The following is a 57,671-nucleotide window of genomic DNA, read 5'->3' as shown; positions in this document are numbered from 1 at the left end:
GTTGTACAATACGGGCCTGCACAAGGTTAGTGTCCTGATATTCGTCCACCATGATATATTGGAAGCGGCTGCGTAATGAATTTCTGAGGAACTCGTCTTTTGAAAGCAACTCTTCAAGATAAAAGAGGAGATCGTCATAATCCATCAAACCGTGCTGTTTTTTGTAGATGGCATAACCATCTGAAATCTGTTCCATTTCCTGTCCGTAGCAAGCGAGGTGGAATGCCTCAGAATTAAGCAGGAAATCTATGGAGACTTCTTTGTTTCTGGATTTGGTCACCATATCCAGCAGGGTAGCTTTTTTTGGGTAGGAACGATCTTTCTGGCCGAATCCGAAGTTGCTTTTAACTTCCCGTATGACATCTTCACAGTCGCCACGGTCCATGAGCGTAAAACCGTTTGGAAAGCCTATTTCGGCGCTGTTCTGCCGCAGAATAGAAAAAGCGAATGAATGAAAAGTTCCGCCATTGGTTCCATGCAGAGGTCTGCCCAGAATTTGTTCAGTTCTGGTCAGCATTTCCTGAGCGGCTTTGCGGGTGAAGGTCATCAGCAGGATTGATTCAGGCGGGATTCCTTGTTCGACAAGCCATGCAAGTCTGTAGACAATAGTTCTGGTCTTTCCGCTGCCTGCTCCGGCAATAACAAGTACCGGACCTTGAGGGTTCGTGGCTGCTTCATATTGCGCTGGATTAAGTTCTTTTTTGAAATCGATCATTTTTTTGTCTCCGACGGGCATGGGGTGCTGGGGAAGGGGAAATATTGAACCAGTTCAGGATCATTTTACCTGTGTCGCGCATTAAGTCGGCTTGTTCTCCGTCTGAGCTGTAAAAAAAAGCATCCCCGCGGGTATGAGTACCGGTTCTTCCGAAGAATCCAAAAATATCTTTACGGTCGAATTTAGCTTTAAGGTCAAATCCGGGTTTTGCTGTGCAAATTAAATCCGGTGGATTGCCGATGGCGGTTTCGCCGTAAAGTTCAGTGGTTGTTTGAACTGATTCCATAACCTGCTGACCGTTAAATTCCAATTTCATAAGATCAAAAGCTATATTTTCAGCTATGGATTTAACTTCGTGCCTGCTCACTTGCCCTCTGTCGAATTTCTCTGCTGTATGGATATATATTCTGCCGGGATCAAGTGCAAAAGCTTTGCTTTCATCACTGATGGCGGTTGAATCCCATTGGTCAGAGGGAATGTGCTTAAGGCTTAGAAGTCCCTTTTGAATGAGGAACGCATTGAGGTCAACCTCGGTTTTAAGAGATGTGAATCCGTGGTCGGCAAAAGATATCAGCTTTTTATCGCCGGGGAGAGTATCAAATTTATCAAGAACCCGTCCGATTGCTGCGTCCCATTTAATCATGAAATTCATACAAACATTGTGCAAAGGGTGATTAGTGTCTTCAAACGCCGGATAGAGGAAATGAAAGAGTCTGTCCGTTTCTGTAAAGACTATTACAAACAGATCCCACGCAAGGTCGTTCCAGAGCATTTCGAATGCGTTAAGTCTGCATTCGAGTGTCTTGCTTACTTGGTCTATCAGATATTGCGGGTCCATCAACCCCTTGGTTGTGTCTGCCTCTAAGATAAACCCTGACTTTTTAAGCGGTGCGAGTAGAAACTGCGGGTAAACAGCTTTTTCAAGTGAATCCGCTACAAAGCCGGAAATGAGCATTCCTCTTAACGGACGCGCAGGGTAGGTATTCGGAAGGTTAATCACTTTGCTGACTAAACCTTTTTCTCCTATGCGGTCGAAAATAGTAGATCCATAAACATTGTCGAAATTGTTTATGGATAGCGTGTAAGAGCTTCTATCTAATTTCGTAAAACCGTAAACACCGTGTGTTTCAGGTCCGGCTGCTGTGAAAAAAGACGTCCAGTTTACAGGTGACAGTTCCGGAGTTTCAGCGGTTAGCGGCTTGTTTTTACCCGCAATTCTATTAAGGTTAGGCAATCTTGCCGCCATTTTAACAGCAAGAGACGCAGGAAGTCCGTCAAGTCCGAGAACTACGAACCTTTTACGTTTTGTCGATGTCAGAATCATTTAATTTACCTGAAAAAATTAGCGAACTGTGATTTCGTATTTTTTCATAAAATCAACAGGATTGTATGAAAGTTTAGCTTTTCGCAGACCCGGTTCACCAAGATCCTGTTCACGATTTACAAATTTTTTATCACTTGCAGAGTTTTCAAGGAACATCTGGTTGATTGCCTGATATACACCTTTAAAATAGGTGTTTCCTTTTTCAAAGTGAATTACAATTGTATCATTACCCAGTGGCTCAGCTATTGTGTAGGCTATTATACGTCCGTCAATGCGAAGTGTTCCGCCTGTGAGATGTGTAATGGTGTCCATTTCTTTAAGTACTTTTGAAATGGCTTCGTTTTCCGCAACAAGTGCTGCTGAATTATTGTTTTCTTCCTGCCAGCGGTACCAGTCAAATTGCATTTCAAGCACTTCTTCTACGCAGTCAGGGGTAATTTCTCTATATTCGAAGTCATATTTTTTGATAAACTGATGCAGCAGATTCTTTTTTTTGTGAAATTTTTTGCCACGAAGTTCTATTAATTCTTCGACTGAATAAACATAGTCAAAGTGATCACGATTTTCTTCCAGTATAAGTTTGTCTCCGAAGATGCCTTGCAGTTGCAGAGCCAGTTTTTCAGGGATGCGGGTGAATCTGGTTCCGGGTGTGTTCATCATCTCACACTTTTCCCAATTGATACTTTCCCAATCGCCGATAGGAGCCCAATGTATAAGATCCGGCTTGGTCTGTCTTACCCACACAAGATTGTCTGAGCAGTTAAGCTCAAGGCCGTAGTAATCTGTCCATCCCCAGATATTTGCGAAAGTATAATCTGATGTGAGCTGACCGCATGTCTTTAAAACTTTATCAAATTTATCTTGGCAACAGAGAGTTATCGGGCTGAATTGTTTATCCATGATTATTCCTTTTCTTATTACTAGTCATACTGAATTTTTGCCAGTTACGGCATGAAAAAACATATAACATTATTGAGGCTTGAACTATTTGTGAAAGCAGCATCGCTATCCATATTCCGGTTGCTGAATGAAAGATTTCATGTCCGAGATAATATGCAAGCGGCAGTCTGAATCCCCATATTGTAAAAGTAAAAATAAAGAGGTTGTAGAGAGTCGCACCTGCTCCGTTTAGCGCTCCCGCCATAATCATGGAGGTGAGAGTGAACGGGATGGCCAGCATATTAAAGAACAGATAGTTTACAGCTTCATCAAGAACAACCAGCTCAGGCGCAATGATTGCCGTTATGGGTCTGATGAACTGCCATAATCCCAGAGCAGTAAGGCTCAAAAAGGCTATTGCCAGAAAGAGTATGCGAAAACCGAATTTTTTAGCTTCTTCGGGTTTGCCGTCGCCGAGGTAATGACCGATGATAATTGAGGCGGTCATGTTAAAAGCAAACGCAGGAAGGAAAAGAATGGACTCAATTTTAATTCCGGCAGTCATTCCCGCAAGGGCTACAACATTTTCAAGGGGCAGACTGGCTGTAATTGAATAAAGAATCAGATATCCGGAATGCCAGACAAGTTGCATAAGTCCGCTGGGCCATGCAACTTTCAGCAAATAAGGGAAGGCGTTGCGAACCCATCTATACGGGGCAAATGATTTTCTACGAAGCGAGCCTGATTTATAAAGCAGAAAGAGATTAAAGACTGCTCCGGCTGAAACTGAGTAGAAGGTTGCCAGAGCAATACCTTTATATCCCAGATCAGGAAAGCCCCACATTCCAAGGCCGAGTCCAAGATCTAGAATAGTATTAAGGACCGTTACAATGATCATGCTGTAGAGTGGTAGAAAAACCTGCTTTTGCGCTCTGAAAATTGCGTTTGTGATGATGAGAAGGTAGTAAAGAGGAAGCAGGTATAGAAATATTTCTATAAAATATTCCATAACATAGCGCATTTCTTCAGGGACTCGTAGAATGCTCAACATTCCATTTCTAAATGGAAAACCGATAAGAAAAATTATTGACCCGAGCACTGCGCCGAGTTGAAAGCAAAGTCCGACATACCGTTTGGCTCTGAGCAGAAGACCTGCGCCGATGGACTGACTGATTGCTGCAACAGAACCGTTCGCGACAGCCATGCCGATGACGAGAAAAAAGAATAGAGATTGGCTGACCATGCCCATTGAAGCTTGAATTTCGCGGCCAAGTTTACCGGCAACCCACACATCAACAAGTCCGATCATAAGATGAAAAATCATCATCAGGATTTGAGGCCATGATAGGCTCCATATAGTTTTATATGGAGAGTGGGTCATGTTGGTGGTGTTCATTTCCATCAAGTAGAGAAGCTCCGTAGTCGTACAAGGTTAAGATAAGTATCCATTATAATTATATATCTTAATTCTGTAGGCGGTGTTTTAATTTTGCCAAGAGATTAAACTTAGTTATAGTTTTAGGAAAAGCAAGGGGTTGTTTTCAGTCGTCACACTTTATGTTAAAAAAAAATAGATGGCTATGAATTGTAATTTTTTAGGAGGAAAAGACATGTCCGGTGATGATGAATTTTGTCCTAGAGTCAGGCTTAACCTTTGGCTGGAAACGGACGAAGGTATGCTTTTCGGCCTAGGACGAGCTCAGCTCCTTGAAAAAATTGAAGAGTTGGGATCACTTAATAAGGCGTCAAAAGCACTTGGTATGTCGTATAGAGCCGCGTGGGGAAGGATTAAAAATACGGAAGAAGTTCTTGGGGACTCGCTTGTACTTAAAACCAGAGGTCGTGGCGGGTGCAGTCTAACGCCGCTTGGAGAGCGTGTGCTTGAAGAATATCGTCAATGGGCAAAAGAAGTTGAAAATTTTGCCGTTATGACTGCTAGAAAATCATTTCCATGGAAAATTTCTTCTTTTGATGAAGATGTTGAAAGAAAAAAGGAAGAATCAAGTGAATAGTTTTTTACTATTTCGATAACATATAAAAAGGGGAAAGCTTAAAAGCTTCCCCTTTTTCCGTGAATCTATTTTTGATGTGATTTATTCAAGCCCTACTTCTGGAGCAATTTTTTCAATTGCAGCAATTGAAATTGTAAAAAATTCTCCCAAATCAAGACCGATATGTTCGCATTCGTTTATAATATCCCGATTTACACTTGCAGCAAAAGCCTTTGCTTTCATTTTCTTTTTGAGGCTTTTCGGTGTCATGCCTTTCATGCCTTCAGGGCGTATAAGAGCGTTGGCGTGTATGAGACCTGTGACGGTTTCTCCGCAGCGCAGTGCAAAATCAAGATCTGTATCAGGCTTTACCCCGTTTAATTCTGAATTGTGTGCTCTAATCGCTTTGGTTGAATCCGAGGGCAGGTGTTCTTCAAGTATTTTTGCTGAAACCAGTCCGTGATTCTCAGGTAATTTGCATGTTTTGCTGTAATCAAGGTCATGCAGAAGACCTGTAAGAGCCCATTTCTCCTGATTTTTACCAAGTCTCTCCGCAAGAGCTCTAAGCACAGCTTCAGATTCAAGTGCGTGATGAATGAGATTCTCTTCAGGGGTATTGTTTTTCAGCAGTTCAAAAGCATCATCTCTGGATATCATGTTGGACTCCTTTCCTCTTAGTATAGGTGGCAGAAGACCGTATGGTCTTTTTTTATTTCTTTACGCATGGGCGGAGTTTCTTTGCATATATCCATAACCTTCGGGCAGCGCGGGTGAAAAGGACAACCCGGAGGCGGAGATATAGGGCTTGGCATATCGCCCGGAATTGAAACATCAGCCATTTGAATGGTCGGGTCCGGAATTGGAACCGCTTCAAGTAGTATCTGAGTATATGGATGAAGTGGATTATGGTAAAGTTCTTCGGTAGGGGAAATCTCCATGAGTTTGCCCAGATACATTACTGCTACGCGGTCGCTTATATGACTTACTACCGATAAGTCATGTGAAATAAACACGTAGCTTAGAGCAAATTCTGTTTGAATTTTTTTGAGTAAATTAAGCACCTGTGCCTGAACGGAAACATCAAGCGCAGAGACTGGTTCATCACAGATTATGAGGTCTGGATTCATTGCAATCGCTCGTGCTATCGCAATACGCTGTCTTTGTCCTCCTGAAAATTCATGAGGATATCTTTTGGCATGTTCCGGGCGCATTCCAACCTGAACAAGTAACTCTTCAACTCGTTTAGAAATCTCCAGACGTGTGCCGGTTTTGTTGATTCTCATTCCTTCCGAAATAATATTCCCGACTTTCTGTCGCGGATTAAGCGAAGAGTACGGGTCTTGAAAAACCATCTGCATCATGGTGCCGATTTTCGAAGAATCCCAATCTTTAAAAGTTTTTCCTTTGAAAAATATTGTGCCTGAATCTGGAGACTCCAATCCTGTGAGCAACCGGGCAAGTGTCGACTTGCCGCACCCTGATTCTCCTACAAGGCCGAGTGTTTCGCCGTTTCTTACTTCCAGAGAAATATCATTAACGGCTTTGATGGTCGCTTTTGATAACGAAAGAATTCCACTGCTGACCGGGTAGTGTCGTTTGATATTTTTTATTTCAAGAATATTAGTTGTCATTTTTTTACCATAAAAAAATTACGCATGCAGCCAGCAGCGAATTTCTCTTCCTTCTTTACTCATTAACTGTGGTTCTTGTTGTTTACATTTATCAAAGGCAAATTTACATCTGGGATGAAATCTGCATCCTTCGGGCAGATTATTCAGGGCTGGAACATTACCCGGAATCGGCGTGAGTTCCGTACGGCTGCCGAGTTTAGGTACTGATGCAAGTAAACCTTGAGTATAAGGATGTAGCGGTTCTTTGAATAAATCATAAATATTTGAGCACTCAACAAGTTGCCCTGCGTACATGACCGCAACGCGTGAGGCTACTCTGGCAACAACTCCCAGATCATGGGTGATTAGCATTATCGAGCCGTTCATTTTCTTTTTCATGTCATCAAGCAGCCGCAGTATCTGTGCTTGAATTGTCACGTCTAAAGCAGTGGTAGGTTCATCTGCAATGAGTATTTCAGGATTACAGGCAAGAGCCATAGCAATCATGACACGCTGCCTCATTCCTCCGCTCAGTTCATGTGGAAAGCTGTTAACTCGTTTTTGAGGATTGGGAATGCCCACAAGGATAAGGGCTTCTATGGCGGCTTGTTCTGCTTCGTGTAGATCAAGTCCTTTGTGGAGCCTGAGAGTTTCGCCGATTTGATCGCCGATTTTAAAAACCGGGTTGAGCGAAGTCATGGGTTCTTGAAAAATCATGGAAAGATGATTTCCGCGAATTTTTTGCATCTGTTTATCAGTCATTCGGACTAAGTCCTGATTTTGATAAATGACCTGTCCTTCAGTGATTCTTCCAGGAGGATCTGGTATAAGACCCATGATGGAAAGGGATAGAACCGTTTTTCCGCAGCCGGACTCACCTACGACTGCTAAAGTTTCTCCTTGCCCTAACTCAAGACTGGCATTATCCACAGCCCTGATGATTCCGTTAGGAGTTGCAAAAGATGTTGTTAAATTCTTGATTTTTAAAATTGGTGCAGTCATAAGTCAGATCTAGTCCGTATGCTTGTGAAATTTATTTACTAGCATAGTACTAATAGAGATATCTAAAAAATTCAATCGACTTTGGAGTAGGCTACGTGGAAAAAATAGCAGTTATCGGTGGCGGTTTGGCCGGGTGTGAGTGTGCAATGCAACTTGCAAAGGCGGAAATTCCCGTTGTTCTTTTTGAAATGAAGCCGGATCGTTATTCCGAAGCCCATCATATTCCGGGACTGGCAGAACTGGTTTGTTCCAATTCGCTTCGCTCGGGAGATCTAAGCACTGCTGTCGGCGTACTTAAAAAAGAGATGGAATCTTTAGATTCAGTGGTCATGAAGGCTGCTATGCAGTCCAGAGTTCCTGCGGGTTCTGCTGTTGCAGTAGACCGTGATATTTTTTCAAATCTCGTGACGGAAGCTCTGGAAGCAGAAGAGCTTATTACGATTGTTCGCAAAGAAATCACTTCACTTGATGATCCTGAGCTTGCAGAATTTTCTAAAATTGTAGTTTCAGCGGGCCCTTTGGCTTCCGAAGCATTAACTGAAAGTTTAATTGCAAAGATTGGTGGCGGACGTCTTTATTTTTATGATGCGATTGCACCGATAGTGAGCAAAGATTCAGTTAACATGGATATTGCGTTTTTTGGTTCACGATATAAGCCTGAAGATGACGACTATTTGAATTGCCCCATGACTGAAGAGCAGTACGCTGCTTTTCTTGCCGAACTCAAGAAGGGGGAAAGGGTTGTTCCGCGTGAGTTTGAAAAAGAAATTCATTTTGAAGGTTGTCTGCCTATAGAAGAAATGGCAGATCGCGGAGATCAGACGTTAACTTTTGGTCCGCTCAAGCCTGTCGGGCTGATTGATCCCCGTACCGAAGAAATGGCTTATGCTGTTGTGCAGCTGCGGGCTGAAAATAAAGAAAAAACGTCATTTAATCTTGTCGGTTTTCAGACCAAACTTAAATATCCTGAACAGAAAAGAATTTTCAGAATGATTCCCGGGCTTGAGAATGTGGAGTTTTTAAGACTTGGAAGTATTCACCGCAATACATATGTAAATGCGCCGGATGTCCTTGACGAAAATCTAGCTTTGAAAGCTGATCCGCGCATTCATCTTGCCGGGCAGATCACTGGAGTAGAAGGGTATCTGGAATCCGCCGCTTGCGGGCTGTGGGTAGGTCTTTTCTTAGCTCAACAGGCAAAAGGGCGTACTCTTTCTGCCCCTCCTGCTGAAACATCAATGGGAGCGTTGCTCGGTCATCTGCGTGAACATAAGAAGAATTTTCAGCCTTCAAACGTTCAGTTCGGTTTAATGCCGGCACTTAATAAGCGCGCACCTAAAAGAGTACGTAAAGAGCTTTACGCTAAACGGGCTATGGAAATGTTTGAAAACTGGTTTAATGAAAATTTGGGTGAATAGATAATTAGCCGAAGACAAAAAAGTTTATCAAAAAAAGCCCCCGAATTGAGAATATCTCGATTCGGGGGCTTTTATGTGTGGTAAAACTTATTTGTAGCTTTTAGATTATTCCGTTGTCTTTCAGAATATTTTTTAGCTCCAATTCGTTTTCAGGAAGCAGGGGAACAATGGGAAGTCTGAATGAAGTTTCGAGCTTACCCATCATTCCAAGGGATGTTTTAACGGGAATAGGATTCGTTTCAATAAACATCGCTCTGTTAAGAGGCTGTAGTTTATAATGGATTTCCTTTGCTTTTGCGGTATTCCCTGCGCGATATGCCGCACACATTTCACTCATCAGCTTTGGAGCGATGTTTGATACTACTGAAATCGCACCATGGCCGCCGATGGAAAGTAACGGAAGCACTGTAAAATCATCACCTGAGAAAACTATGAAACCTTCGGGGCATTGTTCAATAAGGTTTGAACATTGTTCAAGGTTTCCTGTCGCTTCTTTTACACCGATAACATCGGGAACTTCTCTTGCTATTCTTGCAATTGTTTCGGGCTGGGCATTAAGACCAGTTCTTCCCGGCACATTGTAAAGAAAGAAGGGCATTGACGCTTCTTTAGAAAGAGCCTTGAAGTGTTCAAGGAGTCCCTGCGGGGTCGGTTTATTGTAATAAGGAGTGATCTGGAGGGTGGCATCAGCACCTGCTTTTTTAGCAAGAACTGTAAGGTATACGGCTTCTTTAGTATTGTTAGAACCTGCGCCAGCGATGACCGGGACACGTCCCTTGGCCTGCTCGACACAGATTTTTATAGCCTCACCCTGTTCTTCGTGAGTCATAGTTGCCGCTTCGCCGGTTGTTCCGCATGGAACTAAACCGTCGATGCCTTGTTCAATCTGCCATTCGATCAGTTCACGATACGCATTCTGATCAATTGCTCCGTCCTTGAACGGAGTAACCAGAGCAGTGAATGCTCCTTGGAAAGTCATTTTTGCCTCCTGAAGGTCAACCTATTTATCGTCTGAAATGCCTTCAATGAGCTTCAACACAGTTGGTTCTTGACGATTATTTTTACGTAGGCTTTGTAGAAACCATCGAATATTCTGCCCTGAAGTCCATTTGAAATCAGCATCCCGGGACGGCCACTGAAAAATATCAATCCTATTGACGGCTTTTCCGGTAGGGTAGCTGCGGACCCATAAAGTTTTGCCGTTGTCATCAACAGCTCCGGTCATTCCCGGTCCGTCCCCACTTCCAAGAAGAATATCGAGGGGAGCTTCTGCAAAAACTGGTGAAGCAAGAAGTTTTTTTTCTTTAAAATATCCCCAGGAACTAATTCCGATCAGGATATCTGTTTTGTTTTTAAACTTCTTAAAAAGTTCTGTTAATTCAACAATTAACTCTTGAGATAAACCCTTAGATTCTTTTTCAAGGTAAGGCAATATTATGAACCCGGCTTTTTTGCCGTGAGCTAAAGGGATAATTTTGACTGAAGTTTTGTTGCAGTTGATCCAGTTTTCAGGAATTCCGTTTGGCGAGTCTTTTAAAAAAATTGCCTCAGCAGGACTGAGAATCCCTAAATCATAATTCATAAACTGGAATGATTTAGAGAGAGCATCTCTTTTAAGAGCAGGGACTGATTCGCCGGATGTAGGTAAAAATTCGAATGCTCCGCCAACAAAAAAACTCTCGGGACTTTTAGAGTCTCGAAGATCTATAAAATAACCAGCCCGCCGGGCCAGTCCTCCAAGTGTTTTTCCGCCTCATGTAGGACAGGGGTTAACTGTCCCGAAGGTGTTGGCAGTGTATACAATAGATAATGCCACATCCTTGCCAGCATGAGCTTGAAAAGGAAGTCCAATGCTGGCAAGGATGAAAAGAATAAATATGTATAGTCGCATTAACCGTTCAAAAATTCTTTAAGCTCTTTACCTGGGCGGAAGAACGGTAATTTTTTAGGGGTTACACTAACAACAGAACCCGTTTTCGGATTTCTGCCGGTATAGCCTTGGTATTCTTTCATTTTGAAACTGCCGAAACCTCTAATTTCAACTCTGTCACCACGGACAAGAGCTTCTTTTATGGCATCGACAAATGCATCAACAATTTCGGAAGACTCGTCTACATGGAGTCCTTTTTCTTCAGCAAGATTCTTGATCAGTTCACTTTTGTTCATTGTCCTCTCCCAAGTCGTGTTGAGTGTGACAAGCAGTTTTAAATATTATTAACACAACTATGCCGAAAAGTTGTCCTTTTCGTCAAGTGTTTTATTAGGTGGATAGATCCGGAAATTTTTTAATAACAGGTCTATCACCTAATTTACCCATATTCTCCATCCGGATCTTTTGAATCTTGACAGCGATATTTAGAATATCGCGGCTTGCCTCGGATTTCGGAGCATATTTAAGAAAGGGTATTTGTCGTCTAACTGCTTCAGTTACCGCAGGATCATAGCGCACAAAGCCTATATTTTTCAACTTAATATTAAGAAATTTTTCACAGGCCATATTTAGTCTGTCAAAAGTATCTTTAGCTTCCTTAGATGTTGTTGCCTGATTTACTATTATATTGAAATCACTTACTTTGTGCTGAGTGTGGAGAACTTTTATCAGAGCGTAGCTGTCAGTCAGAGAAGTTGGTTCGGGTGTTATCACAACAAATCTCATTTGAGCAATTGTTGCAAAAGAAAGAACTGTGCTGTTAATTCCAGCTCCAAGATCCATAACTAAATACTGGTAACGTCCTACCAGTTTGGAAATTTTACTGAAAAGCATTTCCTGCATGTCCTCATCCATTTCAACAAGCTCAGGAACTCCGGATGCCGCTGGCAGAATGTCAAATTTTTTACCTTCTTCAATAGGAATGACTACGTCTGATGGTTTGGCTCCGCTGATAAGAAGGTCCTGCATGTTGCTTTCGGGAGAAATTCCTAAGAGAACATCAAGGTTGGCCAGACCTAGGTCGCAATCCATAAGGAGCAGACTGTTTCCACCGGCATTAAGAGCATATGATAAATTCAGGGAAAGGTTCGTTTTTCCGACTCCGCCTTTTCCGCTCATTACTGCCAGGCTAAGTGTTTTATTCGCGTTGATCATTATTAATTCCGCCCCTTTATTTTCCCGTGAATAAAAATTTCTTTTCGTTGGCATGAACAAGAGTTTTTCTTGTCACTGATTCAAAATCTAATATGTCTGCGGTGCAAATACGGTTTTTACCAGTATTTTTAGCCTCATATAGAGATTTATCTGCCTTTTCAATGAAGTCTTGCATTTGTATATCTATTAACCCCTTGTAAGTGGCTAATCCGACAGAACAGGTTATAGAAAAAGTCTCTTTGCCATGCGGCTTTTTAAACGTCAGTGTTCTTGTTTTTTCAAGAAGGCGTTCAAGTAATTGTTCAGCTTTAAATTGTCCGGCCCCGGAAAGAATAATTGCAAATTCTTCTCCGCCGATTCTGGCAACAAGGTCATACCTGCGAGAACTGTTGGATATCATGTCTGCAAGGTCTATCAGAACTTCATCCCCTTTAAGATGTCCATATGTATCGTTGACAGTTTTGAAGTTATCAAGATCCAGTATGGCGAGGCTGACAGGGGTTTTGTTTCTTCTTGAGCGTTCAATTTCCTGATCGAGAGTTTTTTCAAACGCCCTTCGGTTTGACAGTCCTGTCAGGGGGTCATGTTCGGTTTTGTAAGAAAGAGTCTGCAATACACTTTGGACGTGTTTAAGGTGCGGTGTAATGTTCTCTTCAAGTGGGATTGTCATCCAGTCATTGAGACCGTGACGTTCTGCAAGAATTTTCCACGCACTGAGAGTCATGCCGGGGCAGAGTCTGAGAACGGCAAGGCCATCCAGACAGTTTTTACCAAAGCAAACGTTTTTTTCATCGCAGAAGCGTTCTCGTACTGAAAGGAGTTCATCCAGCAGATAGGCTTCATTCTCAGCAATATATTCAGCGTTCATTTTATCCGCCATATGCATGAAGCAGGTAGTTTCTGACTAAATCATCAAGTTCACCGTCAAGAACCGCGTCAACATTTCCGTCTTCTGCGCCGCAACGATGGTCCTTAACCAGTCTGTAAGGCTGTAGGGTGTATGTTTTAATCTGACTTCCCCACGCAATTGAATCTTTGGAGGAGTAGTCGGCTTTTTTACTTTCTTCCTGTCTTTTCAGCTCTTGCTCGTAAAGACGGGATTTCAAAACTTTCATAGCCGTTTCTTTATTTTTGAGCTGAGATTTTTCATTCTGGCATTGCACAACAATATTTGTCGGCAGATGTGTAATACGCACCGCTGAATTTGTTTTGTTGACGTGTTGCCCGCCGGGACCGCTTGCGCGGAATACGTCCAGACGGATATCATCATCTTTAACTTCTATTTCAATATCGTGAGATATTTCAGGATAAACATCGACTGAGGCAAATGAGGTATGTCTTCTGCCTGATGCATCATACGGAGATATGCGGATAAGTCTGTGAATTCCGGCTTCTCCTTTCATAAAACCGTAAGCGTAAAGTCCTTTGACTTGAATAGTTACACTCTTAATACCGGCTTCATCACCTGGTTGAAGATCAAGATAACTGGCTTGCCAATTTCTTTTTTCGCACCAGCGCATGTACATTCTAAGAAGCATTTCTGCCCAGTCCTGAGCTTCAACTCCGCCTGCACCCGGATGAATTTCCAAGATGGCGGTGCTTTTATCTTCAGGGTTGGAGAGAAGAGTCGCAAGTTCAGTTTGCTCAATTAGATTAGAAAGCTTTGTGAGGATCTCTGAAAGGGTTTCCAGAATTTCCTGATCCTGATCTTCTGCGGCAAGAATCAGCCATTCTTCCACATCACTTTTGGTCGAAGAAAGTGCTTCGTATGAGGCTACTTTTTCTTCAAGTATGCTTTTTTCTCTGAGAACAGGGGTAAGCTCATCCGGCTTATCCCAAGCTCCGGGCTTGCTCAGGTCGTGTTCTATTTCTTCGAGGCGCTCTTTACATTGAGAGTGGTCAAAGTCGCCCCCAGAGGCTGATAAATTTTTTGTTGCAGTTTGCTGCTTTGGATTTTAAGTCCGAAAATTGAAGCATTGTTTTTCTGTATAATCCTTTTAGTATTTTCTTTTATTGCCTGATACGAGGTGGGCAATTGCTATCCATATGACGAACAATAATGTCAGAAATAACGGGCCGTATGTCATTAATTCATAGTTGGAACTGAAAAAGGTCATTCCTGTCATCAGTTCGGGGGTTGTCAAAATAGCTGCATCAACAAATAAGCCGGTTGAATCAGATACTTTGCCGAGTGGATCAATGCACGCGGAAATTCCGGTATTAGTGCCTCTAATCAGATAACGTCCCTGTTCCACAGCTCTGAGTGAGACCAGCCCGAGGTGTTGAAACGGTGCGGATGTTTTTCCGTACCATGCGTCATTACTGATGTTAATCAGCAGGTTTGCACCTTTTTCGACTCGTTCCTGAGCAAGTTCCGGGAAGATTCCTTCATAGCAGATGAGTATCCCCATAGCAAGGTTGCCGCTTTGAAGAGGGCTGGCATCTTTGCCCGGAATAAAATCTCCAATGCCCTGAACTAACTTATCAATAGGTAAATATTCTTTAAGAGGTACATACTCTCCGAAGGGTACCAGATGTGATTTTTCATACCAGTCAAGGGTTGTTTTGTGTGGATCAAGGAGGAGAGCTCTGTTGTATAATGAGTAAGATTTGGACTGCGGGTGCAGAACATAACCCGGTGCACCTGTTAAGAGGGGGGTGCCGGAATCTTTGCTGAAGTTTAACAGAGTTGCACGCATGTCGCTCGGATCTTGTATCTGGAAGGGCATTGCTGTTTCCGGCCAGACTATCAAATCAGGTTTGACTGCGAAATTTTTGCTCAGTTTTATATATTTATCAAGCGTGGCAATCTGGTATTTAGAATCCCATTTTGATCCTTGATCAATGTTGCCTTGCACAACTCCGATTGTAGCATTTCCAATGCTGCGGAGTGTTGAGAAAGTTTCCGGCTGAGTTCTCAGAACTCCGAGTAGGACAATAGCCGTCAAAATGCCAACACTCCAGATTTTTGCAAGGTTTGAGGATTTCCACGTCAATAGGCCTGTTGTGATGGAGGCTAAAAGTCCGGAAAGTCCATATGCTCCTACAAAAGCTGCACCTTGAATTGATTCAGGCCAGAAGGAGAATGCGGATGAAAGAGTCATCCACGGAAAGCCTGTAAAAAAATATCCCTGTGCAAACTCCATGGTTGTCCAAAGAAGTCCGCTGAAAATGCAAAGCATGAAAGGATGTAGCTTGCGGGCGGCAATGTTTAATATGAACGTATAAAGTCCATAGTAACCTCCTACCGCCATAGCCATAAGAATCGGGCAGGGGATAGCAAGAAACCATGATATTCCGCCGTAAACTCCGACTGGGTAGGCAAGCCAGTACAGGCATGCAAGACAAGCAAAAGAACCGACGATCCATCCTCTTTTAAGAGCTTCGCGCGGCGAGCGTGCTGAAAAAGCAACTAAACCCAGAGCCAAGGGGAATCCCAAGGCGGCCGCTGGAAAGTGTACAGCAGGGTTTGCATAGCCGATTCCGGCACAAATCGTAGCAATTAAAATCGGGAGGACTAAGTTCATCTAGCTGCCTTTGGGAGGTTCTACAAGAATGGAAGTAATTTGCTTAGCATCACTTTCGTGTACAGTGAATCTGTATCCAGACACATCGATAAATTCACCGATATGAGGTATTCTTCCCATTAGTTCGGATAGATATCCACCGATTGAATCCACGTGTTCAGATTCCAGATCAAGGTCGAATTTTTCAGAGACTTCACATAAAGAAACTCTGCCGGAAACCATGAAGTTGCCATCCTCTCTTTCATAGAAATCCGAGGGGCGCACAACATCATGTTCGTCGGAAATGTCGCCGACGATTTCCTCCAGAACATCTTCCATAGTTATCAGACCGGATGTTCCGCCATATTCATCTTGCAGAATTGCCATGTGGTTTCTGCCTGATTGAAACTCTTTCAGCAAGGTTTTGATTTGTATATTCTCGGAAACAATAAAAGGATCACGCAATATTTTTTCCAGTGATTCATATGTTTGGCCTGCCAAAAGAGGAGCTATAATGTCTTTGGCATGAACAATTCCAACAATATGATCTTTGGTGTCCATATAAACGGGAATTCTGGAATGCCCGTGCTCTATTATCTGTTCGGCAACTTCAGCAAGTCCCCCGCTTATTTCAGCACCGATTATATCGGTACGGGGAATCATTATTTCATTTGCAGTTGTGTCTTTGAGTTCAAGAACATTAAGTAGCATCGAAACAACTTCGCTCTTTATTTCGCCTTCTTCCCGAGCTTCGAGAATATGTTCTTCGAGAGGTGAGTCTGTTTTTCTAAAGAGATTAATTAATTTGGCCCATAATCGGCCCTCAGAGCCATCGTCCAAGTGAATTCTCCTGTTTGCAGTTTAAAAACATTTTAGAAATTTATTAGAACTATTTCGTATAGTAAGTAATTATTATGTAGGGCTTGTGTCAACAATCATATGCAATTGTTACAATTATTCTGTTCCTTCTCTATATAACTCTAAATGCAGGTTGTAAGACCAGTCATCCATTTCGGCACTGCCTTTATTTTTAAGCGCGGCCCATTTGGGTTTTTGAGTTATGTCATCAAATCCAAGAAATTGATTTTCAAATGAAAGTCCAAGTTGGGCTTTTCCTTGAGTCGGGTCAATAAAAATACGTCTGATGCGGGTTGTGAACAAGTAACGAACTATTCCTTTGTTTCCGGTATCTACCAATCCCAAAAGAAGAAGGAAACTTTGTCCTTTGCTCAATTTAAGGTTGGCGGCACGTTTGGTGCTCATGTGAGTAATCTCTAAAGAGACTCCACCTCCGGAAATATCAATAAGGTTCGTTCTAGAGTCTTTTCCACCCATGAATCCAGGAGAATATTCACCACTTGTGGTAATAAATTTAAGTCCGGCCTTCATGCCCTGAGTTGAATCGGGGATAATGTTTACATAGTCATAATATCTGGATGGAGGAGAGACTCGTAAAAATTCTCTTTTTTGAGTCTGCTCAAGGTATTTAGGGTATTCAGTATGAATATAAGTGTACGAAGAACCTTTTGAACTGATGTCGGTGATCACTGAGGTAAAGTGGTAAAAAATCACCAAACCGGCCTGCTTGGTGGGAACGTGGAAAAAACCGTCTATTTGACGTCCTATCCAAGATTTTCCAATCCCTTCTCTCGTTGGCATTTCCAGCAGTATTTCATGAGTAAGATCAGAAATTGAGCATGGTATAGTTTTTCTTTTTTCAGATGTTGAATGGAAGCTGATTTCTACTTTAGAGCGATATACCAGTGCCGTTTCAAATACTTTAGATATCTTGGATTTTCCAATCAGCCAACTTGGAGGGATGGGGTTCAGTCTTTTTTTTAGTTCCTGATTATTATACCAAAGTACTGCTCCGGCAAGCACAGCCACACAAAAACCCATAACAATGAGCATGTTAATTGTTTGCTGCGGAAGGCCGGTTTCTCCGAACCCTCGAAGAACCTTGTATAAATATGCCTGATCAACTGCGGCTTGCATTCTTGGCCTTCAGATTTTTAGAAGATTAGAACTATGCATTCTCTTATACTTTTTTTTTAATCTTTTGGAAAGTCGCAGGTTTTGATTATCTCAAAGTATAAAATGGAACTTTTCAGATGGCTCCAATTTTTTTTAGATGGATTTCAATGGACGAGATTGCTGCAGGTGTTATTCCTGAAATTCTGCTTGCTTGCCCTAATGTTAAGGGGCGTACTTCGGTCAGTTTTTCAACACCTTCTCTTGTCAGGCCGGAAACTTCTGAATAGTTTATATCCCTTGGAATTGTTACAGACTCTTTTTGGCGGAATTTATTCACCAGTTCTTGCTGTCTGACAAGGTAGCCTTCATATTTAACCTGAGTTTCAGCTTCAAGAAGAATGTCTTCCGGGAAAGTGTCTATGTCGGACCAAAGACCTTTCATGTCGTTAATGTTCAGCTCGGGCTGACGAAGCAAAGCCGCAAGGGGCACAGATTTACCGGGAGCCGTTCCGCCTATCTTTTTGATGATCTCGCATGTTGCCGTGTCAGGTTTTATGCGGATTGAGTTTAATCCCTTGATTACTTCATCAAGACCTTTCTTTTTAGCGCTGTACTTTTCCCATTGTGCGTCACCCACAAGGCCTAGTTCTCTGCCTATTCCAGTGAGTCTTTGATCCGCATTTCCTTCCCGCAGGAGAAGTCTGTATTCTGCGCGGGAGGTGAACATGCGATAGGGCTCTTGAGTTCCCTTAGTGACCAAATCGTCAACCAGCACCGCAATGTAAGCCTGATCCCGTGAAAGCACGAAAGGAGGACGGTCTGTCAGAGAGCAGAATGCGTTGATGGCAGCCCATATTCCCTGCGCTGCAGCTTCTTCGTAACCGGATGTTCCGTTGATCTGACCTGCCAGAAACAACCCGGGCAGAGCCTTTGTTTCAAGGGTTGGCAATAATTGTGTCGGAGGAACAAAATCGTATTCGATTGCATAGCCCGGTCTGACTATCTGAGCCTGTTCAAGGCCGACAATGGAGTTGATCATCCTCTTCTGCACATCCAGAGGCAAGCTGGTAGGAATGCCACTTGGATATACTTCGGGGCTTTCGAGTCCTTCCGGTTCAAGAAATATCTGATGTCTTCCTTTTTCAGGAAATCTGGCAACTTTATCTTCGATTGAAGGACAATAGCGCGCTCCGGTTCCTTTGATAACTCCCGTGAACATAGGGGATCTTTCAAAGCCGCTGCGAATTGCCTCGTGAGTCTGTTCGTTGGTGTAAGTTATGTGGCAGGGAACCTGCGGAAGACGGATCTTGTCGGTTCTAAAGCTGAACGGAACAGGGGGATTATCTCCATGTTGCGCTTCCAGCATGTCAAAATCGATTGAGTCTTTGAGCAGTCGGGGAGTTGTTCCCGTTTTGAGTCTGCCGAGTGTCAGGCCGATTTTCTTAAGTGATGCCGACATGCCGACGGAAGCCGGGTCGCCCATTCTGCCGCCGCTGAAATTTTCAAGACCAATATGGATAAGTCCCTGCAAAAAGGTTCCGGTGGTAAGCATGACTGTTTTGGATCTGAATCTTTCACCAATTTTAGTCACGATTCCGCCGGCTTTGCCGTCTTCAACGATCAAGGTTTCAGCGGTGTCCTGTTTTACCCACAGGTTTTCCTGTTCAAAAATATCTTTTTGAACAACACACATGTATTCATTGCGGTCCATCTGGGCACGGCTGGCCCGTACGGCTGGTCCTTTCCGGGTATTCAGGGTGCGAAACTGGATTCCGGCTTTATCTGACCACAGTCCCATATATCCACCGAGGGCATCAATCTCTTTGACCATATGCCCTTTAGCAAGTCCGCCGATAGCCGGATTACAGGATAGATGCCCGATTCTATCAACGTTGATAGTGAGCAAAAGGGTTTTCAGGCCGAGAGTGGAAGCTGCCATGGCTGCTTCACAACCGGCGTGTCCGGCTCCTGCGACTATAAGGTCAAATACTTCCGGTGGAGGCTGTTTTCTAATCATTCTAGTGTCTACTGCTTAATGCTATTAAAAGGGGAGAAGAACCATAACTTTTGCGTCGCCGAGAGTGTTAGCCAGAGATCCTTTTTCATTAGGCTGATGAGCCTGATTAAGGAGAGTTGACCATACAACGGCCTGATAACCGCGTTCACGCAGATGAGCGGCAACAGTGCCACCGCCGATTCCGCAGGCTTTGGCGTCAACACCGTAAATTTCTTTGATCGCGAATATTGTTTTTTCAACAATTTCAGCATCGATTGAGGTTTGAGGTGCGGCCTGATTTTTGGTGTCTATTTCAACTGTAACCTTTACCCCGAATTCTTCAGCTACATAATTTCCCATCCCTTCGACCTGTTCAATAACTTCTTTAAGGTCGTAATTAGGGAGCACTCTACAATCAATGTAGAAAACATCTTTGCCCGGCATGGTATTAATATTTTCAACGTTTGCTTCTTTTTTAGTCGGGATAAAAGTAGAGTAGGGAGGAGAGAAAAGTTCATCCTGTTCGTCAAAGTGGAAATGAAGTTCAGGAATTTCAACAATCAGGGCAGCTGCTGCAACAAGTGAGTTTACACCGTGTTCAGGTGTTGAGGCATGACACTGCTTACCTTCAACTGTAACTTTCAGCCATACTGTACTTTTTTCCGCAACTTCCACCATGCTTGAATCCGCAGAGCCGGAATCAGGAACAAGAAAAAGATCATTCTTTTTAAATAAATTTTCATGCTCTTTAAGCATGTATTCGAGACCGTATTCGCTGCCTGTTTCTTCGTCGGAAACAAAGATCAGACCGACGTTGCAACCCGGAGTCATGCCGCATTCTTTTAAAGCGCGTGCGGCTAAAATAGAGCTGACGATGCCTTGGTGATTATCTTCTGTTCCGCGTCCGTAAATGTCATCGCCGTCCTGAACAAGAGTAAAGGGATCATTGTTCCAAAGACTTAAGTCGCCGACCGGTACAACATCCATGTGTGAAATAATCCAGAGAGTCTTAGATCTGTCCTGTCCGGGTAGAATCGTTACAAGATTCGGTCTGTAGCCGCATTCAACCCTGTCGTCCGGGGCATTGTAAGATTTAACTTCTCCGAAACCGTGCTCTTTGAGATAGGAAGTAAGATAATCAGCCTTATCCTTTTCTCCTCCGCCGTTATTAGTCGGGCCGATTGCAGGTATTGAAACCAGTTTAGAATGGAGTTCAAGGGCGGTATCTTTCAGTGCATCGATTTTAGACAGAAGCTGACCGGGCATTAATCTCTCCAGTTTTTAATCTGAATTTATTGTTGTTTTAAAAAGTGAAAAAGTCCGGATAATTATATACGGACATACTAACGAAAAGAGCCGGAACTAGTCCGGCTCCTTTAATACACGAATATACCTTTGTCGAAAAACAGTTTTGGCTGTTTTTCAGGTAAGTAAGATTAACGACTTGCCTAGAAAGGCAGAGCAGGCTGATTACTACCGGCCGCGTGCTGCACGCTTGGAAGCTTTCAATGGGTTAACCTTGACTTTACCTTCTTTGTCAACTCCTGCACGTGCGTGAGTTGCGAAGTTACATACGCCGTGACTCCATTTTTTGGCAGGCTGAGCGTAGCTTGGGCAGTAGTTTTTGCTATCGAATTCAATAGCACGTTCGCATCCTTCACACTGTTCAACAACAGGTTCCAAGATGGTTCCTTTGAAAGACAGACCTTCTGCAGTCATTTCAGCACCGTCAAGTGCATGTAATTTAGCATTCTTTTTAGACATGTAGCGCCTCCTGTTTGGCAAGTCGCTTGCGAGCAAGCGTTTTATGTAATATTTATATCGAAAAGCACAATTCCCTATGCAGTGTTGACCTATATTGTCAAGAAAAAAACTGCTTGAAAATAGTTGCATTTTTTTGGGTTAATGATTTTTAAGTCTACTGAGCGCCCATTTTACGGCCTTTTCAGCTTCATGCGAGACCGTTTCGATATCAACAGTAAAATGTTTACCGTCGTGATAAAGAACCTTTCCATCACAAATTGTGAGGCTTACATCCTGAGCGCCGACGCAGTATACAACGTGAGATAGGGGATTGTATACTGGTTTCAGGTGCATTTTGTTCATATTTATAGCAATAATATCAGCTTTCATTCCCGGCTTTATGCTTCCAGTGTCGGTTAAGCCTAGAAAATCAGCGCTGTTGACAGTTGCCAGATCAAGTGCAGTCTGAGCGGGGATTGCTGTAGGATCTTGAAGGATTCCTTTTTGCAACAGTGCCGCTGTCCGCATTTCTTCAAACATATTCAGGTCGTTATTACTGGCGGCTCCGTCAGTCCCGAGGCCTACTGTAATTCCTGCGTCAAGCAACTTCGTCAGAGGACAAATGCCTGACCCAAGCTTAAGATTGCTCTGTGGGTTGTGCGAAACCATTGTTCCTGATGAACTTAGCAGCGCTATTTCTTGTTCAGTCACGTCAACGCAGTGATGAATTCTGGTTCGGGCTGTTAATAGACCGTTATCGCGCAGAATTTCAAGAGGTCTTTTGCCGAATTTTTTTAAAGTAAGTTCTGTTTCGGGAATAGACTCCGCACAATGTATCTGCCAAGGCACATCCAGTTTTTCAGCCAGTTCCATGCTTTCAACCAGTTGATCAGGGTTGGTTGTAAAAACTGCATGCGGGGTTATGGAAATACTGATTCTGTCATGTTTTGAAAAACGTTCGTGCAAAACTTCCATGACTTCCCATGCCTGTTCTGCTGTTTTAAAAAAAGGGGATGGGAATTCGAAAAAACCTTCACCTAAAACAGCTTTCATACCTGATTCGTCAACCGCTTTGCCTACAGCATCTTCGTGCATGTAGCCGTCAAGAAAAGCTGTAGTCCCTCCTGCTATCATTTCTGCGCAACCAAGATGCGCTCCCAGTTCGACCAGTTCTTTATTCAGCCCGGCTTCAATAGGAAAGATGTAGTCATGCAGCCATGTAAGCAGTGGGAGGTCGTCTGCTACGCCTCGCATTAGTGTCATGGGTACGTGAGTGTGTGAATTGATCATTCCGGGCATTAGAATCGATTTTCCAGCATCCAGAGTCTTTGAGGCGGTCCATTTTCGGTCTATTTCAGACTTCGGCCCTACATCGGAAATCGTTTTCCCAGTAACTGTTATTGCACCGTCGTTGATAATGGATCGGTTTTCATCCTGTGTAATAACACTGGAGCCGTAAATGATCAGGTCACATTCAAGAAGAGACATACAATGTATTTCCTTAGATTATTGCAGATTCGACATGCTGGTATCTACTGCATTAAATTAGGTTTCAGCCTATTTTTTCAATGGTTTTAATCAGCATTGAAGTAACTTTCTGGGCATTTTCCTGAAAAATTTTGAGGATATCATCCCATGTGACAGGCTCTTCATCGGTTTTCCAGCAGTCATAATCCGTAGACATGGCGACTGCTGCGTATGGAATTCCGGCTTCATTTGCCAAAATCGCTTCCGGTGCTGTGCTCATGTTGATGATATCAGCTCCCCATGCACGAAACATGTGGGATTCTGCCCGAGTTGAAAAACGCGGGCCTTCAATAGTGACAACTGTTCCTTTGTCGTGAGTCGTAATTCCGAGATCCCGGCACGATTCACTCATTTTATCACGCAGAAAATTGTCGAAAGGTTCAGCCATTGGTGTGTGTGCTGGCGCATGCGGCTCAAATGTTTCATGAAAAGTTAGATCTCGTCTGCGGGTAAAATCTATGAATTGATCTATAATGACCAGATGTCCACGGTCGATTTCTTCTTTCAATGAACCTACTGCTGTGGTGGCAAGGATGTAGTCACAGCCAAGGTCTTTAAGAGCCTGAATATTTGCTCTGTTATTTACATAAGTAGGCGGAATAATGTGTTCTCTTCCGTGGCGTCCAATAATGTGAACCTCGGTTCCAGAAATTATTCCGGATTTTATTGGAGAACTTGGCTTACCCCATTTGTTGGTGATAACGGAGTCTTTTGCATTTTTAATAATATCGGGATTGTCCAGTCCACTGCCGCCGATTATTCCGATTACTGCCATTTTATTTCTGTCCTGTTTAGCAAATATAAAGTTTGAAATAGTTAAAACAAAAAATCTCCTTTTTGCCGCTTTAACTGCAAAAAGGAGATTTAAAAAAACTGAATTTAAAGCTTAACAAGGTGGCCGTTAGGAACACCGTTTAGTTTGCTTTGTCCGTCCAGAAATCCAAGTTCAGTAAGGAAACCTATCCCAGATACGATACCGCCAGCTTTTTCAATGAGTTTGATCATGCCTTCTGCTGTTCCGCCTGTAGCTAGAACATCATCAATAAGCAGAACATCTTCGCCGGCGCTGACAGCGTCAATGTGCATGCTCAGGCTGTCTGATCCATATTCCAGATCATAGCTTACGGAAACAGTATCGTAAGGCAGTTTTCCGGGCTTGCGGATGGGTACAAACCCGATTCCGAGTTTATATGCCAAAGGTGCGCCGAATATAAATCCCCGTGCTTCAGCTGCTGCAATTTTATCAGCTTTGTAGTCGCTGAATTTTTCAGCCATCATGTCTATGGTGTACTGAAAAGCTGTTGGGTCTGCCAACAGGGGGGTAATGTCAAAGTATACGATACCTTCTTTAGGGAAATTAGGTACATCGCGGATATATTTCCTCAAATTCATGAAGTTCCTCCATCCTATGCAAATTGATATTTATAGAATGGAATTAAATGCTTTCATAGGAGTTGTCAAAGCTAGATTTCTTTCTTACGTCAGTGAATTTTTGAAACCTTTTGCGCGTAAGGCTGTTTCTTCACCTTTTTGTTTTTGAGTTATGGCTTCGGAAAGTTGAGATTGGAGCATCGCCAGTTGATTTTCCTTAGCGGCTACCTGCTCTTTTTTTTGATCATCAGGGGTATCGCTTTGCTTCAAATCATCAATTTCTTTTTTGAGTTGTTGAATCTTTTTTTGAAGCTCCTTAATCATTTTTTCAATTGGCGATGAATCGTCTTTTTCTTCTGATTTTTGAGCATTCATCTGATTAAGTTTGGATTTTCCCTCTTCTGATATGCTCACGGAATCTCCGTCCTTTTCTTCAGTGACAATGTCTGATGTTTTATCCTCCTGTTTTTTCTCTACGGTTGAAATAGAGGTAGCCATCTGCGGTTGATAATTATCAGTAATATTAACATTGAATCCCATTATACGCCTTCCTTCTGATTATATGGAGTATTATGCTCGTATAATCGGTGGAGATTAGGATTTCTTTAGATAATTTTAGTTTAAAATAATAAAAAAATTAATGCGGGCAAGTTAGGAAGAATAGTACTGATAAAAAGCATAGCATCCACAGGCCTGCGGATATCTCGCGTATTTTCCCGGTTACAGTTTTCATAAACGGGTAAGCGATGAATCCGGCGGTCATTCCGGTTCCGAGATTATAGGTGAAACTCATCAAGGCGATAACTAAAAATGCGGGAACAAGTTCCGAAATGTCGTCTACTTCGAGATTTTTGCACGGGGCGATCATGAGCATGCCTACGATAATTAGGCTTGGCCCGTATGCGCAGGGGGGGATGGTTGTTAGAACAGGCTCTAAGAAAAGTGCGGCTAGAAACAGCATGGCAGTTGTAACAGCAGTTAAACCAGTCCTTCCACCAGCTTCTATCCCTGTTGCGGATTCAACGAAAACTCCAGTCGTTGTTGTGCCTAAAAGTGAGGCTAAAACCGTAGTAAGCGCATCAACTAAAAGTGGTTTTTCGATTTGAGGTAAATCACCGTTTTTATCAAGAAGTCCAGCGCGATATGAGACCGCATAGAGGGTTCCCATCGTGTCCAGAAAATCGAGAATAAAAACGGTCAGAATTACTGAAATAAATCCCCATGTGAAAGAACCTGTAATATCAAGTTGTAAAAATGTCGGTTCGAGTGAAGGAGGCATGCTGAAATATTCGGTTGGCGGCTGGGCTATTTTTAAAAAGAAGGCTGCGATAGTTGTTGCGATAATGCCGATAATTATGGCCCCACTGATTTTTTTAGCCATGAGCATAGCCATGAGGAAAAAGCATCCTATGGCAAGAAGTGTTGATGGATTTGAGAGGTTTCCCAGATGTATCGGGGCTCCAGGCACGCCTATAGTTACAATTCCGGTGGTATTGAGGCCGATAAAAGTTAGAAAAAGTCCTATGCCGACGACAAAAGCATTTTTTAAATTTTTAGGAATCGCTGAAATCATCCAGGATCTGATGCCTGTAGTTGTGAAAATGACAAAAAGGACACCGCCGATAAAAATGGCACCGATTGCTGTTTGCCAACTGTAACCCATAACTTTTACAACAGTGAAGGCAATGAAAGCGTTTTCTCCCATATACGGGGCGACAGCAAAGGGCCGTTTTGCATATAAACCCATGGCCATTGTTCCGAAAAAAGCACTGATAATCGTTGCAACCATGCTCGGGCCGAAGGGAATACCGGCCGCCTCCAGAATCTTTGGATTGACGACAATTATGTAAGCCATCGTGGCAAATGTGGTCATTCCGGCAATTATTTCACGGCTGATTGTTGAACCGTATTCGTCTATTTTAAAATATTTATTGAGATAATTTATCATGCATGATCTCCTGATAAAGATATTTATATTTTATATAACAACATAAAGGGTGACAGGACAAGATTGGCTAAAAGGAGGGCAACCTTAAGCTTGCGAAATGTAGACGCATGAAGGTAAGGTGTTTTTTTTAAGTGATCAGAAGTAATTATTTTTAAATGGAGTTTTTGTGGAAGTCAGACATAAGGCGAAGAAGAGTTTAGGTCAGAATTTTTTACAAGATGATAATATAGCTCGTAAAATTGTGGACAGTCTTAAGATTTCAGAAGGTGATTCTGTTATTGAGATTGGTCCCGGGCGTGGTGCTTTGACCAAGCATATACTGGAAGCATCTCCTAAAAAGCTGATGCTTATTGAGATGGACAGGTATCTTGCGCCTGCGCTTGCAGAAGAGTATCCGACTGCAGAAGTTGTTCAGGAAGATGCTCTAAAATTTTTATGGGAAGAGCTTGATTCTGGTGAAAATTGGAAAATTATCGGTAACTTGCCATATAATGTGGCGTCAAAAATTATGTGGGATATTGCTTCCAAGAGTCCAGCTGTAAATTGTGTTTTTATGGTGCAGCATGAAGTGGGTCTCAGAATCACTGCTAAACAGGGTTCTCGAAAATATGGCGGGATCAGCGCATGGATACAAAGTTTTTGTCAAACTCAGTATCTTTTTCAAGTTCCCCCCACCGTTTTTAAGCCAAAACCGAAAGTGGACTCCGCAGTCATAAAATTTTATTCATTGCCAAATAGTGAAAAACCCAGTGATCCCGAGGGGCTTGCAAGCCTCATAAAATTCTGTTTCCAGTATAGGAGGAAACAGTTAGGTAACACACTGAAATCATTCGTTTCTGATTCTTTGTTACAGTGGATGGAGGAAGAGGGTATTACACTCAAAGATCGGCCCGAAGCCTTGTCTCCTCTGCAGTTTCAAGGGTTGTATAATTGCATTAAAAAAGATTTTCCCTCTTGACTTGTTGGCAAAAATTTTGTTTTAGATTTTCATCAAGGTTCGACAGGATAAAAATTCCTCGGAGTGATTCTGTATTTTGGGGGGGTAGGTTATTTGTAGTGTCCGAACTTGAAAGATTGATTTGAGGCTTAAGGTCTCTGTGTATCGTTCGGCTTAGATTAGAACCAAACTCTCGCACTTACGCGAGGTCAATGGCAGACGTCGATGAGTGCGTCGCAATAATTAATTTCCAGTTTTAAGGAGGAAGGACAGATGACTAAGGCTGAACTAGTAGTAAAGATTGCTGAGAAAGCAGGTATGACTAAAGCTGACGCAGAGCGTTGCCTCAACTATTTTCTCGACACAGTTGAAGAAACTCTTGTAAACGAAGGCAAGTTGACCCTTACAGGTTTCGGAACTTTTCAGGTAGATGAAAGAAAAGAGCGCGTTGGTCGTAATCCTCGTACTGGCGATGAAATTAAAATTCCCGCTTGTAAAGTTGTTAAATTCCGTCCCGGCAAGCTGCTCAAAGACGCTGTAAAATAATAAAGGAGATTAATAATGTTGCATGGTGAAACCGTACAAAGTCCTCTTCCTATGGATCTTCCTTGGTGGCAGCCTGATCACTTTATTTTCTTCGGTGTTCTTTACGCTGTTCTCGCTGTTCTCGGTGCAGGCCTTGCGTACTGTGCATTGAAAGCTTGGATGGATTCAAAAGATCAAGCAGCTAATCACTAGTCCTTTCAGATTTTATGTTTTATGTTCAGCATCTTCTTTTAGGTGCTGAACTTTTTTTATTGCAGTATTGCTTGACTTTACTGCTCTAATGGATGTACAAGATTCCTCTTCCGCATCTATTTTTTTAGGTGCGAGATTTATTTACGGGGGGTGATTTGATTGCCCGGTGTATACCTTGAAGATTCTGATAATTTCGAAATAGCTCTTCGCCGTTTTAAAAAACAGGTTGAAAAAGCTGGAGTTCTTTCTGAACTCAAAAAACGTCAGCACTATGAGAAACCTAGCGTACAGCGTAAGAAGAAAAAAGCTGCCGCACGCAAAAGGTTGATTAAAAAAATGCGCAAAATGTCAATGGGTTAATATATGAGTCTTATTGAGCAGATTGATAAAGACTATATCGCGGCTTATAAAGCCAAAGACGATGTAAAAAAGGCTGTTTTGAGGCATCTCAAGACAGCTATAAAAAATCGCATGGTCGACGGCGGTGGCGAAGTCACCGACGAAGATGTGCTTGATCTTGTTGCAAAGCAGATTAAGCAGCGAAAGGACGCCATTGAACAGTACGAAAGTGCTGGACGCCCTGAACTGGCCGAGAAAGAGGCTGTAGAAATTGTTGCCCTTTCAGGTTACATGCCACCCGAGCTTTCTTCAGAGGAACTCGAGGCAGCTGTAGAAAAGGCAATTGCCGAACTCGGTGCATCTTCTATCAAGGATATGGGTAAAGTGATGCAGGCCATCACGGCTGCTCATAAGGGACAGTTTGACGGAAAAGTTCTTAGCGGACTTGTACGTTCACGTCTTTCCTGATCCAGATCAGCGTTAGCTAGTATTTAACGGCAGGCCCCGGATTCATTCCGGGGCTGTTCTGCCGTTTTTTCTGTATTGGCCCCTGAGATTTCAGGATTATGTTGATCACCTTTCAACCCTACTGGAATCCTAATGGAGTCGAGATCTCTTCAATTACTTGAGTTTCCAAAGGTTCTCAAAGTACTCTCAAATTTTGCTGTGTCTTCTTCCGGAGCACAGGCATGTCTTGACCTTTCTCCAATGCGGGAAGCAGATACTATCAATTCCGTGTCCCGTTTTTTTAGACAAGGACATAATTTTTCAAAGGAAACCGGTTTCCGACTCAGCATCTTTCCTCCGCTTGAGGGACTTTTTGAGTTTCTGATTAAGCCTTCGAATATTCTCGATACTGATGCTCTTTTTGCTCTTGTACAGACTCTCGGGCAGGCTCGTTTGCTTAAAGAAGCTCTTTCTATTGCTGAAAAAAGAGAATGGGATTGTATTGTTGAATTTTTAGAGGGTATAGTCTGGCCTGAAAAAACTTTTTCCGGTTTGAAACGCTGTATTGATCCTGATGGACATATCCGTGATGAAAGTTCTCCTGAACTTTATGATGTCAGGCAGTCACTCAGAGGTCTTCACCAGCGCTGTTCAAAGAAAGTTCGAGATTACATTCACGGTGAGGACATCAGTCGTTTCATGCAGGACGATTTTATGACTATCTCATCTGATCGTTATGTTCTGCCGCTCAAATCAAATTTCAAAGGCCGGTTGCAGGGAATTATTCACAGTTATTCAAATACTGGTGAAACCTGTTATTTCGAGCCGCTGTTTCTGGTGGAACTTAACAACACCATGCAGGAGCTTAAGCAGAAGGAAAGACTGGAAGAGCTTAAGGTTTTGACTTATCTTACAGGGCTTGTCCGCGCTGAACATGTAGAATGTGAAGCGGCATATGGTTTTCTTGTTGATTACGATGTGCTTCAAGCAAAAATCAGTTTTGCTGAGTCTCTAGGTGCTGTTGCTGTTGATGTTGAAGCCGGTGCCGGATTTAATTTTCAGGGAGCTCGTCATCCTTTGCTGGTTGCAGCAGATATGGGTGTGCATCCTTTAAATATTGAACTTCCGTCTGAGCAGCGTGTTCTTATTATAAGCGGCGGTAATGCAGGTGGTAAAACAGTCTGTCTTAAAACCGTGGGGCTTCTTGCTGTTATGGCTTTCAGCGGAATTCCTGTCACTGTTGATAAGGGTTCAATACTTCCGCTATTTAAAAATATTTTTGTCAGTATTGGCGATGAACAGTCTCTTGAGGAAAATGTAAGTACATTTTCTGCGCAAATTCAGGCTATCAGTAGAATTTGGGACTCAATGGATTCATCGACACTTTTTATTCTTGATGAGTTCGGGTCCGGTACAGACCCTGCACAGGGAGCTGCTCTTGCTCAGGCTGTTATTGACGGTTTGCTCGAGAATAAAGTTACTTGTTTCGCTGCAACTCATTTTCCTGCGCTTAAAACTTATGCCCTTGTAACCGAGGGAGTAAGAGCTGCGAGTGTTCTTTTTGATCCGGGTACTAAAAAACCTTTGTTCAGAATTGCGTACGATCAGGTCGGTGCATCCATTGCTCTTGATGTTGCGCGTGAGCATGGTTTCCCTGAGTGTTTAATTACTAAGGCGGAACAATATCTGCTTATGGAAGGTTCGGAGACCGGTTCGGTTATGTCTCGCTTAAATGACCTTGCTGTCAGCCGTGAGTTGGAACTTGAGGAGCTGGACAGGGAACGTGAAAAACTTCGTATTAAGCGTGCAAAGTTTGAAGAAAGGTTCGAAAAAGAACGTATTGCTGTTTTAAATGATGTTAAAGCTCAGGCTCAGGCTGTTTTAAAAGAGTGGCAGGACGGGAAAATTGGACGCAAAGTAGCTCTGAAAAAACTTGCTGATGCCCGCGGAAAAATCGGTGGCGACAGTAAGCCTAAAATCGAAGCTAAGGCTTTTTCATATGATGATATCGAGGTTGGTACAGATATTTTAAATATCAATTGGGACCGCAAGGGTATTGTTCTTGAAAAAGATGACCGAAAGAAAAGGGTGAAGGTTGATATGGACGGTGTCGCAATGTGGATGCCTGCTGATCAACTCGGACCGGTAAAAAAAGACGGACAGATTAACCGTCCTCAGATATCTCCGGTGGAAGCTTCTTCTCATGGAGATATGGCTCTTAAGGTTGACCTGCGTGGAAAACGTGCTGATATAGCAATAAGCGAACTTGGTAAATTTTTCGATCAGGCGTTACTGCGCGGAGCAACAACTATTGAAGTTGTTCATGGGCGTGGAACAGGGGCTTTAAGACGCGAAGTTCATATTTTTCTGGATAATAATCCGACGGTTGCAAGTTATGCTCTCGCTCCTGAGGATCAGGGCGGGGACGGTATGACTTTGGTCGAATTGGTTTAGTGCAAAACCTTTCCTGCCATGCTATGCAAATTTTGGAAAAGTTTTTTTTATTGGCAAGCGGAGGCTTTTTTTGGACAGAAGAGCAATTGAAGCTATCAAGGAACGCCTAGACATAGTTGATATTATTAGAAGGTATGTAGAGCTGAAACCTGTTTCCGGTAGATGGATGGGATTATGCCCGTTCCATCAAGAAAAATCTCCTTCTATGAGTGTTAATAGTGAAGAAGGTTTTTTTTATTGTTTCGGATGTCAGGCTTCGGGCGATATTTTTGATTTTTATGCTAATATTAACGGGCTTGAATTTAAGGATGCTCTGGAGCAGTTAGCTGCTGAAGCCGGAGTGGAACTTACCCCTGGAAAAGTTGACCCCGGAGCAGCTCAAAGGAGCTCTGAAAAGAAAACATTTCTCGAGATGCATGAGAAAGCCGCAGAATATTATTCCCGGCTTCTTAAACTTCCCGAAGGACGTACTGCAAGAGATTACCTCAAAAAAAGAGGAGTTGAGTCCGCTACTATCGAAAGTTTCGGTCTTGGTTGCAGTTCCGAAGATTGGCAGGGGCTTGAGAAATTCTTGGTTACAAGTGGTTATTCCGCGGAGCAGGGAGTGCGGGCAGGCTTGCTTTCCCAAAATGCTAAGGGCCGTACCTATGATAGATTTCGCGGGAGATTAATATTTCCTATTAAAAATTTATCGGGCCGGGTTATTGCTTTTGGCGGAAGAATAATTATTGATGGAGAACCAAAGTATTTAAACAGCAGTGATACTCCCATTTATAAAAAGGGAGAGCACCTGTATGGACTTTCTCAGGCAAGGACATCAATAGCCCGGACTAAGCAGGCTCTTCTGACTGAAGGGTATATGGATGTTATTTCCCTGCATCAATTTGGTTATGCAAATTCGTGCGGAGTACTGGGAACAGCTTTAACTCCTGAACAAGTCAAAAGACTTTCAGGGTTTTGTTCAAAAGTGAATTTAGTTTTTGATGGAGACAGCGCCGGGTTTAAAGCAGCCCTTCGCAGTGCAGAAATGATTTTAACACAGGGTGTTTCCTGTGGAGTTATAGTACTTCCCGACGGGGAGGACGTTGATAGTCTCCTTCAGACTCGCGGGGCTGAAGGTTTTCAGGTTTTTCTGGATGAAGCTAGAGAAGGGTTGGACTTTTGTCTTGCTACTCTCAAAGCGGGGTATTCTCCCCGTGAAATTATGGACTGGGCACAGGGTTTTCTTAAGAACATGTCCAGTGCTTCACTTAAAGCTTTTTATATTCCTAAGGTCGCAACCGGCCTCGGGGTAGCTGAAGCAGAATTAAGATCAGCTTTTTCCGGTGTTTTGGGTAAATCTTCGACTCCTGTCGTCCGAAAAAGAGAGCCACGTGCTGCTGTTTCGGTCGGAGGACAGGAAAAAGATGATAAATATTTCTTGAGGTATGCCGTACAGCATCCTGAACATGTCGTGGAACTCTCTGAAAGGGGGGTTGCGCAAGTCCTGACCTCGCACTGGGGCAAAAAACTGTGGTCAATACTGACGGCTCACAGCGGGCAGGACATAATTCCGCTTCTAGATGACTCAGAAAAAAAATTCTGGGCATGCTGCAGAATGGAAGAACCATTCGTCGGCGAAGATCTAGAAGAAGAATGGCGACATGTTTGTAAGGTTATTGCCAGGCGGCGGTATGAATTGGGCAGAAAACAGCTCACAGACGCTTTGCGCCGCGCTCAGGCGGAAGGCGACTCAGACCGTGTTAATGCATACCTCAAAGTTCTGAACGACTCTGTATGGAGGGATGATGAGCAACATTAAAGATATTCAGGCGATTAAGGTTCTAATTTCAGAAGGTAAGAAACAAGGTTTTCTTACTTTTGAACAGCTTAGCAAGGCTCTGCCTGCCGAGTTCAACCAAACCAAGCAGCTTGAAGATGTAATTAAGATTTTTGATCAACTCAATATTGCCATTGTTAATACCGAAGAAGACGGTAAAAAATTAATGGATGACGATGTCGAGACTGAGAGTGAAATCAATCTTACTGAAAGTGCTGAAGATGCAATTGATTACGTTTCCCGCAGTACTGACCCTGTCCGTATGTATTTACGTGAGATGGGCGCTGTTGGTTTACTTGATCGTGAAGGCGAAGTTGTTATCGCCAAAAAGATTGAAAACGGAGAGATGGAAGTTCTTTATGCTCTGGTTGAAATTCCGGTTGCAATTGAAGAACTTATCAGTGTCGGTGAACATCTCGATGAATCCCGTATCAAGCTGAAAGATGTTGTAAAAACCATCGAAGAAGATGATCCTAGCGAAGACGAGATGAATCAGCGTCAGCGCGTTATTTTCCTTCTTGATGAAGTTAAAAAGATTTATAAGAAAAAGAAAAAAATATACGAAAAGCTTGATTATTGCGCACAACTCGACCGCAGGGTTTTCGGCGTGCAAAATGAAATCATGATTTACAAGCAGGAAGTTGTTGACCGCCTGCGTGACATTAAAATCGAAAAGACTTTGATCGACCAGATCATTGAGACTGTCGGTGATTATGTCAGACAGATGCATAACTGTCAGCGCGACCTCTCAGCATATATCCTTTCTACTGGTAAAACTCAGCAGGAAGTCAAAGATCTTTTCAAAAAGATTGATGACAGAGAAATTAATCCTGTTGCTGCTGCCGATGAATTGAATCTGACCGTGGATGAATTGTTCTCCTTCAAGGAAATGATTTTAGGTAAGATGGAAATTCTGGTTCGTCTGCAAGATAAATGTTGTCATAATGTTTATGATCTTGAAGAAGTTTTATGGCGTATCAAGCACGGTAACAGATCGGCAATGCAGGCTAAGCAGGAGCTCATCAGAGCTAACCTTAGACTGGTTGTTTCTATTGCTAAGAAATACACCAACCGCGGTTTGCAGTTCCTTGATCTTATTCAGGAAGGTAACATCGGTCTTATGAAGGCCGTTGATAAGTTTGAATATCAGCGCGGATACAAGTTCTCAACATATGCAACATGGTGGATTAGACAGGCTATTACCCGCGCTATTGCGGATCAGGCCCGTACTATCCGTATTCCTGTTCACATGATTGAGACTATTAATAAGCTGATCAGAACTTCCCGTTACCTCGTTCAGGAACTCGGACGTGACCCTGCGCCTGAAGAAATTGCTGAACGTATGGATTATCCGCTCGAAAAAGTTAAAAAAGTTCTTAAGATCGCCAAAGAGCCGATATCTCTTGAAACACCTATCGGTGATGAAGAAGATTCCAGTCTCGGTGATTTTATTGAAGATAAAAAAGCAACTGCTCCCGCTGAAGAAGTCGTCAGTACTAAACTCGGTGAGCAGATCGCAACGGTTCTTTCTGATCTTACTCCCCGCGAAGAGCAAGTTCTTCGCAAAAGATTCGGTATCGGAGAAAAATCTGACCACACTCTCGAAGAGGTCGGTAAGCTTTTCAACGTTACTCGTGAGCGTATTCGTCAGATTGAAGCCAAGGCTCTCAGAAAGCTTCGGCATCCTGTCCGCAGTGCTCTTCTTCGTTCATATTACGAAAATTAGTCTTTTAGGCGGCACGGAATCACTTCCGTGCCGCCTTTTTTGTATGATATAGAAATAGCAACGCTTCTCCTTAAACGTGATAGGCGCGGTGTTTTTCTATATTTAAAAATTGATCACCCTTAACTAACACAAATGTGAGGATGAAATTTAATGGATAATTCTACTGTAGTATTTCTGATACCTGTTTTCGCCATGATTCTAGATTACTATTTCGGAGATCCAAGCTGGTTTCCACATCCCGTACGTTATTTGGGCATGGCTCTTGACCGGTATGACAAATGGGTCAGATCGCTTACACTCTCTCCTAAAATTATGGGCGGAGTCGGAGTTGTCGGATTCAGTTTAGTAATATTCAGCGTGTTAAAAATCTTTCTCGCAATTCCGTTTGTAGGTGTGATTATTGCCCTTTATCTTGCGTATGCAGGACTTGCTCTTGGTGGACTTCTTTCTGAATGCCGCAAAGGGGCAACTCTTCTTGATCAGGGAAATATTGAAGCAGCGCGGAAAGCTATTTCCCAGCTTGTTAGCCGTGATGTTTCTAATCTTGATGAGGCTGGCCTTCGCAAGGCTCTCGCTGAAACAACCAGTGAAAACCTGAATGACGGTTTTGTTGCTCCGTTTTTCTATCTGGTAGTGACCGGTCCTGCCGGAATGTGGGTGTATAAGACTGTGAGCACTATGGATTCAATGTGGGGCTATAAAAATGAGCAGTATAAAGAATTCGGATATTACGCAGCAAAAGCTGATGATATTCTGGCTTTTATCCCTGCTCGTATTACCGCATTCATGATGCTTGCCGCAGGGCGATTCCTTAAGCTTGACTGGGAACGCACTTATGAAAATCTGATTGAAGATGCAGGCAAAAGCGAAAGTCCTAATGCTGGTTGGCCTATGGCCGCTGCCGCATGGCTTCTCGGTGCTCAGATGGGTGGCAAGGCCGTTTATTTCGGTGAAGAAAAAGAAAAGCCTGTTATGGGGCCTGTCGGTGAATGGACTTCTCTTAAACTGAAAAAACTTGGAACACTCATGCTCTTTAGCGGAATCCTGAGTGCTATTCTTTTAGATACTTATTTCCTGTTGGTCTGGCTTTCAGAAATGTAGGAATTTAATTCAACCCGTTTTGTAAAAGAGGTCGTTTACGGCCTCTTTTTTTTGGTAAACAGCTTTAAACGTTACCTTAAAAAAAACTGTTCAAAAACGGGTAATAACGGTACTTCCTCAGTAGAAAAAAATATTTACGGAGCGTTTTTTATGTCTGATAATTCAAGCCGGAACAGAGTTATCGTTATTCTGCTTTCATTGTCGATTCTATTGTTTGTGTCTGTTGTCTGGTTTGCTGTGGATAGTTCTCTGGCAAAGACGGAGAATTCCTATCTGACAGCTCATTCAAAGGGCAAGTGGATCAGACTTGATGTTCCGTTTCGATTGAATGCTCGAAATAACGGTTCGGAAATGACGCTGTTTCGAACTTCATTTGATTTATCAGAAAGTAAAAGTGCAACGCTTCATTTTAAAGCTTTTCGTAGTGCCGGCGTTTGGCTCGATGGTAATCCGCTGCTTAAATCTGATGGTGATTTAAGTAACTGGCGTGAAGAAGTTTCTTTAGATCTGCCGCAACTTAGTTCAGGAGCTCATCAATTAAAAATTGCGGTTGTTAATGAGAATGCCCATCCGGTGCTTCTGGCATGGTCTGACGAATTAGGTCTTTCAACCGGAGAAGGGTGGGAGGCTAGTAAAGATAATTATGTCTGGAATCTTGCTTTAGATGCCGGTAAATCAGGGTCTGTTTTTATCAGTAATAAATTTAAAAGGGGTGATAAAGCTCTTCTGCAATCATTTCCTTACATGCTCGTCCTGTTTCTATTCACAGCCGTTTTGGTGTGGATGCGCGATCATAAAAAACTTTTACCTCAACTAAATCAAGCGAGCATAAGTCCTGAATTGTTCAGATTTGTTCTGATCTTTTTTTGGGTAGTGATGGCATTAAATAATTTTCATAAATTGCCACTTAAGCTAGGCATGGATTCAACGGGTCATTATACCTACATTCAATACATTGCAGATAATCTAAGATTACCCAGCCCGGTAGAAGGTTGGCAGATGTTCCAGCCTCCGCTTTATTATATAATTTCAGCCGCTGCATATAAGGTTTTATCCGCGCTTATGGGGATTGAATCCGCATTGTACTGGCTCCGGCTTATTCCGCTGGCATGCGGCGCGGCAATGATCGAAATCTGCTATAGAAGTGCAAAGCTGGTTTTTGGCAAAAATAAAACTTTGCAGATCATTGCGACGCTGCTTGGTGGTTTTATGCCTATGAATTTTGTGATGTCGCAATTCTGGTCAAACGAGCCTCTGGCCGCAGTTTTTTCGGGGCTTATAATCCTGATGGTTTTGACCTTAATTATTAAGCAGGAAAGTCGAAACCTAAAATCCTACGCATATCTAGGGCTTTTCATGGGATTGGCTATTCTCAGTAAAGCTACAGCCTGTCTGCTCATACCGCTTAGTGTCTTCTTTATATTATTTGCGATATTGTCATCCAGAAAAAATTCAAGTGCCAGCCCGTTATCCTCGTTTGTCGGGATAGGGCTGTCTGCGGCTATTACCGCTGTTGTCGGAGGCTGGTATTACTTTTACAACTGGTATGCGTATGGCAAGCCTTTTATAGGCGGCTGGGACGCTATGCGGGAGATTGTATGGTGGCAGGATCACGGCTATCGTATTTGGGAGCATTTTGTGACTTTCGGGAGTTCGCTCTTACGTCCCGTTTATTCTACTACCAACGGTATATGGGACGGTCTTTATGCAACGTTATGGCTTGATGGAAATTTAAGCGGGGTTAGTAAGTTTGCCAGCAGACCGCCGTGGAATGATGATTTGATGGTCGCATCCGCATTATTGGCATTAATTCCATCGATATGGATTCTAATCGGAATCTCCAGAACATTCTTTACACCCGTAAAATCGGTTTTGAATGGCAGAATGTTTCTTGTGGGATGTCTTGTTGTATATTTTACCGCAGTGACTTATCTTTACTTGAATCTTCCAATCTACAGCACCGCCAAGGCCAGTTATACACTTGGACTTTTGTCATGCTTCGGAATTCTTGCAACAGTGGGCGTAGAGCCGTTCTTGAAAAATAAAATTATGAAAGCGGTAACGTGCGGATTTTTGGCAGTGTGGGCAAGTACTGTCTATATAACGTATTTTGTTTAACGAAGTGCGTTATTTTTTACATACAAAAAAACTCCCCGCTTACCCAATTAAAAGTTTTGGGGAAAGGGGGAGTCCAGAGGGGGAAAACACTTTTTTCAAAAAGGGTTTTCCCCCTTTGGTCTTAAACTATTTTTTGCCGAGTTCGATGCTGCGTTCATAGCTTTTGCGGACTGCGTCTATAATATTAGCGCGGGTGGCAGTGCGATCCAAGTGAACCAATGCTTGAACGGTAGTTCCTCCGGGGGAGGTTACCATTTCGCGCAACTGGCTGACGTGTTGCTTGCTTTCCTGCGCAAGTTTCGTAGAGCCTTCAAAGAGTTTTCCCACCATTGCGGTAGCCTGTTCTCTGGGAAGTCCGAGTTCTACGGCGGATTCGATCATCGCTTCCATAAAATAGAAGATATAAGCGGGGCCGGAACCTATGACGCCTGTGAAAGAATCAAACTGATTTTCGGTAAGTACGTATACATCGCCGAGCGGTTTGAACATTTCACGCGCAAAAGAAGCCTGGTCCTTGTTGATGTGTGAATCATCAAGACATACAGCGAATACTCCGGCATTAACCAGAGCAGGGGTGTTAGGCATAACCCTTACAACAGGGCATCTGTTTTCGCTGGAATCTTTAAGTGTGGTCACTGTTAGTCCTGCTGCTATTGAAACAATGCATTTGGACTCATCAAGTTCGGGCGCAATTTCTTCAAGAACTGCGACAGCGTGCTGCGGTTTGACGCACAGCACAATAAAGTCAGATTCTTTGGCAAGGTCGCGGGCAGTGTCGGTCTGAATCAGACCGGTTTCTTCCGCAAGAAGGCCAAGCGCCGTTTTATTCAAATCAAAGCCAAGTAGATTGATGTTTTCATCTCCCGCCATGCCTTTGATGATGGCGGCCCCCATATTGCCAGTGCCTATGAATCCGACTTTTTTAGTCATGCTAGTTCACCAACTCGAGGCTGCTGAAGAAGTAGGAAACTTCAACTTTAGCAGTGTCAGGTCCGTCAGATCCGTGTGATGCGTTAGCTTCAATACTTGCGCCGAAAGCTTTACGGATTGTTCCTTCTGCTGCTTCAGCAGGATTGGTTGCGCCCATGAGGTCACGGTAACGTTTGATAGCGTTGTCACCTTCAAGAACGGAAACAACACAAGGACCGGAAATCATGTATTCTACGAGTTCACCGAAGAAAGGACGCTCTTTGTGAACAGCGTAGAAACCTTCAGCCTGAACTTTAGTCATCTGGATCATTTTGGTAGCTTTGATGGTAAGACCGCTATCAGAGATCATTTTCAAGATGTCACCAATTTTGTTGTTCGCAACGGCATCTGGTTTGATGATAGAAAAAGTAAGTTCGCCCATTTTAAAATCCTCCAAAGTGTATTGTTTTCTGCGGTTTTTCGCATATTTCAGGGCTGTAGCCCTGCCCGGGAAGGAAGCATGATTGACTGCTTTAAGAAAAAAGCATCCTGTCAGTTGCCATACTCTCGCCACGAAGGGAGTAAAACCTTTCAAGAAGGTCCTCAACTTTTAATCCCGTCTTTTCCTTTCCGGAAATATCTAAAATAATCGCTCCCTGATGGAACATTATTAATCTGTTACCCATGTTAATGGCCTGATTCATATTATGAGTCACCATCAATGTTGTCAGGTTGTCTCTGCTGACAACGGTTTCGGTTATTTCAAGAATTTTTTTACCGGTTTTGGGGTCAAGAGCTGCCGTGTGTTCATCTAACAGCAGTATGTCGGGTCTTGTCATTGTTGCCATGATCATAGTCAGGGCTTGTCTTTGCCCGCCGGAAAGCAGTCCGACTTGATCGGTGAGGCGGTTTTCTAGGCCTAGCCCCAGTGTAGAAAGTTGTTCTCTAAAAATAATTTTATCTTTCGCACGTACTCCGAATCCAAGTCCGCGTCTTTTGCCTCTTTTGAGCGCAAGAGCCATGTTCTGCTCAATGGTCAGAGAGGTGCATGTTCCGAGTAGTGGATCTTGAAAAACTCTTCCCAGATTTGCCGCGCGTTTATGTTCAGGCCACGAGGTTACGTCTTGATTATTAATAATAATTTTTCCGCTGGAAAGGATAAATGATCCGGCAATAGAGTTTAGGAAAGTAGACTTGCCCGCACCGTTTGAGCCGATAATGGTTATGAAATCGCCTTTATCAACTTCAAGGTCAATTTCACGTAATGCCTGAACTTCATTTACACTGTTAGGATTGAAAGTTTTGACGGCTTTTTGAATGGTAAGCATTATGCGCGAAGCCTCCTTCCGAGAACATTAGCTTTGATCTGCGGAGAGACTAGTGCTGCGATAACCAGAACCGCTGTGACTAGGTTGAGGTCGCTGGGAGTGAATGCAAAATCACCGAATCTCATGCCTAGAGCCAGAGCAATTGCTATTCGGTAAAGTACAGAGCCGAGCACTGCGGAAATCATGGCGCAGGTGATTGTTTTTGTACCGAAAATTGTTTCGCCGATGATAACAGAAGCCAATCCGGCGATAATTGTACCGATTCCCATATTAACGTCGGCAGATCCCTGATTCTGTGCCACCAGTGCGCCGGACAGGGCAACCATCCCGTTTGATAAACCAACTCCGAATATAATCATCATGTCACGGTTTACACCTAGACTGGTGATCATTTTGGGGTTGTCTCCGGTTGCCAGCATCGCAAGCCCGAAAGAGGTCTTGAGGAACCAGATAAAAGCGATAAGTCCGGTAATGGATATAATCGCGAAAAGTATCGGGGTGGAAATATATGGTGCAAGTCCGGTCATTTCCATAAATTTGTCAATTAAAGTGTCTTGTCCGAGCAGTGTTATGTTCGGTCTGCCCATGATACGGATATTTATAGAATATAACGAGATCATGGTCAGAATAGACGCGAGCAAATGCAATATCTTGAACTTGGTGTTAAGTATTCCCGTGACAGCTCCGGCGATAAAGCCGGCACAGACAGCCATACTCATGGCTAAGAACGGATGATATCCGTTCGTGATTGCTACAGCTGAAACAGCAGCACCAAGTGGCAGACTGCCGTCAACAGTCAGGTCGGGAAAGTCTAAAACTCTGAATGTAAGGTATACTCCAAGAACCATCAGCCCGAAGGCAAATCCTTGTTCAAGAGCACCCATGAAAGCATATAAGCTGATCATTTTTTAAATAGGGGTAATAACGTTTTGTTTTTATAAAAAATAAAGGCGCGGTTTCTACCGCGCCTTTAACTCGATTGCGTGAATTTGGCAAATAGCAATTATTTGACGATTTCGTCAGCTCTGTCCAAAACTTGTTTTGGAATTGCGATTCCCATTTTTTTTGCCGCGTTAGGATTAATAAACAATTGAAGGTTCTGCAATGATTCGACAGGTGTGCTTCCCGGCTTAGCGTTTTTAGACAGTATGCGAACCGCCATGTCTGCTGTTTGAAGCCCCATGCGATAATAATCTAAAGCTAAAGCAGCTACTGTGCCGCGTTTTACAGAATCAGTGTCAGCTGAGAATATAGGCAGTTTGTTTTGTCTGCATACTTTTATAGCGGCTTCGAGTCCTGAAACAACGGTGTTGTCGAGGGGAATATATATGGCGTCACATTTACCGACAAGAGATTTTGCGGCCTGATATACTCCGCTGGAGTTGGCTATTGAAGCTTCTTCAACTTTGATGTCAAAGCTTTTGCATACTTCTTTAAGAACTTTAATCAGTACGACTGAGTTGGATTCTCCTGCATTATAGATCGTTCCAATGGTTTTGATCTTTGGCAGAAATTCTTTAATAAGCTCAACTTGGCGCAGTATGGGGCTCATATCCGTCATGCCGGTAATATTCTTACCGGGGATCATCAGGCTTTTAACAAGTCCTGCCGCAACAGGGTCGGTAACGCCGGTGAAAAGGATAGGGGTTTCTTTGATTTTCTGAGCAACTGCTTGCGCGGAAGGAGTTGTGATGGCTAAGATCAGATCAGGGTTTTCACCTTTAATCTGGTTAGCGATTTGAACATTGTTAGCCTGATTTCCTTGCGCTATATGAACATTATACTGAACATTAATTCCAGCTTCTTTCATGCGGTCTTTGAATCCTTCACGCATGGAGTCAAGGGAAGGGTGCTCAACTATCTGGGTTATGGATACTGTGTAGCTCTGGGCTAAATGGATGACTGGTACCGCAATCATGAAAATTAAAACCATAAAAAGTAGGATTTTTTTCATCCGTCATATACCTTTGTGTTGAAAATATTAATATAACTATCGGACTTTAAAAAAAACTATTCAATTTTAGTCCCTGCATGAATTTAATGGACTAAAAAAACATAAATTAAAGGACAAATCTACTTATTTGTTGTTTATGTTTATGAAAAAGCCTGACAATCAGCTTTTTTAGCTCTTTGGAACCAGATCCTTAACTGGGACTACTTTTATTTTTCCGTTTATTTCTACTGACCATTGCCTAATTGCTTCAAGTGTTTCGCGGTTCGGGTGACCAATCGCAATGGATTGACCCGTCTTACGTGCAATTTTAGCCGCTTTGGTTAATTGGAATTTAATTGCGGCTACATCTTTTACATTATCAAGAAAGATATTCCTTTCGTACAGAGTTACCTTAGCTTTTTTAGCTGCTTTGCGTGCCGTGCTCTTTGCTGTTGTGCGGCTGTCTAGAAAGAATATCTTTTTTGGGTGTAGAGGAATCATTACTTCCGACATTCCTGCAAGATTCTCAGTGAATCTTGACCCCATATGATTATTCAATCCTGTCGCATAAGGTACTTTATTCATTGCCGTAACGACGCGCTGCTGAATTGTTTTTGAATCCATACCAACGAGCAGTGAGTCTGCTCCCGGGTTTACTTTCGGGTATCCTTTGGGTTGCATCGGGAGATGGATCATTATCTCATTCCCGCTATTCTTCGCGATTTTGGACACTTTATTTACGTGAGAACTGTTGGGCCAAATGGAAAAAGTTACTTTAATATCAAGAGCAGCCAGTCCACGCGCGAAGTTTATGTCTTCTCCCATGTCGTCAATAACAATGGCCATTTTAGGAGCGTTGGGATCAATTATGACCGCAACAGGCTTTTCTTGTTGAACCGCTGTGTCTATAAAGAACTTATGGGTCGGAACTTCGTTAATACTGAGCAGCCAGCATCCTTCGGATACTTTGTGAATATTGGCCGACAGTCCTGCCGCACTAAGTCTTTTTTTTATGTTTTCAACGAAATTCAGCTTGTCTCCGTTAAGAGGAAATCTAAGTTGCTGAAAATGAAAATAGCGGCCCTGATGTTTTTTCAGGGTTACATCTTCCAATTTCAGGTCAGACATTGAGACGTCAGCTGATTTAAGAGTATTAATAAGGGATAAATCGGCAATCTTGACTAAATCTTCGAGGTCATCTTTTTCAATTTCCTCGTAGGGATTTGTAGCGTTTGCCGATATGAATCCTTGCTGTTCGTGAGGGATAGATTGCTTATGATCTGCAACGGTATCAGAACCGCTGTAGACCATTAAAGCAATGATCAGGCATATGAAAGTGGCTGTTGCAATTGTTGCAACAGCGATTCCAAATGGTTTTGAAAGGTAAGCCCGAATCCCCGGATTTTCTACCGGGGTTTCGGGCTTATTATTTTGGTCCGTAGTATTATTTACCACTTCAATTAACTCCTACGCTACTTAATTTCCTTTAAGCGGGGAAGCTGTTTCACCAGTTGTAGACTAAGTCTGAGCTGGTTATCTTTTTCAAGCATTTTTAGAGCCTTATCATTCTGATTTTTTTCTTTGCCGGATTTAGATCCGCCGTTATTTTCCAGATGTCTGCTCAGATCTTTTTCTCTTACTATGAAGCGGTCATCTTTATCGTCATCTTTGGACGGCGGGATGAAAGGATATACGATGTCAGGATCAATTCCTTCAGCCTGAATAGAGCGTCCGCTAGGTGTGTAGTAAAGCGCTGTAGTCAGTTTGATTCCTGATCCGTCAGCCATGGGGATGATGGTTTGTACAGAGCCTTTACCGAATGTGCGTTCACCGACAAGCAAAGCTCTGTCGTGATCTTTCAATGCTCCGGCAACGATCTCGGAAGCCGATGCAGAACCTGAATTAATAAGTGTGACTATAGGCACATCCGCATAGCTTGCATTTCCTTCAGCCATAAAATCTTTTCTGCTGTTTTTGTCGCGGCCTTCAATATAGACGAGGAGTCCTTCAGCTATGAAAGTGTCTGCGACTGATGCAGCCTGAGTGAGGAGTCCGCCGGGATTGTTGCGTAAATCCAGAACGATTCCTTTAAGTTCATTTGATTTCTTGTATTTTTTAAGAGCCTTGTGCATGTCGCTTGTAGTGTTTTCACTGAAGCGGGTAAGTCTTAGATATAAATAGCCTTTTTCAAGTTCCTGACTCTTTACGCTTTGAATCTGGATTGATCCACGGGTGATAGTTACTTTGACAGGCTTATTTTCGTTTTTATGGAGAATCGTAAGCACTACATCTGTTCCACGCTTACCTCTGATTTTGCCTACTGCTTCCATAAGAGAAATTGACTGTGTTGAAGTTCCGTCAATTTCAAGGATTATATCACCGGATTGAAGTCCGGCCTTGTAAGCAGGAGTATCTTCAATGGGGGAAATTACAGTCAAACGACCCTTATCAAGACTGATTTCAATACCGATGCCGCTGAATGCTCCACTGGTAGCTTCCTGCATTTCTTTGAAATCATCTTTAGAAAGAAAAGTAGAATGAGGATCAAGCTGCTCAAGCATGCCTTTGACAGCATCGTTGACCAGTTCTTTGCGGGAAATGTCTTCTACGTAGTTATGCTCAACTAAATCCAGTACCTGACTGAATCTGCGTAAAGGCTGAAAGCGGTCTTCATCAACGGCTTCAGAATTCTGCGGGGCAGCAGAAATTACGAAAAGACAGACGATAGCTATCATCCACAAAGTTTTTCTCATTTGTTCCTCCAGCGGGGTGGGTGCTGTATCTTGCGAAAGTTATTATTCATTTGAAAGTTATTACTCATTATTATCGGGAAAGCCATTTTTGCGGGTTAACGGGTTTCTGGTGAAAACGCAATTCAAAATAGAGTCCGGTACCTTTAAGAGCAGGATAATATCCTGTTTTTCCAATAACTTCATCCTTTTCAACTTCCTGCCCTGTTTTTACGAAGCTTTCCGAAAGGTAAGCATACAGGGAGTAGTAATTATATCCGTGGTAAATGATAACAACGCGTCCGAATCCTCTAAGGGTGTCATTATGAACGACTTTTCCCCAGAAAATGGATTTGACATCTATATTGCCATTGGTTGCGTAACCTTGTCCCCTCACAGGAGGTTTTGCCGAAGGTTTAAAGTTAATTTTAACCTTACCGTCACAAGGGGCCGGCAGTGATCCCTGAAAAGTAAGAATCTTTTTGCTGGTCAGACTTTTAAGTTTGTAATTCAGTTTGTTAATTGTATCAAGAAGAGCTTTTAATTCTTGCTCCCTACTCATTTTCATGGACCTGATCTGTCGGATTCCGGAAAGAAGGCTTAGTTTGTCTTTCAGTAAAAGGTCTTTTGTCTTATTGATCGACGTCAGTTTTTTTTCGGCTTTTAAACGAAGATGCTTTTGAACTTCAAGGTTTTCTGAAATCATTTTAGCTTTATTTTCAGCTTTGGTAAGTTCAGTTTTTGCATCTTTATAGATTGAAGCAAGCCATACAAAATTACGATCAGAACTTTCCCAGTCTTCAAGAGAACCGAATTTATTTTCGAGTTTTCGGGAATGAATAGGCCATAGCTTTGCCAGCATCAGCTTTAAGTTGCTTACTATCTTTTCCAGGTCATCCTGTAGGGCTGCATGTTCCTGTTTAGCTGCGTTTTCATCTGCAACAATTTTGGTCAGCTCGTCTTCGCTTCTGAAAAGTTTCCGCTCAATGTCCGTTATTCTGTCTTCAATTGATGCAAGTTCACCAAACATATCCCTTTCTTCGCGGGTTAGTTTTAATAAAACTTGTTTTTGTTGTTGAATGTGCTGTTTTTGATCTTTGATTTTTTCACGGATTCTGTTCGCAGCAGAACCCTCCGCCATCGCATAAGAAGTCGATAGCAGGGAAAAAGCAAACAAAGCTGCTGTAACGATCAGTATATGTCTAAAGGACACTTTAAGCATATTTCATAATGGTTCAGTTGTTGAGAAATTTTCCCAGTGGGCAGTTGTCACAATCGGGGTCAGTCTTCTTACACCATTCTTTCGCGGTCTTAACCAGAAGAGCATGATATTCGTTGAATAGTTGTACATCTTCTTTCAAAACATCCATAAAAAAATCTTGAAGTTCATGGTACTCAATATCCTCGTGGATTAACATATGTCTATTGAAAATTCTGCGAGTGTAGGCATCAACAACAAATATAGGCTTTTTCATCGCATAGAGCAGGATTGAATCAGCTGTTTCCGGTCCGATACCTTTTACCGAAAGAAGCTTTTCTCTCAGCGTAAAGGTGTCGAAAGAGGCTAAATCTGTAATGCACTCAGCAGAATTGTCATTTAGAAAATTCAGAAAATTGATCAGTCTTACAGATTTTATTCTGAAAAAACCGGAAGGGCGGATCAGTTCCTGTAATTCTTCTAAAGAGAGTTTACGGATTCCCTGAAGGGTCAGCGCATCATTTTCTTTAAGGTTATGAATTGCTTTTTCGACATTCTTCCAGTTTGTATTCTGTACGAGTATAGCTCCGACCGCTATTTCAAACGGAGTTTCACCGGGCCACCAATGGCATGGGCCTAAGGCCTTTGATAAGGCCTCGTAGTAGCCCATGAGTAAAGATTCTCTGTCCATTGTTTTTCTTTCTTAATTGTCAGTTGCGCCGGTATTTTCCCAGAGCAGGGCAGCCCATTCACCGTCTATGAATATTTCAGGAGCAGGCAGTCCTTTTGTGATATATGCCTTGGCGACACTTTCGGCTTGTTCGTTTAATATTCCTGAAAGAATCAGGATTGAGTTCTCTTTCAATCTTGCAATAACAGCAGGAGACAGTTCAATGAGCGGTCCGGATAATATGTTAGCAACGACAAGGTCATATTTTAGATTCTGATCAATGCAATCAGCGCTTCCGACGGCAAGGGTTATGTCGGATTCAACTCCGTTGTTTTCCATATTTTCAAGAGCACAGATAATAGATTGCGGATCAATATCGACGCCTGTTCCTTTAAGTCCCAGCTTTGCAAGGGCAATTGAGAGGATGGCGGAACCCGTTCCGAGATCAAAAAAAGACATCTTCGGATCAAGTTTGCCTTCACGAAATAGTTTACTGATTAATTCAAGGCAAAGAGCGGTCGTCGGGTGACTACCTGTACCGAAGGCCATTTTAGGCTCAATAACGATATGCATCAGCCCTTCGGTTTTGGTGTCCATCAACCACGGCGGCAAAATTTCAAACATGTCTCCACATACGATTGGTACGAAAAACTCTTTCCAGGCAAGTCCCCAGTTTTCGGCTTCAATTTCTTCGTGGATACATCCCGCTTCGGGCCACCGTTTTTTTATCTCCTCAACTATCTCTGTTCCCAGAGGATGATCTTCAAGATGTATGGTGTAAAAAATACTGTCATCATCAAGCGGTTCTTCTTCCCATCCATGAGCAACTCTTCCGGAAAGATAGACCTGACACTCGGCAATTTCTGTATCAGGCAGTGTGAATTGAATTTTAAGAAGTGTAGACATTTAGTCGCCTTATTTTGTTGTTAAGATATATTTTGTGCTGCAAAAAAGCCCAAATACTCACGTATGAAACATACGTTTTGTCCTTGGGCTTTTTGTTTTTCAGGATTTAGATCTATATCATCTGGTCTATTATAGTTCCTTTTCCGGTCACTCTGTTCATAAGTGAGGTAGCCTCTTTTGCAAGATCTGCTTCATGAGCCCTTAGTGCAGGGCCGTGCATATCATTAGCAACGTCAGTCCGCTCTGTATTGGTCGCAGGTATAAAGGAGGTGTCTTGAACGCCTCCCTCTACAGGGATGGAAAGGGCGATTGTATCCATTTCTGTCTCTCCAGTTTTTCTTATCTTATACTATAAAGATAAGTTTGGGTAGAATGATGGTCAAGTCGCATTAATCCATTTCAGCTAATATTTCATCAAGAGTATTAAGGAAAGATACGAGATCTGCACGCTCAATGGTAAGTGCGGGCAGAAGTCTTAAGATGATTCCCTTCGTGAGGTTAAGTATAAATCCTTTATCACGAAGTTTTGAAAACACTTCATTGCCGTCAAATCCGAGTTCAATTCCAAGCATTAAACCAAGACCTCTGACAGATACAATCTTTCCTGGATATTTGTCTTTGAGTTTAAGAGCCTCACTGATAAAAAAATCACCCATTTCTGCGGCCCTGTCAGCCAGTTTTTCTTCGGTCATTATGTCGAGAACCTTGGAAGAAACTTTGGAAACAAGTGCGCTGCCGCCGAATGTTGTTGCGTGGCTTCCGGGAGTAAATCCTTTTGCAACTTCATCAGTGGCAAGCATTGCTCCCATAGGGAGTCCATTGGCAAGAGCTTTCGCGGAGGTGAAGATATCGGGTGTAATTCCATAATGCTGATGAGCCCACCATTTACCGGTCCGGCATAGTCCGGATTGAACTTCATCAACTATAAGTAGAATATCTTTTTCTTTAACCAAAGCTACAATTTCTTGTACATAGTCGTGAGCGAGAGGCTTAATACCGCCTTCTCCCTGAACCATTTCGACCATGATAGCTGCTGTTTTGCCTGATACTGCCGCGGACATGGCTTCAATATTGCCCACAGGTACAGAGGAAAATCCTTCCGGAAGAGGCGAGAAGCCGTTTTTGATCGGACCGGTCTGACCGGTGGCCGTCAATGTTGCCAGAGTTCTGCCGTGAAAAGAACCTTCGAGAGTAATAATCTCATAAGCATCTCTGTTTTTAACCGTGCGCATATATTTTCTGGCAAGTTTGATTGCGGCTTCGTTGGCTTCAGCTCCTGAGTTGGAGAAGAACACTTTGTCCGCATCGCATGTTGCAAGAAGTTTTTCAGCGCATTCGACTTGTTCTTCCTGATAGAAAAGGTTGCTGACATGTACCAGCTTGCGAGCCTGCTCGGCCATTACGTCAGCAAGATCTTCACGGCAATGTCCCAAGTTTACAACTGATATGCCGGAAAGCAGATCGATGTATTCACGTCCTTCGAGATCCCAGAGCCTGCTTCCTTTGGCTTTGGTTATATCAACAGGATATCTGCCGTAAGTGTTGCAGATGGATTTTTTTGTGTTTTCAACAAGAGATTCATATTTAGTCATGACAATTTCACTTTCACTTATATTTACTGAGAGGTTATTATTTCTTACCAGTATGACCGAATCCGCCGGAGCCGCGCTCAGTTGAGGACAGTTCTTCACAGGGGATAATCGACGCGTGATAATAGGGCATAAAAACTAATTGTGCTATGCGCTGCCCGCGCTCAATTCGTCGCTTTTCGCCGGAGGTATTCAGGAGCGAAACTTTAATCTCTCCGCGGTAGTCCGGATCAATAACCCCGACACCCTGACTGACGGTAAGGCCATCCTTTGTTCCCAGTCCGCTTCGTGAATACACGAAGCCGGCAATACCCTTGGCTGTAATTTCAATCGCAATTCCGGCAGGAAACGGGTATCTTTCACCGGGATTTATTTCTATAAAGTCGTTGTCTATACAGGCGCGCAGATCAATTCCGGCAGAATTTGGAGTTGAATAATCCATGCCGCTTTTTCTGGCTATCTCATTAAGGTATTTCACCTTTACATCTATGAGGTGTGTGCTTGAGGTCGTCATAAATCTTATCCTTTTAGAAATATTTCAATCACGGAGAATGCTCCTACATGTTGTGGGTGTCAACTTTCTACATAAAATTATTATTATTAAACTGTCTTGAAAAAAACATCTGAATAAGGCAAATAATAAATATAAGTGTAAAACGTTAGGCTTTTCTGATAGATTAATTTTATTACAGTCAAAATTGTATATTACTAAGGAGATACATATGCAGCCGCTTCGCGTATACAGTGTTGTCCCTCGTTTGCCTAAGCAGTTGGAAAAATTGTGGGACTTAGCATATAATTTTTTGTTTGTTTGGAATAACGATATTTCCAGCATTTTTTCTTCAATTGATCAGGTTCTATGGAGGGATTGCCAGCAAAACCCCGTTGCGTTTTTGAACAACATGCCTCAAAAACAGCTGGAAGAGCTTGCAACTGATGTTTTTTTTATTCAACGTCTTAATGAAGCCGTGAGGATACAGAGCAAATATCTTTCCAGAGTAAGCTGTTCATATAAATTTGAGGGAGCAAAACAGGGAGAACCCGTCGTTGCTTATTTCAGTCTTGAATATGGAATTGGTCTGAGTTTACCGATTTATTCTGGAGGACTTGGTATTCTAGCCGGTGATCATCTTAAGTCCTCAAGTGATTTAAATATTCCACTTGTGGGCATAGGTCTGTGTTATCAGCATGGGTATTTTCGTCAGTATATGACTCAGGACGGTTGGCAGCAGGAACGTTATCCCAGTCATGACTTTGAAGAAATGCCGATTAAGCCTGCTAAGAATGAGAAAGGTGAAGATCTTAAATTTACTCTGGAAATGAAAGGTGAGCCGCTTCATGTAAAGATTTGGAAAGTCGATGCCGGGCGTGTTACATTATATCTTCTTGATACCAATATTTCAGAGAATACTGCTCAGTTTAAAGCTATCACAGCCCGTCTTTACGGAGGCAATCTCGAAATGAGGCTGTGGCAGGAAATTCTTCTCGGTGTGGGTGGAGTTAAAGCTCTTGCCGCATTGGGACTTGAGCCTAGTGTAATTCATATGAACGAAGGGCATTCTGCTTTTGCCGGACTTGAGCGTATCAGAGTGTTTATGACCGATCACGGTTTGTCGTTTGAAGCTGCGATGGAAATGGTCGCGTCTTCAAGTATATTTACGACACATACTCCGGTTCCTGCGGGGAACGATCGCTTTCCGGCTGATTTGATGCGCCCGTATTTTGAACCTTACGCTCAGACTATGGGGCTGGCTTATAAAGTATTTCTGGCTCTCGGCAGGGAAGATCCCCGTGATGACAGTGAATTGTTCTGTATGACAGTCCTTGCACTTAAGCTTTCTCGTTTTAATAACGGAGTTTCCAAGCTTCACGGGCAGGTTTCCAGAAATATGTGGCAGAAAGTCTGGCCTCAGTATCCTGTTGAAGATGTTCCCATCGGGGCGATCACCAACGGTGTTCATATGCCTACTTGGGTCGCTAACGATATTTCTCTCCTTTTTGACCGCTACCTCGGCACGAACTGGCGTGAAGATCCGGATTGTGTTCGTACATGGAGACAGGTTGATAATATTCCTGATGCGGAGCTTTGGAGAACTCATGAGCGGTTAAGAGAACAGCTTGTGGACTTTGTTCGCAAAAGGCTTCGTAAACAATTGCTTAATATAGGTGCTCGCAGAAAAGAGATTGAACTTGCAGAGGAAGCGCTTGATCCAAGAGCTCTGACCATCGGTTTTGCTCGCAGATTTGCTACTTATAAGAGAGCAGGACTGTTGCTTAAGGATAAGGAAAGATTAGTTAAACTAATTTCTGATACCAGACATCCTGTTCAGTTTATTTTTGCAGGTAAGGCACATCCTCAGGATAATGAAGGTAAGAAATTGATTCAGGAACTGATTCAGTTTTGCCGTCGTGAAGAATGCCGTATGAGTATGGTTTTTCTCGAAGATTATGACATGAAGATGGCTAATTATCTTGTTCAGGGCTGTGATGTCTGGCTCAATACTCCCCGACGTCCTCTTGAAGCTTGTGGAACAAGCGGTATGAAAGCAATGGCTAATGGTGTGTTGCAGTTCAGTACTCCTGACGGCTGGTGGGACGAAGCTTATTTGTCAGATAACAGTCTCGGGTGGGCAATTGGCAGACGCGAAGATTATAACGATCATGAGTATCAAGATTTTGTTGAAAGTCAGACACTTTATAAGGTGCTGGAGAATGACATTATCCCGGATTTTTATGATCGCGGACATGGAAGTCTTCCAAGAAGCTGGGTAACGAAGGTGAAAGCCGCTCTGTGCAAACTCGGACCTGAGTTCAATGCGAACCGTATGGTTGAAGATTACACCGAAAAGGCGTATCTTCCTGCTTTTAATAATTATAAGACTATGGCGAAAGATGAGTTCAAGGGAGCTAAAGATTTAGCTGCCTGGAGAATGGAACTTATGACGAAGTGGTCCAGTCTTAAAATCAGAAATATTGTTTCTGAAGTGCATACGGATATATATGTTCAGGAACCGATTATTATCAGTGCCGAGGTTTTTCTTAACGGTTTAAATACTGAGGATGTTCAAGTAGAAATTTATGCAGGTCCAGTCAGTCAGGATCGGGAGTTTATAGGTCGTAAAACGATCGTAATGACTCCTGAGGAAAGTTTGGGCGCAGGCTGGCATCTCTATCAGGGAGAAGTGCTTCCTAATGAAGCCGGAAGGTTTGGTTATACTGTAAGAATTCTTCCTCACCATGAATTGCTGCTTGATCCGCATTCTCTTGGACTTATTCATTGGGCTCAATAAACAGGAAAATAATGTGCTGATTCGATTTTATAAAAATCATGATAAACAAAACGGGGCTGATAGAAGCTCCGTTTTGTTTTTTTGCGTCGTGGTATGTATCTGTCTCTTTTCCGCTTTGAATTGCGAGGCTTATGAAGGGAAAGTTAAGCATGTGATTGATGGGGACACGTTTGTTCTTGAAAATAATGAAATAATTCGTATTGCTTCCATTGATACTCCGGAAATAGGACGTGAGGGGAAGCCTGATCAGTATTACGCTAAAGAATCCTCTGAAATTCTTAAGGAGTTGCTTCTAAATAAAGTTGTAAGAGTTGAGCCTGTTAAGAAGGGAAAAGACAATTACGGAAGAACTATCGGATGGGTCTATCTGGATAATTATTTTGTGAATGAGATTATGGTCGAAAAGGGCGCGGCTTTTTTCTATTTTCACCCTTATAATGATTCTGTAAAGCAGGATTTATTATTACAGGCTCAAAGAAAAGCTATGTCGGAAGTAAAAGGTTTTTGGCGTAAAATTTCCAGTCTCAAAGATTTTAATATAAAATGGGTCGGAAATATGAGAAGCCGCAGATGTTTTCGTGTCGGCAGTAACTTTTCGGTTACGATTATGAATAGAAATAAAGTCCGGTTCAGCACTCTCGGTGAAGCTTTTATGGAAGGATATACTCCCGCAAGGGCTTCAAAGTTCTGGCCCAATGTCACCCAGTAGTTTTTTGAGGTTATTTTGCTTTTTCATAAATTAACCGATTTTTATCATGAATTTGTAATTGAGCGGGATAAGAATCTCTGTATTGATTGCGATGTTTGTATCCGGCAGTGTTCATATGGTGCTCATTTTAGAGATGCTGTTCGAAACATAGTCGATCATGACAGTAGTAAGTGTGTCGGCTGTCAGCGCTGTTCAGCTTTTTGTCCTGCCGGGGCTCTCGTAATTAAAAAGAAAGATTTATCTTCTTGTCAGAAGGAATTCGGGCAGGCGGCCTTTTTGCGCAATATTTATAAACAGGCTGAAACCGGCGAGGTTTTGTCGTCAGGTTTGGGTGCAAATGCAGTTGTCCCTTGTTATTGGGATAAGTTGCTGCTTGATACTTGTTTACCAGATAATTTTTTAAATGATCTTTCTTTGTCCACTCAGTTTGCAATTGTAAATTCTATTTTATTCAGCACTAGATCATCTAATCCAATTAATTCAAATCTGTTTGCTGCCATGAAAAGTGCCGCAGGAAAGCTCGGTATAGATTTTGATATTGCTGATAATCAACATGGTGAATTCGTTGTTGCGGGCCATAATGTCGCTGATATGGCCGTTGATGCAGTGCGGTCCGGGGCAGATATTGTTTTCATTGAGGCACAGCAATTCGGTAGAGGTCCGTTCGCTGCTAGGACACAGAATGCAGGCATGCCTATTGAACTTGCTATTGCCGTGGTAGATCAGAAGTTAAGAGACGAGGGATTGCGAGATAAAGTGTCAGTTGTCGCAGATGGTGAAATTCGTTGCAGCGCTGATGTTGTTAAAGCAATCGCTCTTGGGGCAAATGCTGTTTGTATCGGTAGTGTAGCAATGGCGGCTGTAGGGTGCACTTGTTGCGGTCAGTGTCATACTGGTAAATGTCCATGGGGAATCGCAACCACCGATCCAATTTTTTCCAAACGCCAGAACCCTGAAATTGCAGCCGAAAAACTTGTGAATCTTGTCAGCGCATGGAATTGTGAAATCAAGCTGATGTTAAGCGCGATGGGACTTCGTTCACTTGATGAGTTGCGTGGAAATAGAGACAAGCTCAGAGCTGTGGGATTATCTAATACAGAAATGACGATTTTTGGCGTCAAGCACTCAGGGCAATAGGAATCATTCGTGAAACGAGTATATCCAGATAAAGAATATTGCATAGGGTGCAAACTGTGTGAGCTTGCGTGCCTTACCGTTCATTCAAAAACTAAAGATTTGATTCTTGCTTATACCGAAGAGCGGATCGCCGGGCTTGTCTCCTCAATACAAGTTGTTGAAAAAAACGGAACATGTGTTGCGCTCAGTTGCAGATATTGCGATGAACCTGCTTGTGTTGCCGTATGTGCTGCCGGGGCATTGTCAAAGAATCGTGATTCGGGCGTGGTTGAGTATAACCCTGAAAAGTGCGTGGGATGCTGGTCGTGTATTGTAAGTTGTTCCTACGGGGCAATACAGCGCAATAAACTTACGAATAAGATTATCAAATGCGACTTGTGTTCCGGTAGAGATGAAGGTCCGGCCTGCGTGCAGGTGTGTCCGAATCGCGCTTTAAAATTTTATGAAAGTCATCCGGCCTCGGTAGAATTGTACTCTTCTATTTCTTCGAATATTGAAAGAGAAGAAATAAACAACGTTTTAAATGATATTCATGAGCTTCTTAAAATTTCAAAAGATATTAAACGGGCAGTAGTCATCGGCGGAGATGTTGGCGGATTAAAAATTTCAGAAAGCCTGTTTAATCTGGGTCTTGAAGTTGCTATTGTCGAAGAAGGGGAACGAATTCTTTCCCGGAGTTTTGATCAAAAAGCTTCTGACATCATGTCTCGCAGAATTGAGGAAGTTGGACTTCGTTTGAAATGCGACGTTTCGGTTGATGAGATAATTGGGGGCAAAGACGGCAGTGTGAGAGGTGTCCTTTTCTCGGATAAGTCCTTTCTTGAGGCAGGCTTGATTGTCATTGATGATAATGTTCTCTCAAATCTGGATTTTACTCGTAAAATTGGTGCAGAGGTCCGGGCAAGACTCATTGTTAGCCATTTTACGCAAGGCAATGAAATTGGAGATATGCCTGGTTATCCTGAAAATATCTTAATGAATTCATTTATTTTTTGTGGGATGCCAATGGCTTCTGTCGGTGAGTTTTTTGTGCCGGATAACAATCCCGGTTATGATGTTCATTCTTTTTATGATGAAATTAAGCAGGTTTATCGCAAGCTCGTTTTTAAAGAATCCAGGCTCGCAGGCTATGTTCTGGTCGGAGATATTGATCTTGCGGGTATATTTACTTCATTTATAAAGTTTAAATGTAAATTGGATGCTGAAACTAAAAACAAGCTGTGTGAAGGCAGTCCCGATATTCTAATGTGGCCGGAGGAGCTTTTTATTAAAGAGTGGAATCCTTAAAAAAGCTAGATAACAAGCAAAAAAACCTTTACACCCTATTACGAACCACTTAGGCAAGTGCAAGCTTTAATGGCCTGTTTACTATTTACGTTCGTTGCGATGTCGGTTATCGAGTATATATTCATATTAAGTAGTGTATGGATCTGTTGTCAATAATCGTAACAAGTTGATAAATAGAAGTTTTTTGTGGTTTAGGTAGCTGTTTTACTTATAGGTGTGTTTTCTGCTAAACCAGTTACTTCCGGCGCACATATGTTTTTTATTTTTAACAGTGCGTTTGAAACTTATATTTCGGTAAATCCTGTTAATGATGGCTATCTCGGTGTATCCGCGGTGTTATCAAGGATTAATTTGAGGAAATCGGTGTGAGCGTTGGTCGCTTTCACCGCCCTTACGGGAACATGTATGTTCCCGCGTAATAGGCGGATTATTTATCTCGTACACAGTCTTTTCAGGAGGACATGATGTTTTTTGACAATATCGCACACGCGATGGGTTCTTTCGGAGGAGGGCAGGGACAGGCTGGACCAGCTGGTGCTCTCGGCTCCTTTCTGCCTCTCATTCTTATGTTTGCAATTTTTTATTTCTTGCTTATCAGACCGCAGCAGAAAAAGGCTAAGCAGCATAAAGCAATGCTTGCAGGTCTCCAGAAGGGTGATCGCATCCTGACTGGCGGCGGACTCTACGGCAGAATTGTTGCTGTTAGTGGTGATGAATTGACTGTTGAACTTGCTGAAGGGTTTCAGGTTAAAGTTGACAGAGGATACGTCGCCGGTTTGGCAATCACTGCTAAGGAAGAAAAAGGTAAATAAGCCTTTTTGTAATGCAGCCTTGCAAAGGCAAGTCACCTTGTTCGGTTCGTTCCGGCGGTGCTTGCCTTTTTAAGTGTGTCGTAACATTTCCTATTTGGATTTATAAAGGGAGAGGAGATGAACGGGAGTCTTCGTTGGAGAATTGCTCTGACTCTGTTGGTGATTGTGCTTGGAGGTCTTTACCTTCTGCCTACAATGCCTGCGGTTCAGAATTCGGCCATGGCTCGTTTCCTGCCGAATGACAAAATCAGTTTAGGCCTTGACCTCAAGGGTGGTATCCATCTGACCCTAGGGGTAGATATGGATAAAGCTATGGACAATACTCTTTCCCGCCTCGGTGACGACCTTAGAGCCGTTGCCAGAGAAGAGGGAATGATTGTTCTACAGCCCCATGTGCTTGCAGGCGAAAAAATTGAAGCTGTTTTGCTCAAAAAAGAGCAGCGGGAAAAATTGGAATCTTTGGTTAAAAAAGATTTCAATAACTTGAGTGTCGTCAGCACGGTTGTAAAACCTGACGGCAAAGTCACTTACATCTTTGCTCCAACTTCGGAATTTAAGAAGTATCTAACTAAGCTCACAATGGATCAGGCTATTAAAACTATCCGCAACCGTATTGACCAGTTCGGTGTTGCAGAGCCTGACATCCGTAAGCAGCAAGGAAATCGTATTCAGATTCAGCTGCCCGGTATGCAGGACCCTGAGAGAGCTATCAAAATTATCGGTAAAACAGCTCATCTTGAATTCAAGCTTGTTGATGATACTGCTGATATTGAAAAAGCCGCTAAAGGTATTGTTGCTCCAGGCCGCGAAGTGACTGTTATCAGACACAGACTGCCTGACGGTTCTTATATTGAAAAACCGATTGTTCTTAAAAAAGAAGCAATGCTTACCGGTGAATTTATTAATGATGCGCAGACTCGTTTCGACCAGTTCAATAAACCTTACGTAACTCTCAGTTTTAATAACAGAGGGGCAAGGATCTTTGAACGTATTACAGGCGAGAATATTAAAAAGCGCATGGCGATTGTACTTGACGGTAAGGTTTATTCCGCTCCTACTATTCAGGATCGTATCAGCGGCGGTAAAGCAAGTATTACCGGAAGTTATTCTACTGATGAAGCGCATGACCTCGCTATAGTGCTCAGAGCCGGATCACTTCCTGCTCCGGTTAATATTCTGGAACAAAGAACAGTCGGACCTTCTCTTGGACAGGAGTCTATTGATAAGGGCATAACCGCTGCAGTTGTAGGTAGTATTCTTGTACTGATTTTCATGCTTGTATACTACAGCTTTGCAGGACTTGTTGCGGACGTCGTACTTGTTCTTAATGTTATCCTGATTCTTGCCGGACTGGCTGCTTTCGGAGCTACTCTGACTCTTCCGGGTATAGCAGGTATTATTCTTAC

Annotated in this window: 54 protein-coding genes and 2 pseudogenes (2 of these 56 running past the window's edge); 19 read left to right on the top strand and 37 right to left on the bottom strand. The window is 42.8% G+C overall.

What is annotated here, in order from left to right; translation table 11 throughout:
- The 4 genes in view from JEY82_RS04605 to JEY82_RS04590 are tightly spaced (at most 18 nt apart) and all read right to left on the bottom strand, a layout consistent with a single transcriptional unit that may run on beyond the window.
- Positions 1-715: the beginning of an ATP-dependent helicase gene (locus JEY82_RS04605; RefSeq protein WP_304083080.1), read on the bottom strand. Its footprint begins 1,412 nt before the window's first position; the window shows 715 of its 2,127 coding nt (coding positions 1-715); it begins with the start codon at positions 713-715; its stop codon lies beyond the left edge, outside the window.
- On the bottom strand, positions 690-2,039 hold the full coding sequence (locus JEY82_RS04600; protein ID WP_304083076.1) for an alkaline phosphatase family protein: 1,350 nt from the start codon (positions 2,037-2,039) through the stop codon (positions 690-692). The genes JEY82_RS04605 and JEY82_RS04600 overlap by 26 nt, the downstream gene beginning before the upstream one ends.
- Before the next feature lie 18 nt (positions 2,040-2,057).
- A complete protein-coding gene (locus tag JEY82_RS04595; protein WP_304083073.1) occupies positions 2,058-2,939 on the bottom strand; it encodes a DUF2156 domain-containing protein in 882 nt (293 codons plus the stop codon).
- Positions 2,932-4,320 (bottom strand): MATE family efflux transporter, encoded by a 1,389-nt coding sequence (locus JEY82_RS04590; protein ID WP_304083070.1) that lies wholly within the window; start codon positions 4,318-4,320, stop codon positions 2,932-2,934. The genes JEY82_RS04595 and JEY82_RS04590 overlap by 8 nt, the downstream gene beginning before the upstream one ends.
- A 208-nt stretch (positions 4,321-4,528) precedes the next feature.
- Between JEY82_RS04590 and JEY82_RS04585 the strand changes: the two genes are divergently transcribed.
- Positions 4,529-4,930 (top strand): winged helix-turn-helix domain-containing protein, encoded by a 402-nt coding sequence (locus JEY82_RS04585; protein ID WP_092161042.1) that lies wholly within the window; start codon positions 4,529-4,531, stop codon positions 4,928-4,930.
- 81 nt (positions 4,931-5,011) lie between these two features.
- On the opposite strand, the gene JEY82_RS04580 is transcribed toward JEY82_RS04585, so the two are convergent.
- From JEY82_RS04580 to JEY82_RS04570, 3 genes are read right to left on the bottom strand one after another with little or no spacing between them, the layout of a single operon-like run.
- Entirely contained in the window at positions 5,012-5,566 is a 555-nt protein-coding gene (locus JEY82_RS04580; RefSeq protein ID WP_304083065.1) for an HDIG domain-containing metalloprotein, read from the bottom strand.
- Between the two features lie 17 nt (positions 5,567-5,583).
- Entirely contained in the window at positions 5,584-6,540 is a 957-nt protein-coding gene (locus tag JEY82_RS04575; protein WP_304083063.1) for an ABC transporter ATP-binding protein, read from the bottom strand.
- Between the two features lie 18 nt (positions 6,541-6,558).
- Positions 6,559-7,521 carry an ABC transporter ATP-binding protein gene (locus JEY82_RS04570; RefSeq protein WP_304083061.1) on the bottom strand — a complete coding sequence of 321 codons (963 nt, stop codon included), beginning with the start codon at positions 7,519-7,521 and terminating at the stop codon, positions 6,559-6,561.
- Positions 7,522-7,616: 95 nt separating this feature from the next.
- Here JEY82_RS04570 and trmFO point away from each other — a divergent pair, with 95 nt between their 5' ends.
- Positions 7,617-8,939, top strand: coding sequence for a methylenetetrahydrofolate--tRNA-(uracil(54)-C(5))-methyltransferase (FADH(2)-oxidizing) TrmFO (trmFO, locus tag JEY82_RS04565; RefSeq protein WP_304083058.1), 1,323 nt, complete (start codon positions 7,617-7,619; stop codon positions 8,937-8,939).
- 100 nt (positions 8,940-9,039) lie between these two features.
- Here the strand turns inward: trmFO and dapA are convergent, their stop codons facing one another.
- The 17 genes from dapA to JEY82_RS04480 form a co-directional block, all read right to left on the bottom strand.
- A complete protein-coding gene (gene dapA / locus JEY82_RS04560) occupies positions 9,040-9,918 on the bottom strand; it encodes a 4-hydroxy-tetrahydrodipicolinate synthase (RefSeq protein WP_304083054.1) in 879 nt (292 codons plus the stop codon).
- Positions 9,919-9,939: 21 nt separating this feature from the next.
- Positions 9,940-10,521 (bottom strand): hypothetical protein, encoded by a 582-nt coding sequence (locus JEY82_RS04555; protein WP_304083051.1) that lies wholly within the window; start codon positions 10,519-10,521, stop codon positions 9,940-9,942.
- Between the two features lie 308 nt (positions 10,522-10,829).
- A complete protein-coding gene (locus JEY82_RS04550) occupies positions 10,830-11,105 on the bottom strand; it encodes an HU family DNA-binding protein (RefSeq protein WP_031483609.1) in 276 nt (91 codons plus the stop codon).
- Between the two features lie 94 nt (positions 11,106-11,199).
- Positions 11,200-12,024, bottom strand: a complete 825-nt coding sequence (locus JEY82_RS04545) for a MinD/ParA family protein (protein WP_304083045.1) — start codon at positions 12,022-12,024, stop codon at positions 11,200-11,202.
- Between the two features lie 16 nt (positions 12,025-12,040).
- On the bottom strand, positions 12,041-12,892 hold the full coding sequence (locus JEY82_RS04540; protein WP_304083043.1) for a GGDEF domain-containing protein: 852 nt from the start codon (positions 12,890-12,892) through the stop codon (positions 12,041-12,043).
- A gap of 1 nt (position 12,893) precedes the next feature.
- Positions 12,894-14,001, bottom strand: a protein-coding gene (gene prfB, locus JEY82_RS04535) for a peptide chain release factor 2 (RefSeq protein WP_304083041.1) whose coding sequence is annotated in 2 segments (ribosomal slippage) — positions 12,894-13,925 and positions 13,927-14,001 — 1,107 coding nt in all. Because the reading frame shifts where the segments join, the coding sequence is not laid out codon by codon here.
- A gap of 20 nt (positions 14,002-14,021) precedes the next feature.
- Positions 14,022-15,551 carry an apolipoprotein N-acyltransferase gene (gene lnt / locus JEY82_RS04530; RefSeq protein ID WP_304083038.1) on the bottom strand — a complete coding sequence of 510 codons (1,530 nt, stop codon included), beginning with the start codon at positions 15,549-15,551 and terminating at the stop codon, positions 14,022-14,024.
- The gene (locus tag JEY82_RS04525; protein WP_304083035.1) at positions 15,552-16,370 is read right to left on the bottom strand and encodes a hemolysin family protein; all 819 of its coding nucleotides are present in this window, start codon (positions 16,368-16,370) and stop codon (positions 15,552-15,554) included. It abuts the gene before it with no gap.
- Between the two features lie 114 nt (positions 16,371-16,484).
- On the bottom strand, positions 16,485-17,525 hold the full coding sequence (locus JEY82_RS04520) for a hypothetical protein (RefSeq protein ID WP_304083034.1): 1,041 nt from the start codon (positions 17,523-17,525) through the stop codon (positions 16,485-16,487).
- A gap of 112 nt (positions 17,526-17,637) precedes the next feature.
- Positions 17,638-19,521 (bottom strand): tRNA uridine-5-carboxymethylaminomethyl(34) synthesis enzyme MnmG, encoded by a 1,884-nt coding sequence (mnmG, locus tag JEY82_RS04515; protein WP_304083032.1) that lies wholly within the window; start codon positions 19,519-19,521, stop codon positions 17,638-17,640.
- 24 nt (positions 19,522-19,545) lie between these two features.
- Positions 19,546-20,766, bottom strand: a complete 1,221-nt coding sequence (locus JEY82_RS04510; protein ID WP_304083030.1) for a M20 family metallo-hydrolase — start codon at positions 20,764-20,766, stop codon at positions 19,546-19,548.
- Between the two features lie 207 nt (positions 20,767-20,973).
- Positions 20,974-21,264: a PxxKW family cysteine-rich protein gene (locus JEY82_RS04505; RefSeq protein WP_092161069.1), complete on the bottom strand. Its 291-nt coding sequence runs from the start codon at positions 21,262-21,264 to the stop codon at positions 20,974-20,976.
- 138 nt (positions 21,265-21,402) lie between these two features.
- Positions 21,403-22,731, bottom strand: coding sequence for an amidohydrolase (locus JEY82_RS04500; protein ID WP_304083026.1), 1,329 nt, complete (start codon positions 22,729-22,731; stop codon positions 21,403-21,405).
- A 64-nt stretch (positions 22,732-22,795) separates the two neighbouring features.
- Positions 22,796-23,545 carry an S-methyl-5'-thioadenosine phosphorylase gene (mtnP, locus tag JEY82_RS04495; RefSeq protein ID WP_304083023.1) on the bottom strand — a complete coding sequence of 250 codons (750 nt, stop codon included), beginning with the start codon at positions 23,543-23,545 and terminating at the stop codon, positions 22,796-22,798.
- Between the two features lie 104 nt (positions 23,546-23,649).
- Positions 23,650-24,162, bottom strand: a complete 513-nt coding sequence (locus JEY82_RS04490; protein WP_304083021.1) for an adenine phosphoribosyltransferase — start codon at positions 24,160-24,162, stop codon at positions 23,650-23,652.
- Between the two features lie 84 nt (positions 24,163-24,246).
- Positions 24,247-24,681 (bottom strand): hypothetical protein, encoded by a 435-nt coding sequence (locus tag JEY82_RS04485; RefSeq protein WP_304083018.1) that lies wholly within the window; start codon positions 24,679-24,681, stop codon positions 24,247-24,249.
- A gap of 97 nt (positions 24,682-24,778) precedes the next feature.
- Positions 24,779-26,089 (bottom strand): NCS2 family permease, encoded by a 1,311-nt coding sequence (locus JEY82_RS04480; RefSeq protein ID WP_304083015.1) that lies wholly within the window; start codon positions 26,087-26,089, stop codon positions 24,779-24,781.
- A 166-nt stretch (positions 26,090-26,255) separates the two neighbouring features.
- Between JEY82_RS04480 and rsmA the strand changes: the two genes are divergently transcribed.
- The 10 genes from rsmA (at position 26,256) to JEY82_RS04430 (ending at position 37,768) form a co-directional block, all read left to right on the top strand.
- Positions 26,256-27,047 (top strand): 16S rRNA (adenine(1518)-N(6)/adenine(1519)-N(6))-dimethyltransferase RsmA, encoded by a 792-nt coding sequence (gene rsmA, locus JEY82_RS04475; protein ID WP_304083013.1) that lies wholly within the window; start codon positions 26,256-26,258, stop codon positions 27,045-27,047.
- A 225-nt stretch (positions 27,048-27,272) separates the two neighbouring features.
- The gene (locus tag JEY82_RS04470; RefSeq protein ID WP_280141310.1) at positions 27,273-27,572 is read left to right on the top strand and encodes an HU family DNA-binding protein; all 300 of its coding nucleotides are present in this window, start codon (positions 27,273-27,275) and stop codon (positions 27,570-27,572) included.
- A gap of 15 nt (positions 27,573-27,587) precedes the next feature.
- The gene (locus tag JEY82_RS04465) at positions 27,588-27,764 is read left to right on the top strand and encodes a hypothetical protein (protein ID WP_092161085.1); all 177 of its coding nucleotides are present in this window, start codon (positions 27,588-27,590) and stop codon (positions 27,762-27,764) included.
- A 159-nt stretch (positions 27,765-27,923) separates the two neighbouring features.
- Positions 27,924-28,124, top strand: coding sequence for a 30S ribosomal protein S21 (gene rpsU / locus JEY82_RS04460; RefSeq protein ID WP_015336888.1), 201 nt, complete (start codon positions 27,924-27,926; stop codon positions 28,122-28,124).
- 3 nt (positions 28,125-28,127) lie between these two features.
- Positions 28,128-28,571 carry a GatB/YqeY domain-containing protein gene (locus JEY82_RS04455; protein ID WP_092161087.1) on the top strand — a complete coding sequence of 148 codons (444 nt, stop codon included), beginning with the start codon at positions 28,128-28,130 and terminating at the stop codon, positions 28,569-28,571.
- A 132-nt stretch (positions 28,572-28,703) separates the two neighbouring features.
- The gene (locus JEY82_RS04450) at positions 28,704-31,004 is read left to right on the top strand and encodes an endonuclease MutS2 (protein WP_304082999.1); all 2,301 of its coding nucleotides are present in this window, start codon (positions 28,704-28,706) and stop codon (positions 31,002-31,004) included.
- Positions 31,005-31,074: 70 nt separating this feature from the next.
- A complete protein-coding gene (gene dnaG, locus JEY82_RS04445) occupies positions 31,075-32,805 on the top strand; it encodes a DNA primase (protein ID WP_304082998.1) in 1,731 nt (576 codons plus the stop codon).
- Positions 32,792-34,549, top strand: a complete 1,758-nt coding sequence (gene rpoD / locus JEY82_RS04440) for an RNA polymerase sigma factor RpoD (protein WP_304082996.1) — start codon at positions 32,792-32,794, stop codon at positions 34,547-34,549. Before dnaG ends, rpoD begins: the two co-directional genes overlap by 14 nt.
- 150 nt (positions 34,550-34,699) lie before the next feature.
- Complete coding sequence (gene cbiB / locus JEY82_RS04435; protein ID WP_304082995.1) at positions 34,700-35,650, top strand: adenosylcobinamide-phosphate synthase CbiB; 951 nt, start codon at positions 34,700-34,702, stop codon at positions 35,648-35,650.
- 150 nt (positions 35,651-35,800) lie between these two features.
- Positions 35,801-37,768 carry a glycosyltransferase family 39 protein gene (locus JEY82_RS04430; protein WP_304082992.1) on the top strand — a complete coding sequence of 656 codons (1,968 nt, stop codon included), beginning with the start codon at positions 35,801-35,803 and terminating at the stop codon, positions 37,766-37,768.
- Positions 37,769-37,894: 126 nt separating this feature from the next.
- Here JEY82_RS04430 and proC read toward each other — a convergent pair whose 3' ends face one another.
- The 13 genes from proC to dut all read right to left on the bottom strand — a co-directional run bounded on the left by proC (position 37,895) and on the right by dut (position 49,544).
- Positions 37,895-38,698, bottom strand: coding sequence for a pyrroline-5-carboxylate reductase (gene proC / locus JEY82_RS04425; protein WP_304082991.1), 804 nt, complete (start codon positions 38,696-38,698; stop codon positions 37,895-37,897).
- 1 nt (position 38,699) lies between these two features.
- Entirely contained in the window at positions 38,700-39,119 is a 420-nt protein-coding gene (gene ndk, locus JEY82_RS04420) for a nucleoside-diphosphate kinase (RefSeq protein ID WP_092161098.1), read from the bottom strand.
- Positions 39,120-39,210: 91 nt separating this feature from the next.
- Positions 39,211-40,005, bottom strand: a complete 795-nt coding sequence (locus tag JEY82_RS04415; RefSeq protein WP_304082988.1) for an ABC transporter ATP-binding protein — start codon at positions 40,003-40,005, stop codon at positions 39,211-39,213.
- A complete protein-coding gene (locus JEY82_RS04410; protein WP_304082985.1) occupies positions 40,005-40,910 on the bottom strand; it encodes an ABC transporter permease in 906 nt (301 codons plus the stop codon). Before JEY82_RS04410 ends, JEY82_RS04415 begins: the two co-directional genes overlap by 1 nt.
- A 98-nt stretch (positions 40,911-41,008) precedes the next feature.
- Positions 41,009-41,959: an ABC transporter substrate-binding protein gene (locus JEY82_RS04405; protein ID WP_304082983.1), complete on the bottom strand. Its 951-nt coding sequence runs from the start codon at positions 41,957-41,959 to the stop codon at positions 41,009-41,011.
- A 168-nt stretch (positions 41,960-42,127) separates the two neighbouring features.
- Entirely contained in the window at positions 42,128-43,393 is a 1,266-nt protein-coding gene (locus tag JEY82_RS04400) for a divergent polysaccharide deacetylase family protein (RefSeq protein WP_304082981.1), read from the bottom strand.
- Between the two features lie 17 nt (positions 43,394-43,410).
- Positions 43,411-44,691, bottom strand: a complete 1,281-nt coding sequence (locus tag JEY82_RS04395; RefSeq protein WP_304082979.1) for a S41 family peptidase — start codon at positions 44,689-44,691, stop codon at positions 43,411-43,413.
- A gap of 70 nt (positions 44,692-44,761) precedes the next feature.
- A complete protein-coding gene (locus tag JEY82_RS04390) occupies positions 44,762-45,889 on the bottom strand; it encodes a murein hydrolase activator EnvC (RefSeq protein WP_304082977.1) in 1,128 nt (375 codons plus the stop codon).
- Between the two features lie 13 nt (positions 45,890-45,902).
- The gene (locus tag JEY82_RS04385; RefSeq protein ID WP_304082975.1) at positions 45,903-46,556 is read right to left on the bottom strand and encodes an endonuclease III domain-containing protein; all 654 of its coding nucleotides are present in this window, start codon (positions 46,554-46,556) and stop codon (positions 45,903-45,905) included.
- Between the two features lie 12 nt (positions 46,557-46,568).
- On the bottom strand, positions 46,569-47,441 hold the full coding sequence (locus JEY82_RS04380; RefSeq protein WP_304082973.1) for a 50S ribosomal protein L11 methyltransferase: 873 nt from the start codon (positions 47,439-47,441) through the stop codon (positions 46,569-46,571).
- A 112-nt stretch (positions 47,442-47,553) separates the two neighbouring features.
- Positions 47,554-47,760, bottom strand: a complete 207-nt coding sequence (locus JEY82_RS04375) for a hypothetical protein (protein WP_304082971.1) — start codon at positions 47,758-47,760, stop codon at positions 47,554-47,556.
- A 70-nt stretch (positions 47,761-47,830) separates the two neighbouring features.
- A complete protein-coding gene (locus JEY82_RS04370; protein WP_304082970.1) occupies positions 47,831-49,033 on the bottom strand; it encodes an aspartate aminotransferase family protein in 1,203 nt (400 codons plus the stop codon).
- A gap of 37 nt (positions 49,034-49,070) precedes the next feature.
- Positions 49,071-49,544 carry a dUTP diphosphatase gene (gene dut / locus JEY82_RS04365; protein WP_304082968.1) on the bottom strand — a complete coding sequence of 158 codons (474 nt, stop codon included), beginning with the start codon at positions 49,542-49,544 and terminating at the stop codon, positions 49,071-49,073.
- A gap of 208 nt (positions 49,545-49,752) precedes the next feature.
- Here dut and glgP point away from each other — a divergent pair, with 208 nt between their 5' ends.
- The 7 genes and pseudogenes from glgP to secD all read left to right on the top strand — a co-directional run.
- A complete protein-coding gene (gene glgP / locus JEY82_RS04360; RefSeq protein WP_304082965.1) occupies positions 49,753-52,320 on the top strand; it encodes an alpha-glucan family phosphorylase in 2,568 nt (855 codons plus the stop codon).
- 13 nt (positions 52,321-52,333) lie between these two features.
- The gene (locus JEY82_RS04355; protein ID WP_304082962.1) at positions 52,334-53,029 is read left to right on the top strand and encodes a thermonuclease family protein; all 696 of its coding nucleotides are present in this window, start codon (positions 52,334-52,336) and stop codon (positions 53,027-53,029) included.
- A 15-nt stretch (positions 53,030-53,044) separates the two neighbouring features.
- Positions 53,045-53,245: pseudogene (locus JEY82_RS04350) on the top strand (4Fe-4S binding protein); the annotation flags it as partial.
- A 354-nt stretch (positions 53,246-53,599) separates the two neighbouring features.
- A pseudogene (locus tag JEY82_RS04345) lies at positions 53,600-54,166 on the top strand (glutamate synthase-related protein); the annotation flags it as partial.
- Positions 54,167-54,175: 9 nt separating this feature from the next.
- On the top strand, positions 54,176-55,453 hold the full coding sequence (locus tag JEY82_RS19680; protein WP_369681149.1) for a 4Fe-4S dicluster domain-containing protein: 1,278 nt from the start codon (positions 54,176-54,178) through the stop codon (positions 55,451-55,453).
- A gap of 464 nt (positions 55,454-55,917) precedes the next feature.
- The gene (gene yajC / locus JEY82_RS04330) at positions 55,918-56,265 is read left to right on the top strand and encodes a preprotein translocase subunit YajC (protein WP_304082960.1); all 348 of its coding nucleotides are present in this window, start codon (positions 55,918-55,920) and stop codon (positions 56,263-56,265) included.
- Positions 56,266-56,382: 117 nt separating this feature from the next.
- Positions 56,383-57,671: the 5' portion of a protein translocase subunit SecD gene (gene secD, locus JEY82_RS04325; protein WP_304082957.1), read on the top strand. It continues 313 nt past the right edge of the window; 1,289 of the gene's 1,602 nt are visible here — the first part of the coding sequence; the start codon lies at positions 56,383-56,385; the stop codon falls past the right edge of the window.

Origin of the sequence: Maridesulfovibrio ferrireducens (assembly GCF_016342405.1) — a bacterium.
GTDB classification, from domain to species: Bacteria; Desulfobacterota; Desulfovibrionia; order Desulfovibrionales; family Desulfovibrionaceae; genus Maridesulfovibrio; species Maridesulfovibrio ferrireducens_A.
Note: the sequence above shows the minus strand (reverse complement) of the source record. Positions and strands in the feature narration are given on the sequence as shown.

Bases quoted from the DNA above. Each gene is read 5' to 3' on its own strand.
- JEY82_RS04395 (WP_304082979.1), bottom strand. From the start codon at position 44,691: ATGAGAAAAACTTTGTGGATGATAGCTATCGTCTGTCTTTTCGTAATT.
- JEY82_RS04405 (WP_304082983.1), bottom strand. From the start codon at position 41,959: ATGAAAAAAATCCTACTTTTTATGGTTTTAATTTTCATGATTGCGGTA.
- JEY82_RS04595 (WP_304083073.1), bottom strand. From the start codon at position 2,939: ATGGATAAACAATTCAGCCCGATAACTCTCTGTTGCCAAGATAAATTT.
- JEY82_RS04375 (WP_304082971.1), bottom strand. From the start codon at position 47,760: ATGGATACAATCGCCCTTTCCATCCCTGTAGAGGGAGGCGTTCAAGAC.
- glgP (WP_304082965.1), top strand. From the start codon at position 49,753: ATGCAGCCGCTTCGCGTATACAGTGTTGTCCCTCGTTTGCCTAAGCAG.
- JEY82_RS04505 (WP_092161069.1), bottom strand. From the start codon at position 21,264: ATGTCTAAAAAGAATGCTAAATTACATGCACTTGACGGTGCTGAAATG.
- JEY82_RS04510 (WP_304083030.1), bottom strand. From the start codon at position 20,766: ATGCCCGGTCAGCTTCTGTCTAAAATCGATGCACTGAAAGATACCGCC.
- proC (WP_304082991.1), bottom strand. From the start codon at position 38,698: ATGACTAAAAAAGTCGGATTCATAGGCACTGGCAATATGGGGGCCGCC.
- dut (WP_304082968.1), bottom strand. From the start codon at position 49,544: ATGACGACCTCAAGCACACACCTCATAGATGTAAAGGTGAAATACCTT.
- yajC (WP_304082960.1), top strand. From the start codon at position 55,918: ATGTTTTTTGACAATATCGCACACGCGATGGGTTCTTTCGGAGGAGGG.
- JEY82_RS04575 (WP_304083063.1), bottom strand. From the start codon at position 6,540: ATGACAACTAATATTCTTGAAATAAAAAATATCAAACGACACTACCCG.
- JEY82_RS04585 (WP_092161042.1), top strand. From the start codon at position 4,529: ATGTCCGGTGATGATGAATTTTGTCCTAGAGTCAGGCTTAACCTTTGG.
- JEY82_RS04500 (WP_304083026.1), bottom strand. From the start codon at position 22,731: ATGTCTCTTCTTGAATGTGACCTGATCATTTACGGCTCCAGTGTTATT.
- JEY82_RS04415 (WP_304082988.1), bottom strand. From the start codon at position 40,005: ATGCTTACCATTCAAAAAGCCGTCAAAACTTTCAATCCTAACAGTGTA.
- JEY82_RS04590 (WP_304083070.1), bottom strand. From the start codon at position 4,320: ATGGAAATGAACACCACCAACATGACCCACTCTCCATATAAAACTATA.
- ndk (WP_092161098.1), bottom strand. From the start codon at position 39,119: ATGGGCGAACTTACTTTTTCTATCATCAAACCAGATGCCGTTGCGAAC.
- JEY82_RS04455 (WP_092161087.1), top strand. From the start codon at position 28,128: ATGAGTCTTATTGAGCAGATTGATAAAGACTATATCGCGGCTTATAAA.
- JEY82_RS04370 (WP_304082970.1), bottom strand. From the start codon at position 49,033: ATGACTAAATATGAATCTCTTGTTGAAAACACAAAAAAATCCATCTGC.
- mtnP (WP_304083023.1), bottom strand. From the start codon at position 23,545: ATGGCAGTAATCGGAATAATCGGCGGCAGTGGACTGGACAATCCCGAT.
- JEY82_RS04430 (WP_304082992.1), top strand. From the start codon at position 35,801: ATGTCTGATAATTCAAGCCGGAACAGAGTTATCGTTATTCTGCTTTCA.
- JEY82_RS04550 (WP_031483609.1), bottom strand. From the start codon at position 11,105: ATGAACAAAAGTGAACTGATCAAGAATCTTGCTGAAGAAAAAGGACTC.
- JEY82_RS04520 (WP_304083034.1), bottom strand. From the start codon at position 17,525: ATGCAAGCCGCAGTTGATCAGGCATATTTATACAAGGTTCTTCGAGGG.
- JEY82_RS04490 (WP_304083021.1), bottom strand. From the start codon at position 24,162: ATGAATTTGAGGAAATATATCCGCGATGTACCTAATTTCCCTAAAGAA.
- dapA (WP_304083054.1), bottom strand. From the start codon at position 9,918: ATGACTTTCCAAGGAGCATTCACTGCTCTGGTTACTCCGTTCAAGGAC.
- mnmG (WP_304083032.1), bottom strand. From the start codon at position 19,521: ATGATTAGAAAACAGCCTCCACCGGAAGTATTTGACCTTATAGTCGCA.
- JEY82_RS04450 (WP_304082999.1), top strand. From the start codon at position 28,704: ATGGAGTCGAGATCTCTTCAATTACTTGAGTTTCCAAAGGTTCTCAAA.
- JEY82_RS04545 (WP_304083045.1), bottom strand. From the start codon at position 12,024: ATGATCAACGCGAATAAAACACTTAGCCTGGCAGTAATGAGCGGAAAA.
- JEY82_RS04380 (WP_304082973.1), bottom strand. From the start codon at position 47,441: ATGTCTACACTTCTTAAAATTCAATTCACACTGCCTGATACAGAAATT.
- cbiB (WP_304082995.1), top strand. From the start codon at position 34,700: ATGGATAATTCTACTGTAGTATTTCTGATACCTGTTTTCGCCATGATT.
- JEY82_RS04570 (WP_304083061.1), bottom strand. From the start codon at position 7,521: ATGACTGCACCAATTTTAAAAATCAAGAATTTAACAACATCTTTTGCA.
- JEY82_RS04600 (WP_304083076.1), bottom strand. From the start codon at position 2,039: ATGATTCTGACATCGACAAAACGTAAAAGGTTCGTAGTTCTCGGACTT.
- JEY82_RS04540 (WP_304083043.1), bottom strand. From the start codon at position 12,892: ATGAACGCTGAATATATTGCTGAGAATGAAGCCTATCTGCTGGATGAA.
- JEY82_RS04385 (WP_304082975.1), bottom strand. From the start codon at position 46,556: ATGGACAGAGAATCTTTACTCATGGGCTACTACGAGGCCTTATCAAAG.
- JEY82_RS04410 (WP_304082985.1), bottom strand. From the start codon at position 40,910: ATGATCAGCTTATATGCTTTCATGGGTGCTCTTGAACAAGGATTTGCC.
- JEY82_RS04480 (WP_304083015.1), bottom strand. From the start codon at position 26,089: ATGATAAATTATCTCAATAAATATTTTAAAATAGACGAATACGGTTCA.
- JEY82_RS04390 (WP_304082977.1), bottom strand. From the start codon at position 45,889: ATGCTTAAAGTGTCCTTTAGACATATACTGATCGTTACAGCAGCTTTG.
- lnt (WP_304083038.1), bottom strand. From the start codon at position 15,551: ATGAACTTAGTCCTCCCGATTTTAATTGCTACGATTTGTGCCGGAATC.
- JEY82_RS04485 (WP_304083018.1), bottom strand. From the start codon at position 24,681: ATGGGATTCAATGTTAATATTACTGATAATTATCAACCGCAGATGGCT.
- JEY82_RS04465 (WP_092161085.1), top strand. From the start codon at position 27,588: ATGTTGCATGGTGAAACCGTACAAAGTCCTCTTCCTATGGATCTTCCT.
- rpoD (WP_304082996.1), top strand. From the start codon at position 32,792: ATGAGCAACATTAAAGATATTCAGGCGATTAAGGTTCTAATTTCAGAA.
- JEY82_RS04555 (WP_304083051.1), bottom strand. From the start codon at position 10,521: ATGAATTATGATTTAGGGATTCTCAGTCCTGCTGAGGCAATTTTTTTA.
- JEY82_RS04580 (WP_304083065.1), bottom strand. From the start codon at position 5,566: ATGATATCCAGAGATGATGCTTTTGAACTGCTGAAAAACAATACCCCT.